Genomic DNA, 57,671 nt, shown 5'->3' with positions numbered 1-57,671 from the left:
TCGGGGCGGCGACCGCCGACGTGCACGTGCGCGTGCGGTTCAGCAAGCCGCTGCTGCGTCGGGTATCGGACTGGCTGACGAGCCCGTGGTGAGGGTCAGTCCCGACGTGAGCCCTCGCCGGCTCCGACGTCGGTGACGTCGGTAACGTCGGTGGTGCGGATCGGGTCGGGGTCGTACTCGGGCACGATCCGACGCAGGACCTCACGCACCGGCTCGGGGTCGACCGTGTCCTCGAGCGCGAGGATGGCGACCAGGTCCTCCTCGACCGTCGACCACTCGGCCTCCGGGGAGTGGCCGATCCAGACCTTGGGATGGCGTGTCCGGGTGGCGTGCTCCTCGTCGAGGGCGATCTCCTCGAACATCTTCTCGCCGGGGCGCAGGCCGGTGAACTCGATCTCGATCTCGTCACGGGTGAAGCCCGACAGGCGGATGAGATCCTCCGCGAGGTCGACGATCCGGACGGGGTCACCCATGTCCAGCACGAGGATCTCGCCCGGCTCTCCGATCGCCGCCGCCTGGAGCACGAGCTTGGCCGCCTCGGGGATGGTCATGAAGTAGCGCTGCATCGCGGCATCGGTCACCGTGACCGGCCCCCCCGCGGCGATCTGCTCGTTGAAGATCGGGATGACGCTGCCAGCGGAACCCAGCACGTTGCCGAAGCGGACGCTGACGTAGGGCCGCCCGGACGTGCTCGCGAGGTGCTGCACGTAGCGCTCTGCCACGCGCTTGGTCGCTCCCATCACCGAGGTGGGGTTGACCGCCTTGTCGCTGGAGATGAGCACGAACCGGTGCACCCCCCGCTCGAGCGCGAGGTCGGCCAAGGTGCGCGTGCCGGCGATGTTGTTCTTGACGGCCTCACCCGCGTTCGCCTCCATCATCGGCACGTGCTTGTGCGCCGCGGCGTGGAACACGGTGGTGGGTCGGTGGTGCAGCAGCACCTGATCGATGCGCTCGGTGTCGCACACGTCCGCGATGCACGGCACCACATCGAGCTCGGGGAACGCTGCTCCGAGGTCGCGGTGGATGTCGAACAGCGCGTTCTCGGCACGTTCGACCAGCACGAGCTGGCGGGGCCGGAACCGCGCGAGCTGGCGGCACAGCTCGGCGCCGATGCTCCCCCCGGCGCCGGTGACCACCACGACATCGTCCGCGACGATCGACTCGATCGCGGAGATGTCGAGATCCACGGGGTCGCGACCCAGCAGGTCCTCGATCGCGACCGGTCGGATCCGCGACAGGCTGACCTGACCGTCGACGATCTCGTAGAGGCCGGGGACGATCTTGGTGGGCAGGTCGAGTTCGTCGCACAGCTCCACGATCCGGCGGATGTCCTCGCGCGACACGTTGGCCATGGTGATGATGGCCTCGTCGACGGCGTGCTCGCGCACCAGATCGGGCAGGTCGGCGGTCGTGCCCAGCACCGGGACACCGTGGATCAGGGCGCGCTGCTTGGCCGGGTCGTCGTCCACGAACCCGAGGGGGCGGTAGCCCAGGTCGGGGTGGGACGTCAGCTCGCGCGCGACGAGCACACCGGCCCGCCCCGCTCCGATCAGCAGGGCCCGACTCGACTCCTCGGACATGCGGTGGCTGACGCGCTCGCGACGCTCGACCTGCATGCGGCGGGCGGCGCGGGCGCCGATGAGCAGGATCGTGACCAGCATGACGTCGATGCCGAGGACGCCCCAGGGGATCAGCAGGTGACGCGCGGCGGGAGCGGCATCGCCGAGAGCGGGGGCGAACGAACGCAAGATCATCAGGATCCCGGTCGCCATCGCCATGGCCCAGGCGATGCCGAGCACCTCGCCGAGGCTGGTGTAGCGCCAGGAGTAGCGGTCCACCTGCCAGGCGTGCAGCAGCAGGTACTTGAGCAGCACGACGTAGGGCAGGGTGAGGACCAGCCGGGTCACCATGTCCTGCGGCACGTCGAACTCGAAGCGCAGCTCGAACGCGAGAACGTACGCCCCGACGAGCAGGCCGATGTCGATGGCGCTGCGGATCGTCCTCGTCAGCCGCGCGTTCATGCCGCCCGTTCCCTCGGGCCCCCCGTTGGTGCCGCGACCGAGCCTAGCGTTCTGAGTCGATGCTCACCGCGACGGGCGCGCGTCGGGAGCTGACTGATCGCGGGCGCCCGGCTGTCACTTCGACGCGAGGGCAGATGCCACCTCCCCGGCGACCTCCTCGACCTCGGCGTCGGTCAGCGCCGAGCCGCTGGGCAGGCACAGGCCGCGCTCGAACAGGCCCGCTGCCACCTCGCCGCCCCGCACCCGACAGTCGGCGAACACCGGCTGCAGGTGCATCGGCTTCCACACGGGGCGGGCCTCGATGCCGCGCGCGACGAGGTGGGTCCGGAGGTGTTCGCGGTCCGTGCCGGCAACCTCCGGATCGATCGTGATGCAGGTGAGCCACGCGTTGCTGTCCTCGAGTAGCGGCATGAAGTCCAAGCTAGCGGTGTCGCCGAGCAGCTCGCGGTAGCGGGCGTTGATGGCGCGCCGCCGCGCGACGCGGTCCTCGAGGTGGCGCAGCTGTCCCCGGCCGACCGCGGCGAGCAGGTTGGACAGCCGGTAGTTGAACCCGACCTCGGCGTGCTCGTAGTGGGGCGCGGGTTCCCGCGCCTGGGTCGCGAGCTGGCGGGCCCGCTGCGCCACGTCCTCGTCGTCGGTCACCAACGCCCCGCCCCCGCTGGTGGTGATGATCTTGTTGCCGTTGAACGACAGCACGCCGAGGTCGCCGAAGGTGCCGGCGTGGCGGCCGTCGCGGGTGGCGCCCACGGCCTCGGCGGCGTCCTCGATGACGGGGATGCCGCGTTCCTGGGCGAGGGGCACGATCGCGTCGTAGTCGGCGCACTGCCCGTACAGGTCGACGGGGAGGATCGCGGCGAGCGGGGCGCCGGCCGACTCGGCGCGGGCCAGCTCGTCGGCGAGCAACTCGGGGTCGAGGTTCCACGTCGCCGCGTCGGCGTCGATGAACACCGGCTCCGCCCCGACGTAGCGCAGCGCGAAGGCGCTCGCCGCGAACGTGAGCGTCGAGGTGGCGACACGATCGCCGCGACCGATGCCCGACAACAGCAGCGCGAGGTGGAGCGCCGCGGTGCCACTCGACAGCGCGACCGCGTGCGCGCTGCCGATCGTCGCGGCGAGCTCCTTCTCGAACGCGTCGACGTGCGGGCCGAGCGGGGCGATCCAGTTGGAGTCGAACGCGTCGAGCAGCAGCTCGCGTTCGTCGTCTCCGACGTGGGGTGGCGACAGCCAGATCCGGAAGCCCATCGGGGCGCACGCTAACCGCCCCACACCCCGCTGCCTGCGACACCCCGCCGCGGGCGACGCCCCGCCGCGGGCGACGCCCCGCCGCGGGCGACGCCCCGCTGCGTGGAGGGTCGTGCTCACCAGTGAGGCCAAGTCTCCACGGAGCGGGGCGCGGGATGCACGGTCGCCAAGTAGAGGTCGTTCCCTCCCGGGTCCCCGTGCGCTCCGAGCGCGCGAGACCGCGCTCTCGCGCGCGGGTGGAGCTCGATGCGCTGGATCGACGGCGCGGATGCGCCGTGCCAATATCAGTACAGGAACATCGGCTTGCCGGCGACCTGGAACACCTTGGGGCGGTAGGCCTCGGCGTCGTAGAGCGCGTCGACGTCGACGCGCTTGACGCCTTCGCCCGTGACCGAGATCGGCACGTTGGTGTAGGTACCGTTGCGCAGCGCGACCATGCGTCCGCGCTGGCCCTCGACCGCGAGATCGGCGGCCATGACGGCGTAGTTGGTCGCCACCATGAGGTCGAGGCTGTCCGGAGCGCCGGAGCGCATCAGGTAGCCGAGGGTCTGCTCGACGATGCCGACACCGGTGATCTCCTTCAGCAGCGCCCCGGTGGTCTGCCCGATGCCGCCGAGCTTGCGGTGCCCGAACGCGTCGGCCTCGCCGGACAGGTGGACCTCGCCGCCCTCGAGCGCGGCGCCCTCGGAGATCGTCACCATCGCGTAGTTGCTGGGGTTGCGTGCGCGGTCCTCCATCAGGAACTTCGCGAGACGCTCGATGTCGAAGGCGACCTCCGAGATGATCGCGCGGTCCACACCGGACAGGTACGCCGAGACGAGCGAGGTCTCGCCCGAGTAGCGCCCGAACAGCTCGACGACCGCGATGCGCTCGTGCGAACCGGTGCTCGTGCGCAACTGGTGGATGAACTGCACCGACCGGCTGACCGCGGTCGAGAACCCGATGCAGTAGTCGGTGCCGTGGACGTCGTTGTCCATCGTCTTGGGGATGGCGATGACCGGGACGCCCTCCTCGTGCAGGCGCAGCGCGTAGCTCAGCGTGTCGTCGCCACCGATCGGGATGATCGCGTCGAGTCGGAGGTGCTCGATCACCCGAAGCGCGTGGGGGGTGACGTCGTGGGGACCCTCGCCGTCGAAGCTGCCCCGCAGGTGCGCCGGCAGGTCGCTGCCACCGACCTTGCTGGGGTTCGTCCGTGACGTGTGCAGGATGGTGCCGCCGGTGCGGTCGATGGTCCGCACGACCCGCCCGTCCAGCGGCACCGTCCACGCCTCGGCCGAGTCGGTGTTCGAGGGGTCGATCTCGACCGCAGCGGCCCAGCCTCGACGCAGGCCGACGACCTCGTGGCCCTCGCTCTCGACCCGCTCCACCACCGCCTTGATGCAGGGGTTCAGGCCGGGGACGTCACCGCCGCCGGTCAGGATCCCGATGCGCACGCCGCTCACCTCCACCCGAGCGCGCCCCGACCATAGGCCGCAACCCGGCGGGGCGCGACCCCCGCCGCCCCGCTCCGTGGAGGGTTGTACTCACATGTGAGGCCAGGTCTCCACGCAGCGGGGCCGGCGGGGCAGGGGTGTCCACTCGCGCCCCGACCCGGCGTCCCTGCCTCGGGGAGCGCGATAGGCGCGCGCTCGCCGGCTCGGCTGGCGATCCGGCCCCGTGATGGAGCAGAATCCGGCGGTTCAACCTGCATCCCCTCACGCTGGAGTCATCCCGTGTTCGCACGTCTCGCGACGGTCTGCCACGACCGCCGCCGCACCGTCCTGGCCGTCTGGATCGGCGTGCTCGTCCTCGCCGGGATCCTGTCCAGCGCGGTCGGCAACGGCTTCCGCGACGAGTTCAACCTCCCCGACGTCGAGTCGCGCGCCGGCTTCGACGTCCTCGAGGAGCACTTCGGCGGCGCGGGGACGGGTGAGACCGGCACGATCGTGTTCCGCGCCGAGCAGGGCGTCGACGATCCGACCGTCCAGGCCGAGATGTCGGAGCTGTTCGCCGAGGTCCGCCGGCTCGAGGACGTGCTGCGCGTGCAGAGCCCCTACGAGCCGGGCGTCGAGGGCCAGATCTCGGCCTTCGGACCGCTGGCTGGCCAGGTCGCGTACGCCAACGTCGAGGTACCCGACGACATCGACCTGCCCCGCGCGGGCGTGATCCGTGACGCGATCCGCGAGGCGCAGCCTGAGGTAGAGGGTCTTCAGGTCGAGCTCGGAGGCTTCATCTTCGCCGAGTTCGAGGAGCCCAAGTCCGAGGTCATCGGACTGGCGTTCGCGATCGTCATCCTCATCCTGGCGTTCGGCTCCGTGCTGGCGATGGGGCTGCCGGTCGGCGTCGCGCTGTTCGGCATCGGCATCGGCACGGCGATCATCACCTTGATGAGCAACGTCGTGGCCATCCCCGACTTCTCGACCTTCCTGGGGATCATGATCGGGCTCGGCGTCGGCATCGACTACGCGCTGCTGATCGTGACCCGCTACCGCGAGCAGCACCACAACGGTCACGACGTGCGCGAGTCGATCCAGATCGCGCTCGACACGGCGGGGCGTGCCGTGTTGTTCGCGGGGATGACGGTGGTCATCTCGCTGCTCGGGATGCTGCTGATGGGCGTCAGCTTCGTGAACGGTCTGGCCATCGGGGCGGCCTCGGTCGTGCTCGTCACGGTCGCCGCGTCCCTCACGCTGCTGCCGGCGCTCCTCGCGGTCGCGGGCGAGCGGGTGGAGCGCACTCGCTGGCGCGGCCTCCTGGCCGCGGGCTTCGTCGCCATCGCCCTCGTGGGTGTCGGCTTCGAGTTCACGCCCTTGATGGTCGGTCTGCCGATCGCCGCGGTCGTGCTCGTCACCGGATTCTTCGTCGGCCCGCTGAAGCGCGAGGTCCCCCACCGCACCCCCAAGCCGCTGCGCGAGACCCCCGCCTACCGCTGGAGCCGGTTCGTCCAGCACCGTCCGTGGCCGGTGGCCATCGGGGCGGCGGTCGCCCTGCTCGTCATGTCGGTCCCGCTGCTGGGGCTGCACCTCGGGTTCTCCGACGAGAGCAACTATCCCGAGGAGACCACGACCCGTCAGGCCTTCGAGCTGTTGGCTGCCGGGTTCGGCCCCGGGTTCAACGGTCCGATGATCCTGGCTGCCGAGGTCGGCGACGCGACGGAGGCTGACCTCGAGGCGGTCACCGAAGCGGCTCGCTCGACCGCTGGCGTCGCGTTCGTCTCGCCCGCGGTGCCGAGCCCGGACGGACAGGCGGCGCTGTGGCACCTCGTCCCGGCGACCGGTCCCCAGGACGCCGAGACCCGGGCGACGGTCAACCGCCTGCGCGACGACACGCTGCCACGCGTCGAGCAGGCCATCGGCGCCGACGTGAACGTCACCGGCATGCCGGCGGTGTCGCTCGACTTCTCGGACTACCTCTCGTCGCGCTACCCCTACTTCTTCGGGGCGGTGCTCCTGCTGTCGTTCCTGCTGCTGATGATGGTGTTCCGTTCGCTCCTCGTGCCGCTCAAGGCGGTCGTGATGAACCTGCTGTCGATCGGGGCGGCCTACGGCGTCGTCGTGGCGCTGTTCCAGTGGGGCTGGCTGTCCGGCATCACCGGGGTGCAGCCCGCCCCGATCGAGACGTGGGCACCGATGATGCTGTTCGCGATCGTCTTCGGGCTGTCGATGGACTACGAGGTGTTCCTGCTGTCACGTATCCGCGAGGAGTGGCGCCGGACCGGCGACACGCAGACCTCGGTCGCCGACGGGCTCGCCGCGACGGCGAAGGTCATCACCGCCGCGGCGGCGATCATGGTCGTCGTCTTCGGCAGCTTCATCCTCGAGAGCGACCGCATCTTGAAGCTGATGGGCACGGGGCTCGCCGTCGCGATCCTGCTCGACGCCACCGTCGTGCGGATGCTGCTGGTGCCCGCCACGATGGAGCTGCTCGGCGAGCGCAACTGGTGGCTGCCGCGCTGGCTCGACCGGCTGCTGCCCTCGATCGAGGTCGAGGGCCCGGCGACCACCACCGAGGAACCCGAGCTCGAGCCCGCCGCCCAGCAGTAGCCCCCTCCTCGGGGCGATCTCTGCCCGTTGAGGCAGGACACCTCCCGTCCTCCCGGCGTACAGTGAGGCCGTCTCGGGGAGGGTCGGGGTGGCACAACCGAAGACGTCGTCACGGGTCTCGCTACCCGCGCCCCGAGCCGCCCCGGCCCGATCACCCCGGGCCTCGGCCGGGGCCGCCACGTCCGCGACGTGCCCCGTGACCACCTCGCCGGCCACTGGCCTGCTCGACCTCCAGCGCGGCTACGGCAACTCCGCCGTCGGTGTGCTGATCAGCCGTGAGGCGGACCTGCTGGGGGCGCTCGGGGGCCGGTTCGCTCGGGGCGTGGGTAGCGCGCTGGGTGGGATCCTGGCGGGTGTCGCCGGCGGCGTCGGATCCTCCGCCGGGACGGCCTCACGCGGCCCGGCGTCAGCCGCTCGCGCGGGCGCTTCCCCGAAAAGCGCCCCGGCCGAGGCGGCCTACACCGGCATGGTCGCGATCGCGGGGCCGACGGCCGGCGTCACGATGATGCTGGCGATCGGGCTTCGCGACGAGGCCAAGCTGACGAACGTGCTGTTCTGGGCCGCCCATCCCGAGATGACGGGCAAGCGCATCGCCGCGGGCCAGCGCGCGCTGGCCGCCGACTGGGTGCGGCTGCGTGACACGGTCGTGCGCCCCGCCCTCCGGTCCGCGCCCAAACCGGCCGCCCCGAAGCCCGGCGGAGCCGGGACTGGCCCCTCGGGGCCGGTCGCCCCCGGACCCGTGCCGGTGCCCTACCCCAACACGACCCGGCCCCCCGCCCCAACCGGCCCCGCCCCGACCGGCCCCACGCCGACCACGCCGCATCCGACCACCCCAACCTCGCCCTCCAGCGGCCCCTCGACCCTGCCCGGCGGCACGACCGTGGCCGGCGGGACGCTGCGCGACAGCCGCCTCGCCGAGCTCGTCGCGAGCGTCAAGCACCCGACGGTGAGCGCCGCAGCCGACGAGCTCGCGGCGATCGAGGAGCGGTCGCGGGCGCTGTTCGCCGACAAGAAGGGCCACAGCCAGACCGAGGAGAAGGGAGCGGGCCGCGACCAGCTCGTCGAGGGCATCGCCAAGCTGCGCGGACTCATCGCGGACATCGCCGCTGCCGGACTGCCCCCCGCGGTCGCCGGCGAGATCACCCGCCGCATGTACCTCGCCATCAACGAGGTCTCGCCCTTCTACGCCCAGAGCACCAACACCGACCTGCTCGAGGGGAAGGAGCAGGCCAAGGAGCTCGGCACCAGCACCGACGTCACCACCCGGACCTGCAACATCACGTCGCTGGGGATGGCGCTCGAAGCCCTGGGCAAGTCACCCGACGACTACACCGGGAACCGCGCCATCGTCTCGGCGGTGGCAGCGGCGTTCAAGCCCGAGGTGGCCGCCGCGGACATGAAGGTGTCACGGGGGGGCGACTGGGGCGCGATGGCGGGGCTGCGGATGCCCGACTTCCTCCAGCTCGCCGCGATCGCCGAGCAGCTGAAGTCGGCGGCGGCGAGCCAGGAGCAGATCCTCGCGGCGACCCGGACGGCGTGGAGCGAGATCCTGGGCATCTTCTACCTCGAGAAGCTCGCCAAGCGTTTCGGCGTCTCGACCGCGACCAAGCCGTTCACCCTCGACCCGTCCAAGGCCCGCAAGGAGCAGGGCAAGGAAGCGATGGCGTTCAAGGGCTGGGCCAAGAAGTACCGCACCGCGGTCGAGAAGATGACCGATACCCGCAACCAGATGGGGGCGGCGACGGGACGGCGCCGCGACAAGCTCGAGGCCGAGTACGCCGCCATGCGCAAGAAGCTCGCGGCCGCGTTCACCGACGGAGCCAAGGGCGCCCCGGACCTCGCCGCGTACAAGCAGGCGGTGCTGACCCAGATCGCCCCCGAGCTCGAGGGCGGGGCGCAGGTCGAGGTCTCGATCGCGGGCCACTACGTGCGCCTGCAGGCGATCCACGACGACCACCTCGTGATCGACGACCCGGCGAGGGCGGCCCGTGCCAACCGCAAGGTGACGTGGGAGGAGGCCCGGGCGATGGGTTACTTCAACTACCGCCTGGTCCTGACGGCCTGAGCTCCGCGGGGCACGCCCCGGGCGGGGCGCTCACCCGGACACGAGCGCGTCCCACGTCCGACGCCGCGAGGGGAGCCGCCCGCAAGCAGCTCCCCTCGTGGCGTCGGTTCGGGCGCCGCCGCCCCCCCGGGCGGCGGCCGACCCGACCCCTTCGCGACCGGCGGCCCCACGTCGGCGGTCGCGCTCGTACAGCAACCAGTGTCGGCGAGCCGACACGGCGGCGACATGACCCATCTGTGGGGTTCTGACCGACCTCGTCCGACTAGTCCGTTCACGGTGCGTGAAGCGCCGGCACCCACGTGCGTGCGCGTCCGTTGCCGGCGCCCCTGGCCGGTCGGACGAGGCTGTCCGGTCCGAGGTGTGGCGCGAGACCGACCTCTGCGGGGCCTTACCCTTCGCGCCGATCGACCGACTCAAGAACTGAACGCTGCACACCGGGTGGCCCGGAGATCGGATCGCTGTGCGTCGCACCCTCGCCGTCGCGGCTGTCGTCGCGCTGGGGCTGGCGGCCTGCTCGTCGGGCGAGGAGCCGCAGGCCGCCCCGTCGAGCCCCAGCCCGAGCCCGCGCCCCACCCTCGTGACCCAGGTCGCCGAGCCCGTCCTGCGCGTCGCCGACCCCAGTGCCGTCATCGGGGTGCCACCGGCTGACCTCGACCCGACGCTGGCGGAGACGGCGGCTGCTGCGGTCGCCGAAGCCGTCGAGGCCGCGGCCATCGCGGCCATCGAGGGCCGCGGCACCGCCACGCTGCCGGGGGACCCGGCGCTGACCGGACCCGCGGTGGGGCTGCTCGACGTCCTCGACCGCCCCGCCGATCCCGTGATGGACGTCAGCGTGACCACCGTCGCCGACGCCTCGCCGGGCGGGATCCTGGTCACGGTGACGCTGGACGCGCTGACCGCGGACGACGAGACCATCGTGATCGAGTTTTCGTTCACGGTCTCCCCCGACGGCGAGCCGTTCCTCGCCGTCGCCGAGGTGACCGAGGCGCCGCCCGCACCTGCACCGGCCCCCAGCCCGACGGCCGGCCAGGGCGGGGCGGGAGCGACCGGGGAGCCCACCGGCGCCGAGACCGAGGAGGCGAGCTGATGCGGTCCACCTCAGCGACCAGCACGCTCCGCGCGGTGCTCGGGGACACGTTGCGTCGCTACCTCGGGGTCGGACTGCTCACGCTCGCGGTCCTCACGACCGGCGCCACCGCGCTGTGGGCGGCCGGCCCTCGCGTGTCAGCCATCCTCGACGACGACGTCTACCACCTGCTCGTGCTGGGCTCCGATGCGGATCCGTTGCACGGCGCGGGGAGCGGCTCGCGTGGGACCAACGCGTTGGCGGGGCGCGCCGACGCGATCCACCTCATCTCGGTGTCGGCCGACCGTCAGCACGCCTCGATCGTCAGCTTCCCTCGGGACGTGTGGACCGGCAGCGCACGCATCAACGAGGGCCTGATGGGCGGGCCGGAGCGGATGGTGGGCGTGGTCGAGGGCGTCACCGGCGTGGACATCGACGACTGGGCGGTGAGCAGCTTCAGCGGTGTCGTGGGCGCGATCGACGCCGTCGGCGGCGTGCGCATCGATGTCGAGCAGCGGTTGCTCAACAGCAGCGCGTCCACCGATCTGCAGCCCGGGGTTCAGACGCTCACCGGCTGGTCGGCACTGGGCTACGCGCGCGATCGCAAGTCTCGTTCCGACGGTGACTTCGGCCGGTCCACCGCGCAGGCGAACGTCCTCCGGGCGGTGCACGAGCAGTACGTCGCCGGCGAAGGCCCCATGGGACTGGCCGACGGGCTCGCGGTGCTGCAGAACCACGTCGCGACGTCGATCCCCGCCCACAAGCTCATCGTGCTCGCCTCGATCGCCTCGCAGCTCGATCCCGCCAACGTCACCCACGTGCAGATCCGCGGTTCGCTCGGCTTCGCCGGAGCGGCGTCGGTCGTGCGTCTCAACAACGCGGCGTCGGCGGTCTTCGCGCAGCTACAGGCCGAAGGCGTCATCACCCCCTGACCGCCCCTGTCAGCTGGGCTTGGGGACCCAGGTGGGCAGGGTGAAGCGGGACTGCCCGTCGAGGCGGTGGTAGCCGGTGAGCACGTGCCAGCCGCGGATGTCGACGTCGATGTTGAGCTGGGTGATGACCTTGCCGTCGTGCTCGCCGGGCACGTCCACCGTGAACGGGAAGTCGACCTCGCCGGCGGTCTGACCCGGGATCCAGTCGATGGTGCGGCTGTGGGTCCCGAGCACGGCCGAGCCGCCCCCCTGGAAGCTCGCGTACACGGTGACGTCGACGCGTACCTGGCCGACCGCGTTGCGGTTGGTGGTCGCCGTGGCCGCGATGCGGTTCCTCCCGGTGACGTCGCGGCTCGCGTCGAGGCGCGCGTTCGGGGCGGCGCGAGTGGAGAAGTGGTTGACCGTGTCGGCGACGACACCGGCGTGGTGCAGCTCGCCAGCGGGCGCGCCCCCGACGTAACCGCAGGCTGGCTCCCCCGATCCCGCGGTCGTCCCGAGCCAGCGGTCGGGAGGGCAGCCGTCGCCGTCGCCCCGCAGGTAGTAGGTCGTCTGCGAGGGCAGGTAGGCGGAGCTGTCGAAGGCGAGGCCGGCCACTGCGGCGAGCAGCAGGACCGCGATCGCGACGGGCTGGCGCACGGCTCGCTCCCTCCACGGCACCGCGGGGCGCGGCACTCCCTCAGGCGGGGCTTCGACACCGCCCCGCCACCTCCCTGCCCGGTTCGCCCGTTCCTCTCGGACGGACCTGGCGCCGGACATCCCGGCGCGTCAGCTCAGCGGGCCCGGGAGCTCGAAGGTCACGGCACGGTCGAGGTCGACCAGCACCGACGAGATCGTGCCGCTGGAGCGGTAGCTCTCGAGCGTCGGCGTCGTGCCCTCGCTGGGGATGGTCTCGGTGCGGGCCTGGGTCAGCAACGGCAGCGACACGCTCGCGCCGACGGCGGCCACCTGGGTGCTGGTGTCGTCGTGGTTCCACCAGTCCTCGTTGCCCCCCGACAGCAGCACCCCGATGCGGTGGCCCTCCTCGAACACCCAGTCCTGGCCGTACAGCTGGAGGTCGATGGTCTGCTCTCCGGCGGTGCGGACGAGGTAGGTGCCGCGGTTGACCAGCGTCGCGCGCCCCGACGCCTCGTCGACGTCGTAGATGTTGACGGCGTAGTCGAGGTCGTCCACGGTCGTGGTGAGGGTCACCTCGAACCGCGGATCGCCCGCCAGCCACACGTCGTGGGGCAGCACCTGGCTCACCGCCCACGTGCCGTTGCCCGCCCCGCCGCCGTCACCGTTGTTCCTGGTGTCGGCGAAGGTCATCTCACCGAGGCTGGTGGTGAAGACCTGCATGTCCGCGGGCGGGTAGGACGCCTCGCCGCGGTACTCGCCGAGGTTGTTCTGCACCTCGAAGGCCGGGTAGTCGACCGGCGAAGGGATGCCCTTCAGGTGCTCGTCGAAGAAGTGCATCATCTGGGTGGCGAAGTCGTTGCGCCCCGTCTGGTAGCGGCCCTGGCTGTTCTGCTCCCAGCCGCGGTAGTGGTTGAACTGGCCGAACCAGGCGCGGTTGTGGCCGTGGCTGTGGTCGAGCGCGTTCCAGAAGTCGAGCGCCGCGTCCACCTTCGTGTTGGTCTCGAGCCAGCCCTGGGTGAGGAACAGCGGCACGTCGGAGCCGCGCACCAGTGGCACGAGGTCACGCTCGACCCAGTACGGGGCGTCGGCCCGGTCGTTCTCGGCTCCCTGGAGGTTCTCGGCGTAGCAGGTGAAGGGGGTGCCGCCGAGCAGGCTGTTGAGGTGGTACTCGGGGTCGTCGTTGAGCGCGCCGGGCTTGGCGTCGTAGCGCTGGAAGTTGTTGAGCGTGCCGAACGCGCCCGCGTTGGGCAGGGCCACGCCGTTGTTGTACAGGTAGCGGTAGCCGGAGTAGACCGGCTCCAGCGATACGACCGCGGCGAGGCCCTCGACCCCTCCGGCGGTCTGGTCCTGCGCCATCGCCATCAGGCCGGTCCAGCCGTCGTAGCTCTTGCCGATCATCCCCACGGGCTGGCGCACGGTCGGCCCGACCGCCCCGCTGTCGAGGTCGACCTTGGCGCTCCACTCGACGGCGGCGTGGACCGCCCCCTGCTCGCGCAGCCCGCCCCAGTCGTTGCAGCCGCCCGAGCCGCCGAAGCCGGGCAGGTCGACGAGCACGTAGGTGTAGCCCTGCTCGAGCGCGTCGGTCAGCTCGAGGAAGTCGTTGAAGCGCGGGTTGGGCCCGTCGCCACCGAGCGGGGCGATGTCCGACGTCGAGCCGTTGTGGTTGAGGTAGGGACTGACGGTCAGGATGACCGGCTGCGCCTCGCTCCAGGCCACGTCGGCGTCGCGCAGCACGTCGGCGTGCAGCGTCGTGCCGTCGGCCATGTCGAAGTACAGCTCCTTGTAGGCCGACCCCGCCGGCGGCGGCGTCTGCTGTGTCGTCTGCTCCGCCGTCAGCTCGGCTGGGAGCTCGGCTGGGAGCTCGGCCGGGAGCGTCGCCCCGACCAGGGCCCCCGCCCCGAGCGCCAGCACCGTCAGCAGCAACGCCTTGCGCACGTCGATCCCCTCGGGTGGTCGTCGGTGTCCGCGAGGTCTTCGCCGCGGCGGGGCGCGTTCCCTCCCCAGTGGGAGCAGTTCACCGCGCTCAGCGCGGCCTTCTGCTCCCACTCGCCATCGCCTCGCGCTCGGGAGGTCGCGTACCTTCGACGCCGAGACGCGGCGACGGTGAGGAGTGGCGGGCGGTGGCGAGGATCGAGGAGCGGCACCCGGCGAACGTGGACGGGGCGTGGTTCGTGGACACGCGCTGCATCGACTGTGACGCCTGCCGCCAGCTCGCCCCCGATCTGATCGCGCGCGTCGACCGGACATCGGTCGTCACCCGCCAGCCGACCACTCCGGAGGAGGAGGACCGGATGTGGCTGGGGGCGTTGGCCTGCCCGACGCGCTCGATCGGCACCGCCCCACCCCGCCCCGAGCCCCGCGGGATCTACCCGCACCACCTCGAGGACGGCGTGCACTACTGCGGCTTCAACAGCCCCGACTCGTTCGGCGCCAACGCGTTCTTCGTCGTCCGCCCCGAGGGCAACGTGCTGATCGACGCCCCGCGCTGGACGCGCAAGTTGGCCGAGCCGTTCGAGGAGGCGGGCGGCATCGCGCACGTGCTGCTCACCCACCGCGACGACGTCGCCGACGCCGACCGCTACGCCGAGACGTTCGGGGCGCGGGTGTGGATCCACGAGCACGACGCGAGCGCCGCCCCGTTCGCGACCGATCTCCTGCGGGGCGCGGACCCGACCGAGATCCGCCCCGACCTCGTTGCCATCCCCGTGCCCGGCCACACGCGCGGGTCGGTGATGTTCCTGCTGGAGGACACCCACCTGTTCACCGGCGACTCGCTGTACTGGGGTCGCAGCAGCCAGACGCTGCAGTACCACCGCTCGGCGACCTGGTACAGCCACGAGGTACAGGCCGACTCGCTCGAGCGCCTCGCCGACGAGCACCGCTTCGAGTACGTCCTGGCCGGTCACGGCGACCGCGCCCGCCGCCCCGCCGACGAGATGCATGACCGACTCGCCGACCTCGTCCGCAGGATGCGGGGCGCCTGACGACGCGGGGCGCGGGCGCACGCGCCGAGACGCAGCGGGGCGCGGGGCGGCCGCGGAAAGTCAGCCGCCTGGGAGGAAGGCGCGCCCCGGCCGGTAGGGCTCGTCGTCGAGACGCGCCCCGACGAGTTCCGGCGCGACCGCGCGCATCGTCGCGGCGACCCGTGCGACCACGTCGTCGGTGACGAGCGCGCGCGCGGCCGACGGCACCTCGATGACGATCTCGTCCTCCCGCACGCGACAGCGCACGACCTCGACCCCGGTCAGACGCCGCAGCAGCTCCTCGCCGACCTCGACCGCGCGCAGCCGCGCCGCGGTCACCCGCGTGCCGGTGTACAGCCGGCTGGCGAGGCAGGGGGACGCGGGCAGCTCGGCCCACGGCAACCCGGCCGCGCGCGCGACCGCGCGGATGTCGCGCTTGGTCAGCCCCGCCTCGATGTAGGGGTGTCGCACACCGCGCTCCGAGGCGGCACGCAGCCCGGGGCGGTACTCGCCGAGGTCATCGACGTTCGCCCCGCTCAGCACGTGCCAACCTCGGGGCGCGTCGAGCTGGGAGACGAGCCGGTCGAGCTCGTCGTAGAGGTTGGTCTTGCAGAAGTAGCAGCGGTCGCGCGGGTTGCGCAGGTAGCGCTCGTCGTCGAACTCGCGCGACCGGACCAGCTCGAGGCTCCAGCCGTAGCGCCCCGCCGCCTCGACCACGCGAGCGGTCGCCGCCGCCGGGACCGCGGGGGTCACGGCGTGAGCGACGATCGTGACCGGCGGCGACGCCTCCGAGGCGACGGCGGCGAGCAGGAGGCTGTCGACCCCACCGCTGCACGCGATCACCCGACGCGGGTGGCGACCGAGCACCCGCCGGAGGCGGGCCGCGGCCACATGCTCGTCGTGGGACTCCAACGCGTGACCTCCCGACTGCAGGAGGCTCACCGTACGCCCTGCCGGTCATCCCGGCGTGTCGGGGACCCCCCGACCCTGGCGGCTGCCCCGCCCCCGTCGTAGTGTCGGTAACGGCGACGGAGGAGGCGGTCGTGCGCATCGTCGTGGGAGTGGACGGATCGGAGGGCTCCCGGGAGGCGCTGAGGTGGGCCGTCGAGGAGGCGCAGGTGCACGGTGCCCGCGTCGAGGCGGTCCACGTGTTCTCGTACGCGAGCCACCTCGGGTACAGCATCGATGCCGTGGTCGTCCCTGTCCCCCCTGTCGATGAGGTGGAGGCGTCCGCTGCGAAGGTCCTCGATGAGGCGATCGAGGCGGCCGTCCCCGACGACGCCGGGATCGAGATCGATCGGCACGTCGCCGAGGGTGCTGCGGCGAACGTGCTGCTGACCCGTGCCGCCAACGCCGACCTGCTGGTGGTGGGCACGCGCGGCCACGGAGGGTTCCGCGGCCTGCTGCTCGGTTCCGTCAGCCACCAGTGCGTGACCCACGCGCCGTGCCCCGTGGTGGCCGTGCCGACGCCCGCGTAGTCCGCCTGGCGGGGGGTGCAGATCGCCCCGGCTCCCGAGCAGATCGTGGTGCGGTCAGCCCCAGCCGAGCTCGTGGAGGTGGTCGTCGTCGATGCCCATGTGGTGGGCGAGCTCGTGCACGACCGTGACCGCGATCTCGTCGATCAGGTCCGCTTCGTCCTCGCACATGTCGCACAGCGCGAGGCGGTAGATCGCGATGCGGTCGGGCAGCGCCCCGAAGTAGCCGTCGTCGCGTTCGACCAGCGGGATGCCCTCGTAGATCCCGAGCAGCGTCGGCTCCTCGGGGTGGCGGTCCTCCACGACGATGGCGACGTTGTCGAGCTGGGCGTACAGCTGCTCGGGGATCTCGTCGAGCGCGGCCTCGACCAGCTCCACGAACCGGTCCTCTTCGATGGGCTCCATCAAGTTCCGCAGCCTACGCCGCCCTCCTCACGTGCGGACCCTCGCTGCGTGGAGGATGTGCCTCACCTATGAGGCCAGGTCTCCACGGAGTGGGGTGCGGCCCCTCGCTGCGTGGAGGATGTGCCTCACCTGTGAGGCCAGGTCTCCACGGAGTGGGGGCTCGGCGCGGGCTCAGCCGCGGAACTTGATCGAGCAGCCCATCGACGGCCACTGGTCGCGCCCCGGCCGCTCACCTGCCAGCAGCGCGTCAAGCGCGGCGCGCAGGTCGGCACCGGTCGGCGTGCCCTGGTCGGGGCGGGTCTCGTCCATGCGGCCGCGGTAGGCCAGCGTGCGGTCGGCGTCGTAGACGAAGAAGTCGGGCGTGCACGCGGCCTTGTACGCCTTGGCGACGTCCTGGGTCTCGTCGAACAGGTACGGGAAGTCGAAGCCGACCTCGCGCTTCTGCTCCGCGAGCGACTCCGGGGCGTCGTCGGGGTACTGGGCGGGATCGTTGGACGAGATCGCCACGAACGCGACGCCGCGCTGCTGGTACTCGCTCGCCAGCGACGCGAACTCGTGCTGGACGTGCTTGACGTAGGGGCAGTGGCGGCAGATGAACGCCACCACGAGCGCTGGCGCGTCGCCGAGGTCGCCCAGTGCCACCTTCTCGCCGGACTCCACCTCGGTCAGCGAGAAGTCCGGGGCGCTGCTGCCGAGATCGGTCATCACGGACTGCACAGCCATCGGTGTTCCTCCTCCTCCTTTGGCGACGGCGCATCCGCGCCGTCGATACAGCGTCGCCGCGTCCACGCGGCCGAGAGCGCGGTCTCGGCCGCTCGGGACGCAGGGCGACCCTAACGGTTCTGTCCGGAGGTCGCGGATCAGGCGTCGGCGCTGCGGTCGTCTGGCTGGTCGTCGTCGAACGCGTCGGGGCGCGCGTCGGGACGGACCTCGCGGCGACCGGGCAGGAGCGCGACGCCGATGGCGAGCAGCATCACCGGCCAGGCCCAGCCCCAGCGGGCCTCGAGCAGGTCCAGGCCGGCCAGGGCGGCGACGGCGATGCCGACGTACACGACGCCGAACACGAGCGAGAGTCGGTCCATGGAGTGGCGGCGCATGCTCAGACCTCCGGTGCAGCGCGGATCACGTGGACGCGGCCGAAGCCGACCTCGAGGTTCATCACCAGCACCCCCGAGGTCCCCGCATCGGAGACCCGGAGCTGGGTCCGCCACCCCGCACGCGAGCGGCCGAGCACGTTGAGCTCGCCGCCCCGCACCTCGCTGATCGCCTCGACGGCGACGTCCGGCGGGACGATGACGTGGAGCTGGCCGAACCCCACCGCCGCGTCGAGCTCGTGCTGGCCCTCGGTGAGCGCCACCTGCGACAGATCCAGGGTCAGCTCGCCCGCGAACAGCTTGTAACGGGAGACGAGGTCGTCCGCCGACGCCACGACGACGAAGCGCTGTCCCATCCCGTCGGCGACATCCACCGGGAGCCCCTGGACCGCGCTCGCGACGATGAGAGGGGGGACGAGCAGCGCCCCGAGGAGGATCAGCCCGCGGGCACGACCACGCCACGCCCCCACCACCAGCCCGCTGCCCACGACGAGCAGCGCCAGCGCGAGGTAGTGCGCCGCGTGGAACTCGATGACCTCGAGCTGGTCGAGCAGCGCCGTCGTCCCGACCACCAGGAAGGTGATCGCGACCGTGACGCGGCCGAGGATCGACCGCTGGCGACGCGGACGGGGCCGTCGGAGGACGGGGCGCGAGGTTACCGTCGAGCCGGGCGGTGTCGCAGCCGGCGCCGGCACGGCTACGGAGCTCGGGCCTGGCTCGGTGGGCACGGTTGGCTCGGTGGGCGAGGCTGGCTCGGTGGGCGCGGTTGACCCGGTGGGCGCGGTCGTCCCGGGCACGGGGTCGGCGGTGCCGGTCGGCTGCTCCGAGGCCGCGACGTGCGGGAGTTCGTCGGTCGCCGCGGCATCTGCCCGCGAGCGCGCCTGCTGGTCGGGGGCAGCCTCGCCGCGGTTGCGCTGACCGAACCACAGCACCGCCGCGCCGATGGCGATCAGGGCGATCGGGAAGCCGAAGCGGTCGAGGGCGGCATCTGCGAACCACACCGGCCCGAACAGCGCCCCGAGCACCCGATTGGCGAGCATCACGAGCGCGATGGCGATGACACCGACGCCGATCCAGGTGGTCACCCGGTCGCGGTCGGTGAACAGGTCGTCGAACACCGACCTGCCGGTCGTCTCGTCGGGAGCGAGCAGCCACAGCGCGGCGTAGGCGAACAACCCGAACCCACCGAAGAAGATGGACACGACGAAGGCCAGCCGGACCCACAGCACATCCACGGCCACGCGCTCGGCCACACCGGCGGCCACACCGGCGATAACGCCCTGCGAGGTCCGGCGGACCAGGCGCTGACCGCCCGGCCTCCGCGGGGGCGGCGGCACGGTCCGCTCTTCGGTCTCCACGTCCACCACGTCCGTCGCTCCTCTCGGGATCACGACCATCGTGCTGCCCGCCACCTGTCCCCGCATCCGGGATCGCCCCGGAGATGTCCCGGAGGGGCGGGCTCGGGGGCGGGTCGGGGTCCTCCCGGTGGTGGTCCGGACCCGGTCTGTGCCACCATCGGACCACGGAGCCGGTCCGTGTGTAGCTCCGCTCGGTCATGACCGAGGCGAGCTACACACCGACCCCGCGACCCGCGAGGCGATGACCTGACGAGCCCCGACCGAGCCACCTACCGGGCCACCGACCCCGCCCCGCACCGGGGCGGGTCGGGGCTGCCGCTGCTCGTGCGCAGTCCCGACGACCGCGTGCTCGCCGGGATCGCCGGCGGCGTGGGCGAGCGGCTCGGCATCGACCCGATGCTGGTGCGGATCGCGTTCGTGGTGCTCGCCGCCGCAGGCGCGGTCGGCTTGGGGCTCTACCTGCTGCTGTGGGCCTTCAGCCGCGAGGTCGACGAGCTGCCCCCCAGCCAGCCCCGCCGCATCATCGCCCCGTCGCTGCAACAGGCGCTGGCGCTGCTGACCCTCGTCGTCGGGGCGCTGCTGCTGTGCCGCGAGATCGGGTTGTGGTTCGGCGACGCGCTGGTGTGGCCGCTCGCTCTGGCCGCGCTGGGCTCGGCGGTCGTGTGGGCGCGGGGCGGGGAGGAGGAGCGCGACCGCTGGACCCGCTACGCCCGGCGCGTGCCGCAGGCTCCGGTCCGCACCGTCCTCGGCGAGCGCATCTCGGTGCCGCGGCTGGTGGTCGGGGCAGCGCTCGTCGTCGTCGGGGCGATCACGTTCCTGACCACCAACTACGGCCTGCGCGACATCGGCAACGCGTTCATCGCCGTGGCCGTGGCGGCCACCGGAGCGGTCCTGCTCCTCGGGCCCTACATCGCCCGCCTCGTGAACCAGGTCGGTGCCGAGCGCCGCGAGCGCATCCGCTCCGAGGAGCGCGCCGAGGTCGCGGCGCACCTGCACGACTCGGTGCTGCAGACCCTCGCGCTGCTCCAGCGCGCCGACGACCCGCAGCGGGTGCGCCAGCTCGCCCGGCGCCAGGAGCGGGAGCTGCGCCAGTGGCTCTACGGTCGCAGCCCCGACGGAGCGGAGGGCACCACGCTGCAGCTCGCGCTCGACGCGCTCGCCGACGAGATCGAGGCCGACCACAACGTCACCGTCGAGGCGGTCGTCGTCGGCGACGCCCCGCTCGGCGAGACCGAGCGCGTCGCGCTGCTCGCGTGCCGCGAGGCGGTCCTCAACGCCGCCGTGCACTCGGGCGCCCCGCTCGTGCAGGTCTACATCGAGCGTGACGGCGACGAGCTCGAGGTGTTCGTGCGCGACCGCGGACGCGGGTTCGATCCCGCCGCGGTCCCGACCGATCGGCGCGGGCTCGCCGACTCGGTGCGCGGCCGGGTCGAGCGTGCCGGCGGGGCGGTCACGATCACCTCCGCGCCGGCCGAGGGCACCGAGGTCGAGCTGCGACTGCCGGTCCGCGGGGCGGAGGTGCACCGGTGACCGCCGACCGGGGTGAGGCGCCCGCCAACGTCCGGGGCGACGACACCCGTCCGCGCGTGTACCTCGTCGACGATCACCGGCTGTTCCTCTCGGGCGTGCGCAGCGAGCTCGACGCGGCGGTCGAGATCGTGGGCGAGGCGACCACCGTCGCCGACGCGGTCGCCGGGATCCGCGCGGTCCGCCCCGACGTGGTCCTGCTCGACGTGCACCTGCCCGACGGCGGCGGCGTGGCGATCCTCCAGCAGGTCGTGCCCGAGCACCCGGACGTGCGCTTCCTGGCGCTGTCGGTGTCCGACGCGCCCGAGGACGTCATCGCGGTCGTGCGCGCCGGGGCGCGGGGCTACGTGACCAAGTCGATCGCGCCGGACGAGCTGGTCGCCGCCATCGCGCGCGTCCGCGCCGGCGACGCCGTGTTCTCGCCCCGCCTGGCCGGGTTCGTGCTCGACGCGTTCGCGGGCGACGCCGCCCCGGACCCCGAACTCGACCAGCTCACCCCCCGCGAACGTGAGGTACTGCAGCACATCGCGCGGGGCTACACCTACAAGGAGGTCGGGGCGCGGCTGCACATCTCGACGCGGACGGTCGAGACCCACGTGTCCTCGGTGCTGCGCAAGCTGCAGCTGTCCAACCGTCACGAGCTGTCGCGCTGGGCCAGCAAGCGCCGCCTGATATGAACGCCGCTGCGCTCCGCGGCCGAACCGAACCGGAGAGGAGACACACGTGAAGGTCCTCGTCGCTGGAGCCCACGGTCACACCGGCCGGCTGCTGCTCGGCCGATTGGCCGACGCCGGACACGCCCCGTTCGCCATGGTCCGCGACCCCGCCCAAGCGGACGCGGTCGTCGAGGCGGGTGCGGTGGTCGTGGTCCACGCCGACCTCGAGGACTGGGACCTCGCCGGGGCGGTCCGCGAGGTGGACGCGGTGATCTTCGCGGCCGGGTCGGGCTCGAAGACCGGCGTCGACCGGACCATCAGCGTCGACCTCATGGGGGCGGTCCGTCTCATCGACGCCTGCGAGGAGCACGGGCCCGACCGGTTCGTGATGCTGAGCTCGATGAGCACCCGCGACCCCCACGGCGGGAACGAGTCGATGCGTCACTACTACACCGCCAAGGCCGAGGCCGACGCGTACCTGGAGCGCACCGAACTCGTCTGGACCATCGCGCGCCCCGGCCGGCTCAGCTTCGACGAGGGCACCGGCCTGGTCACCGTCGGGACCGAGCTCGAGCGGGGCGACCCGCTGCCGCGCCCCGACCTCGCCGCGATCCTCGCGGCGTGCCTCGACCAGCCGGCCACCGAAGGCAAGGTGTTCGAGATCGTCGGTGGCGGGACCCCGATCGACCAGGCCCTCACATCCGTGTAGGCGGAAGCTGACCCCTGGAGTACAGGACCGCCTACCACGATCGCGCGAGGGGTAGCGTTGGCGGGTGCGCCCCGCGGATCGGAGCGCGGATCGGAGGTCGGACGTGAGCGAGGTCGTCGCCATCTACACCGCCCCGGCCGAGGGAGCGCTGACCGTGTCGCGTGAAGAGGTCGACGCGGTCGCGGGCGTGGGTCTCGAGGGCGACCGCTACGCGAGCGGCGACGGCACGTTCTCGACCAGGCCCAAGCCCGGCCGCGAGGTCACGCTCATCGAGATCGAGGCGGTCGAGGCTGCCCGGCGCGACCACGACGTGCCGATCGAGGCCGGCGAGACGCGCCGCAACATCGTCACGCGCGGGGTCGCGCTCAACCACCTCGTCGATCGCGAGTTCCAGGTCGGCGACGTCGTCCTGCGCGGCGTCAAGCTGTGCGAGCCGTGCCGCTACCTCGAGGGCCTCACCCACGAGGGCGTGCGCGAGGCGCTGATCCACCGCGGCGGGCTGAACGCCCAGATCGTGCGGGGCGGCACCATCCACGTCGGCGACCCCGTCCGCACCTGACCGTCCCCGTCCCCTGTCCCCGCTGCGTGGAGGATGTGCCTCACATGTGAGGCCAACCCTCCACGGAGCGGGGGTGGGGTGAGCGTAGGCTCGCTCCACCCGTGGGGATGAGGGGGTGGCCGTGTCACGACGGCAGCGTCACATCGCGTTCCTGGTGCTGGTCGCGCTCACGCTGGTGGCCTGGGCGATCGTTGCGACCGTAGGTCCGACCGACATCGTGGCGTTCCAGCTCGACCGCACCTCCGAGCGGGCCGCGGCACGCGTCCTCGCGTGGAGCGCCGCCGGCGAACTCGACGGAGCGATCGCGTCGCACCAGTGGGACTTCGCCCTCATGGCGCTCTACGGGCTGTCGATCGCCTGGGGGGTCGTCAAGGCGCGTCGCCACCTCTCCCCCGGTGCCGACAGCCTCGGGCGCGTCGCGGCCGTCGGGGCGATCGTCGCGGCCGGGCTCGACGCGGTGGAGAACGTCGCGCTCCTGCGCTTCATCGACCTCGTCGAGCTGCCCGCCGGCGCCCCGCCCCCCTCCGAGCTCCCCGCGCTGGCCACGACCGCAGCGACCCTGAAGTTCGCCCTGATCGTGTCCGCGCTGATCTACGCCGCCTTCGGGCTCGTCGCGTGGCGCCGCGCGCGTGCGTCGTCCGCGGAGGTGCCCGGCGACGCTTCCGCCGACGTGGCCGCCGACGCTTCGGTGGAGGTGCCCGCTGCGCCACGCCGCCGCGACGACGCCCCGGACATCGAGACGTGGGCCGCCGCGGCCCGGAACTGCGACCTCATCATGAAGGGTGGCATCACCTCCGGAGTGATCTACCCGCGGCTCGCCACACGGCTCGCGACCCGCTACCGGTTCCGCAACATCGGCGGCACGTCGGCGGGGGCGATCGCGGCAGCGGCGACCGCCGCCGCCGAGTACGCCCGCCAGCGCGGCCGCCCCGAGGCGCTCGACGCGCTCGACCGCCTCCCCGACGAGCTCGGATCGGGCCTGCTGCTCTCGCTGTTCCGGCCGTCCCGGTGGACGCGGCCGCTGCTGGAGCTGTTCCTCGCCGTGTCGCGCAGCGGGCAGGGGATGCTCGACCGGCTCGATGCGGCGATCCGCGTGCTCGTGCGCTTCCACCTCCTCGTGGCACTGGCCGGGCTGGCGGCCGGGCTGGTGCTCGGGGCGCTGCTGTCGCTGCCCGGCCCCGCGCTAGACGCGGGCCTCTTGCTGTCGGCCACGACGTTCCTCGTCCTGCTGGCGTCGCTGCCGACCGGGGTCGTCGGGGCGACGCAACGACTCCTGATCGCGCTCCCGCTCCACCTCGCCACCGGTCTCGTCGTGGACGATGGCCGTGCCGTCGATGTCGGGTTCGTGCTCGTCGCCGTGGCGCTGCTCGCCTGGGGCGTCGCCGCGGGGCGTTCGGGGCGGACCGGGACCGAGCCCGGCCTGATGCTGGCCTCCCTCGTGCGCGGTTCGACCCGCACCGCGCTCCTACTCGGCACCCTGACGCTCGGCTTCCTCCAGCTCGCTGCCTGGTCCGACGTGCTCGGGGCCGCGCCGCTGCTGATCGCGACGATCGGGCTCGTGGTGGCCGGCGGGGTGACCGCGGTCGTCGCCGTCCGACGGGCCGATCGGGCCCTCACCGCCAACGGGGCGGGCGTGGTGACCGGGATGGGCGGGCACGGCGAGGATCCAGCGGTGACCGAGTGGCTGACCGAGCTGCTCGACGACGTCGCGTTCGGGCCCCAGCACGACGGCCCGCCGCTGACGTTCTCCGACCTGGCGGGGCGGTCGGCGCGCAGCCGCGCCGACGGTGCCGATGCCGTCCCGGTCAACCTCGAGGTCATGGGCACCGACCTCACCACGACGACCGCGCACCGGCTGCCGTTCCGTGGCGACCGCGCGTTCGTGTGGTCGGAGGCCGACCTCGCCCCGCTGTTCCCGCCTCGCGTCGTCGCTGCTCTGCGCGCCGCTTCCTCGCCGGTGAGCACGCCCGGGGCGACGTCGGTGGAGGGGTCCGCTTCGACGCCAGCGGTTGCACAGGGCTCTGCGTCGACGTTGCTCCGGCTCGACGACGACCTCGAGCTGCCGGTGGTCGTCGCGGTCCGGATCAGCATGGGCTTCCCGGTGCTGTTCGCTCCCGTGCCGCTGCGGGTCGAGGCGCCCGCCGGCATCTGGTCGCGCGCGTACTGGGGGGACGGCGGGGCGGCCTCGAACCTGCCGGTGCACTTCTTCGACGCGCTCATCCCGCGCTGGCCCACCTTCGCGGTCGACCTCCGCGACGCCGCCGAGTACACCGGCATCGGCTGCGACCCGGTGGCCGCGACCGCTGACGAGCTGGTGGTGCTCAGGACGGAGCGACCACGCGAGCCGCTGTGGCTGCGCCGTGTCGGCGTGTCCAAGCCGCTGACGGTCGGCGGCGTGCTCGGTGGCTTCCTCGCCGCCGCCACCGACTGGCACGACAACGTCCAGCTCCAGGCCGACGGGTACTGGGACCGCGTCGTGCACGTGCTGCTGCGCGACGGGGAGGGCGGACTCAACCTGGCGATGGACGGGGCGACGATCGACGCGCTGGCCGAGCGCGGCGAGGCCGCCGCGCAGGCGCTGCTCGACCGCTTCGACGGCGACGACTCCGAGGGGTGGCGGCTGCACCGCTGGCTGCGCTACCGGCTGGCGATGGCGGAGCTCGAGGAGGAGCTCGGCGATCTCACCGACCGCCTCGACGACGGCTACCGCGAGCTGCTGGAGCAGCCGCCCCGCGAGCCCTACGGTTGGGTCGCGCGGCAAGGGCCGCGGGCTCGACACGCGACCCTCGCGCTCGAGACGGTGGCCGCGCGGTGGCTCAGCAAGCGACTGTTCACGCGCTTCCCCGAGCCGCCCGAGGGCGAGCGCCCGGACGAACCGCACCGTCGCGTCGAGCTGCGCGTGACCCCCCGCACGTAGCGCCCCGCCCCGCGGAGGTGGAGGGTGAGCGACCCGATCGTGATCGTCGGCGCCGGTCAGGCCGCCGCGTCCGCCGCGCACACGTTGCGGGCCGAGGGCTACGACGGCGGCATCGTCGTGCTCGGCGAGGAGACGCACCTGCCCTACCAGCGCCCGCCGCTGTCCAAGGAGTTGCTGCTGGGAACCAAGGACGCCGAAGCGACGGCGATCCTGCCCGCCGACTGGTACGAGCGCTCCGAGGTCGAGGTGCGGCGGGGCGTGCGCGTGGCGCGGGTGGTGCCCTCGAGACGCACCGTCGAACTCGAGGACGGCACGTCGCTGACCACCTCCGGGGTGCTCCTCGCCACCGGAGGCCGTCCGCGCCGCATCCCCGGCTGGGAGGGCGAACGGCTCCTCTACCTCCGCGACCTCACCGACGCCGCGGCGATCGCGTCGCAGCTCGGTGAGGGCCGCCGGCTGGCGGTCGTCGGCGCGGGCTTCATCGGCAGCGAGGTCGCCGCGTCCGCCCGTCGCCGTGGGACCGCGGTGACCCTGATCGAGGCGCTGCCGCAACCGCTGGCGCGGGTGCTCGACGAGCAGATCGGAGCGCTGATCTCCCAGGCGCACCGCCGCGAGGGCGTGGACCTACGCCTCGGCGTCGGGGTCGCGTCGGTGACGGAGACGCAGCGGGGCGTGCTGGTCGAGCTGGCCGACGGGGCGCGCATCGAGGCCGACGCGGTCGTCGTCGGGGTGGGACTGGTGCCCAACGTCGAGGTGGCGGAGGCGTCAGGGCTCGAGGTCCACGACGGCGTCGTCGTCGACGATCACGCGCGCACGTCGGTGGAGCGGATCTACGCAGCCGGAGACGTCGCCCGCCACTACCACCCGCTGTTCGAGCGCCACCTCCGAGTCGAGCACTTCGACAACGCCATCAAGCAGGGCGCCGTTGCCGCCCGCAACCTGCTCGGGGAGGACGTGGTGTTCGACGACCCCCACTGGTTCTGGTCGGACCAGTACGACCACTCCCTGCAGTACGTCGGCGACCACGCCCCGCACGATCAACGCATCGTTCGGGGCGACCTGCAGGCGGCGCTGAGGGGGGAGACGGACTCGCTCGCCCTGACCGTGTTCTGGCTCCGTGACGGCGTGCTCCGGGCGGCGTTCGCGTTCGACCGCGGCCGCGACGTCCGCGTCGCGCAGCGGCTCATCGCGAGCGGGGCGCGCCCCGACCCCCGCGTGCTCGCCGACCCCGACGCCGATCTCCGCGACCTCCTCTGACGCCGCCCCGCTGCGATCGCCGGGTCAGGTGTCGAGGATGGTGAGCTCGGCGATGGCGGCGGTGGCGAGGTAGGCGGTGTCGCCGCTGCCGTCGAGCACCAGCGTGGCGACGTCCTCACCCACCGCCCGCAGATCCGCCGCGATCGGCGCCCCGCCCCCGCGTGCGACCACAGCGATGCGGGGGCGATCGCCGACGACCCACGTGAGGACCTCGTGCAGCGTCCGGCCCGTCGGGGCGGTGCGGTCACCGGTGGCGGCCGGGAACCGCAGCGAGGGTTCGGGGCGCACGAGCACGATCTCGTCGAGGGCGATGTGCACGTCGAGTCCATCGCGGTTGCGCACGACGACGTGGTCCGACGCCACGTCCAGCAGTCGGCCCTGGTGCTGGTTGCCACTGGCGCAGCGCACCGTCACGACCGGGTGCTGCTCCACGAGATCGGTGAGCACGCCCTGGAGGCGCGCGGATCCCTCGGCCACCTGACGCAGCAGGCGCTCGCGAATGCGGGCGTCGACCGCCTCCTCGGCCCTGGCCTCGTCGAGTAGGTGCTGGAACGGATCGCGCTCGGTCACGGCCCCACGCTAGCCAGGCCGTGACGCCGAGCGCGCCGCTCGACGGCCACGGGTAGCCATAGGCGGCCTGGGCGGTCCGAGTGGTCGCGAGATAGCTCGGAATGACCCCTGCGCTCCGCGCCTGGCTGTGGTTCACTCGCGCGCCCCGGCCCACGAGGCCGGGACCGGCGGGGTCAGACCCAGCAGGCTGCGTCGGGGCGGGGACCACAGGGGGATCCGCCGAAGGCGTGCGGACGGCGCGCTTCAGCGCGTCACGCCGCACGCCGACGACACGCACGCAACGACAGCAGGCGGGTGCCGCATGCGCAGCGGACGACCTGCCGCCGCCGGGGGGCGGGTACGACGGGCGGTGGCCGTAACCACCATGACCATCCTCACGCTGGGCCTCCCAGCGCTGCCGGGGAGCGGCGCCCCGCCGAGCTCCGACATCGCCGTGCGCGTCGTCGACTCCTGGAGCGCTGAGCCCGACGGCGGGTTCATCTCACCCGAGCTCGACGCCGCCGACACTGTGCTGTTCACGGTCGAGGGCCTCGAGGGGGACCGCGAGGTGGCGTGGCGGACGCGGACCGGCGACACGTGGAGCTCGTGGCGCGACGCGCACGCCCACGAGGAGCACGCCCCGGACCCCGGCTCGCCCGAGGCGTCCACCACCGTCGACGGGGTTTCGGAGCCGATCTGGACCGGGCACGTCGACGCGATCCAGCTCCGCAGCGACGCGCGCGGGACCCTGCACCTCACCGCCATCGAGACCGGCGACGGGCTCGGGTGGCGCCCCTCGACCGACCATCCCGCCGCGGCGCACGCCAGCACCCTGTGGCCACGCATGATCCCGCGCTCGGCCTGGGACCCCACCGGCGAGTGCGTGCCGACCAAGGCGCCCGAGTACGCCCCGGACGCACGCCGTCTGTACGTGCACCACACCGCGGTGTTCCCCCACTACCTGCCCGAGGAAGCCGACGACGCCGTGCGCGCGATGTGCATCAGCCACGTCGAGAGCCGCGGCTTCAGCGACATCGGTTACAACTTCCTCATCGACCAGTACGGGGTCATCTACCAGGGCCGCATCGGGGGGATCCTGCGGCCCGTGGTCGGGGCGCACGCGTCCGGGTTCAACCAGGGCTCCGTGGGCGTCGCCGTGATCGGCAACTTCGAGGAGAACGAGGTCCCGGCCGCCGCCCTCGAGGCGCTGGAGGACCTGCTCACGTGGTTGGCAGATTGGCACGGCATCGACCCACGCGCGGTCACGCCGCACGTCTCGACCGGCGGGGCGACCACGCGCTTCCCGGCTGGCGAGGAGGTGGCGCTGCCCACCATCTCCGGACACCGCGACACCGCCACCGACAGCCCGTGCCCGGGCGACTTCCTCTACGCCCAGCTGCCCGGGGTGAGGGAGCGGGTCGCCACGCGACTCACCCTCCCCGCCGCCCCGGCCGCCGCCACGGTCGCGACCGTCGTCGCGGACGAGGCACCGCAGGAACCCGCCCCGCCTCCTGCGGCCACCGACGAGGCCGCCCTGCTGGAGTCGCTGGTCAAGGGAGCGCGCGTCGCCGGTGAGGTGATGCGCGCCGGGGCGCCCGACACCCGTCGGCTCGTCCCCCGCCTCGGCTCCCACTGACCACGTCCCGCTCCGGGGACCGCAGCGGTCAGCTGATGATGGTGGGGGTCGGGGCGGGCTCGGTTGCGGTCGGCTCGGGGCTCGGCTCGTCGGTGGGCTGGGGAGGAGACGGCTGTTCGGTTGGAGACGGCGGCGCCTGCGAACCGCGGCTGACCACGATCGTGACCTCGGAGCCCTTCGGCAGCTCCTCGCCGGGCTGTGGCTCCTGGCTGATGACCCGACCCTCCTCGACCTCGTCGCTGAACTCGCGCACGACGAGGACACGGAACTCGCGCTCCTCGAGCTGGAACTGCGCGTCTGCCTCGGTGTCCCCGATCACCGGCGGGACCCGGACGAGCTCCTGCCCGCCGCTCACCACGTAGCCGACACGCGAACCCTGCGGCACCGACTCGCCCTCGCCGGGGGTGGACGACAGCACGATGCCCTCGGGGACCTCGTCGCTGAACTCCGTGCCGTCCTTGACCGGCACCAGACCCGCCTCACGGAGCGCGTGTTGCGCGTCGTCCTCGCGTATCCCGACCACCCGCGGGACCGTCACGGTCGCCACACCGGTCGACATGGTCAGCCGGACGATCGCGCCGGCCTCGACGCTCTCACCGGGCCCGGGGTCCTGGCTGACGACACGCCCCGGCTCGACCGTGTCGCTGTTCACGTCGCCGGCCCAGCGCGCGGTCAGACCGCGCGCGGCGAGTAGTTCCTCGGCCTCCGGGAAGGTCCGGCTCTGCACGTCGGGGACGCTGACCATCTCGACCGGCTCCTCGGCAAGCAGCGTCGCGAGGAAGTACACCGCGCCGGCGGCAGCGAGGACGGAGATGATCGCCAGCAACACGTAGCCGAGTCGGCGACGGCGTTGGTCCGCCTCGGGCGGGCGCGCCGCGGGGCGGGTCACGGCCGCGTCGAGGATCGCGGTCTCCTCGGCTCGCAGTACAGCCGGGGCCGCGACCTGCTGGCCACCGAGCGCGAGCTCGATGTCCGCCGCCATGTCCTCGGGGGTCTGGTAGCGGTTGGCCGCGTTCTTGCTCATGGCGCGGAACACGATCGCCTCGGCCGCGGTCGAGATCGACGGGTCGAGGTCACGCAGCGCCGTCGGCATCTCCTGCACGTGCATGTACGCGACACTGACCGCGGTGTCCCCGGCGAACGGGGCGCGGCCGCCGAGCATCTCGTAGAGCACGACACCGAGCGAGTACACGTCGCTGCGGCCGTCGACGGGGTGGCCCTGCGCCTGCTCCGGCGACAGGTAGGCGGCGGTCCCGAGCACCGCGGCGGTCTGGGTGACGGTCTCGGCGTTGACGGCGCGGGCGATGCCGAAGTCGGTGACCTTCACCTGGCCGTCCTCGCCGAGGAGGATGTTGCCGGGCTTGATGTCGCGGTGGACCAACCCCCTGCTGTGGGCGTAGCTCAGCGCCCGGCAGACCTCGGCGGTGACCTCGAGAGCGCGGCGCTCGGTGAGGCCACCCGCGGTGATCACCTCGGCGAGCGAACGGCCACGGACCAGCTCCATCACGATGAACGGCAGGCCGTCCTGCTCGCCGGTGTCGTAGACGGCGACGATGTTGGGGTGGCTGAGGCTGGCCGAGGCCTGCGCTTCGCGGCGGAAGCGCTCGATGAAGCCCTCGTCCTGAGCGAACCGCGGGAGCAGCATCTTCACGGCGACCGCACGGTCGAGGACCTCGTCCTGAGCTTCGCGGACCTCGGCCATGCCGCCGCGGCCGATGAGGTCCTCGAGGCGGTAGCGACCGGCCAGGACCTGACCGATACGGGTCACGTGCAGCCTCCGTGCGCGGGAGAGGACGATGCGGTCGAGCGGGGGGCACGCGGGGTCGGAACGGCAGCCCCCCGGCGCGCCCCGAAGCGTACCAACGACCCGCGCCCCGCCGTCAGCGGCACCAGCAGGCCCACCGCCGACACCAACCCCGCCATCAGCGGCACCATCAGCGCAGCTCCAAGGCGGCTTCCATGACCGCGCGGGCGATCGGCGCGGCGTTGGCGCCGCCGGTGGCGTCATCGCCCGCGTCAGGCAGCACCACCGCCACGGCGACCTGGTCCTCGGCGAAGCCGATGAACCACACCGTGGGGGCCTGGCCGGGGACCTGCGCGGTCCCGGTCTTGCCGCCGACGCGGACGCCGGGGATCTGCGCGCGCGTCCCCGTCCCCTGGTTGACCACGGCGACCATCATGTCCGCGAGGGTCAGGGCCACGTCGCGGTCGACGACCTGCGACGGGTGGGTGGGCGTGCTCCACGGTCCGGTGTCGCCCTTGCGCAGCACCCGCCCGGTGGGGTCGAGGACCTCGGCGACGACGTGGGGCTGCATGATGGTGCCCTCGTTGGCGATGCTCGCCACGATCATCGCCGCGTGCAACGGCGTCCAGCGCACGTCGCGCTGTCCGATGCCCGACTGCGCCGTCGACGGCGGGTCGAGCTCCTTGGGGATGACCGAGTCGATGACCCCCAGCTCGTAGGGGATGCGGCGGTTGAAGCCGAAGCGCTCGGCGACATCGACCAGGACGTCGGAGCCGAGCTCGACGCCGAGGCGCGCGAAGGTCGTGTTGCAGGACACGCGCAGCGCGTCGGCCAGCGAGATCGTCCCACCGCCGGCGCAGAGGCCACCGCCGAAGTTGCCGATGTCGGACTCGGTCTGGGGCACGTCGAAGCGCTGCTCATCGGGGAACGCGGTGGTGGGTTGGATGCCGCGCTCCAGCGCCGCCGCCGCGACGACCACCTTGAACGCCGAGCCCGGCGGGAAGAACTCGCGCGTCACGCGGTCGAGCAGCGGCCGCCCCGGCACCTCCTGCAGCGCCTGCCAGTTCTCGTTGATCGCCGGACGGTCGTGGCTCGACAGCAGGTTGGGGTCGTAGCTGGGGTTGCTGTAGCTCGCGAGCACCGCCCCGGTCCGCGGGTCGAGCGCCACCACCGCCCCGATGCGGTCGCCCAGGGCGCGAGCCGCCTCCGCCTGCACCTCGGGGTCGATGGTGAGCCGCACCGTGTTGCCGACCTCGGCGCGGTCCGACAGCAGGTCGGCGAGGTTCTGGGCCAGGACCTCGCTGGGCGTGCCGGTGAGCTCCTCGTTCAGCGCTTGCTCGAGTCCCGACCGCAGCAGCACGACCGAGTAGTAGCCGGTGAGGTGGCTGTAGAGGAACGGCTCCTCGTACACGCGCAGGTACGCGAGGTCGTCGTCCGTGAGGACGCTGTGGACGATCTCCTTCTCGCCCACGACGATCGGCCCGCGCTCGATCTCGTACTCCTTGATGATCAGGCGCGGGTTGCGCGGATCGTTGGCGAGGTCGTCGGCCCGCAGGAGCTGGATCACGTTGAGGTTGACGAACAGGGCCGCGAACAGCACGAGCATCAGGCCGGCGACACGACGGATCTGTCGGCTCACGAGCTCATCTCCGCGGCGTCCACGTCCGGTGATGGCGGGGCGGTGCCGTGGTGTGCTGCGCGTCGCTCCTCGTGGCTCACCCTCAGCAGCAGGGCGAGCAGGACGTAGTTCGACACGAGCGACGACCCGCCGTACGAGACGAACGGCAGGGTGATGCCGGTCAGCGGGATCAGTCGGGTGACGCCGCCGACGATGATGAACACCTGCAGACCGAGGATGGTCGTCAGCCCGGCGGCGAGCAGCGTCCCGACCTCGTCGCGGGCGGTGAGGGCGATGCGGTATCCGCGCGCCACGAGCAGCAGGTAGGCGACCAGCACCGCCGTGGCCCCGAGCAGACCCAGCTCCTCCCCGAGCACGGCGAAGATGACGTCGGTCGCGGCGAACGGGATGTCGTCGGGGCGGCCGAGTCCCAGTCCCGCCCCGGTCAGCCCCCCGGTTCCCAGCGCGAACAGCGACTGCAAGATCTGGAACCCCGCGTCGGTCGGGTCGGCCCACGGGTCGAGCCAGATCGAGAACCGTCGCTGCACATGGTCGAACAGCTGGTACATCACGACGACGCCCACGCCGAACGTCGCCATCCCGATCGCCGGATAGGCGAGCCGACCGGTGGCGATGTACAGGACTGTCACGAACACCCCCAGCAGCAGCAGCGCCGAGCCGAGGTCACGCTGCATGACCAGGATCCCCAGCGCGATGCCGACGCCGGCGAGCACCGGGGCGAGGTGGCGCATCGGAGGCAGCAGCAGCGGCCCGACCCGCTGGGTCGCGACCGACAGCAGCGCGCGCTTGCGGTCGAGGTAGCCGGCGAGGAAGACGACCAGCGTGAGCTTGGCCACCTCGCCGGGCTGGAACGTCAGCGGCCCGACCCGCACCCACAGCTGCGCTCCGTTGACCTCCATGCCGAGGCGGGGCACGAGCGGCAGGAGCAGCAGCAGGATGGTGAGCAGACCCGCCGTGTAGGAGTAGCGCGCGAGCCTCCGGTACTGACGCACGAGCACGAGCACCGCCGTGAACAGCCCGATCCCGACCACCGTCCAGGTCGTCTGGCTCACCGCGAGGTCGCTGCCCTCGGCGAAGTCGACCCGGCGGACCAGGACCAGCCCGAGCCCGTTGAGGAGCAGGCCGAGCGGCAGCAGCACCGGGTCCGCGAGCGGCGCGAACCGGCGCACGACGAGATGGGCGAAGACGGCGAGGGCCACGAGCGCCCCGCCGAACACGAAGGTCCCCGACGGGATGCGCGGGTCACGCGACAGCCCGAGCACGGTGTAGGCACCCAGCACGACGATCAGCGCCAGCAGCAGCAGGCGCCGCTCGGTCTGGCGCGCCCGGACGACGGGGTGATCCTCCTGGCTCACGACCTGGCCTGGCTCACGAGTCGCCGATCGGGCCGGCGTCGGGTGAGGTCGTCCCGGTCGGTGTCGTGTCGGGCGAGCTCCCCTCGCGCGCGTCGGGATCATCGGAGGTGACGGCCCTGGCACCGGCGGTCAGCGGTACGTTGTCGACGATGAGGCGGGCGTCGGCGAGGCTCGTCGCCGCGATCCCAGCCTCGAGGTCGTCCCGCTTGAACTGGGCGACATCCGCGAGCTCGAGTTCCGTCCGCTCCTCGATCCACGACAGCTCGAACGGACCGACCGAGCTCGGCACGCCGCGGTAGATGACGACCTGACCCTCGTCGACGCCGACGTAGAACGAGCGTGCCAGCAGCCACCGGCCGCCGAACCCTGCCGCGGCGAGGACGATCGCGCTGACCACGACGATCGCGGCGATGCGCTGACGGCGCGACGGCCCCCTCGTCTCGGTCTCGGGCGTCGCCACTTGCTCCACCTTCCCGATGGTCCCGATGCGCCGCAACTTGCCCGCCCAGTCGTCCTCGTCGAGCGTGTCGGCGTCGGTGTCGATGGTGCGGATGACCTGCCGCTGCGACGAACCGGCAGCGTTCGCCGCGCCCTCCTCGTCGATGCGCAGGAGCACCGCGGTGATGTTGTCGGGTCCGCCGCGCTCGTTGGCGAGGCGGACGAGCTCGTCGAGCGCCGCCTCCTCGGCCTCGGCGGTGAGGATGGTCTCGCGGATCTCGCCGTCCTCGACCTGTCCGGTGAGCCCGTCGGAGCACAGCAGCACGTGGTCGCCCACCTCAAGGTCGACGACGTGGTGATCGACCTCGACCAGCGGAGACACCCCGATGGCGCGGGTGATTATGGACCGCTGAGGGTGCCGGGCCGCCTCCTCCTCGGTGATCTCACCCTGGTCGATGAAGTGCTGCACCAGGGTGTGGTCCTTGGTGATCCGCACGATCGTGCCACCGCGGATGAGATAGGCGCGGGAGTCACCGACGTGGGCGATGTGAAGGCGCCGACCCTCGACGAGCGCCGCGGTCAGGGTCGTGCCCATGCCCTTGAGCTCCGGCTCCTCGATGGCGCGTGCGACGACGGCGCCGTTGGCGTCCTTCAGCGCGTCCGTCAGCGAATCGGCGGCCTCGTCGTAATCCGCGAAGACGCGCCCGTCGATCACGGCGACCGGCTCGAGTGCCGTCCGTGACGCGATCTCGCCCGCGACGTGGCCGCCCATGCCGTCGGCCACAGCGAAGACGGAGTCGCCCAGGAAGTACGCGTCCTCGTTGGCCTGGCGCACCTGGCCGGTGTCGGTGACCGCGACGGCGTCGTAGGTGATCACCGTCGGACCTCGATGCGGGTCTTGCCGATGCGCAGCTGGTCACCCGCGGCGAGCGGGGTGGGGCGGGTCACCTTCGCGCCGTTGAGGAAGGTCCCGTTGGTGGAGCCGAGGTCGCGGACGAGCCAGCCGTCGCCGTCGGGAACGATGGCGGCGTGCTCGTCCGACACGAACCGGTCGTCCACCACGAGGTTCACCGTCTTGCTGCGCCCGAGGGTGACCGCTCCCCCCTCGAGTGGCACCACCTGGGGACGGCCGTTCGGCGGGTGGACCACCATCTCCCTGGGGGCACGTCGCGGCTTGGGCCGGTCGGAGCCCTCGGCGACGGCGGGGCGGGGGGACGCCGCACTCGAACGGCGCTTCGGCCGCGGTCCGTAGAGGTCGGTCACGACGGCACGGACGGTGCGGGCGAGGAACAGGTAGAGAGCGAGCAGCAGCACGAGCTTGAGCACCGCGAGGACACCGTCGGACACCTCAGGCCTCCCCGAACTCGAGCTCGACCTCTCCGAGCTGGATCCGGTCGCCCGGGTTCAGGGGTTGTTCGGCAGCGCGCGTCCCGTTGACCGCCGTGCCGTTGGTGGAGCCGAGGTCGACGACCCACCACTCGCCCCCGCGTCGGACGAGGGCCGCGTGCTCGCGGGAGACGGTGCGGTCGTCGATGGTCACGTCGCAGGTGGCGAGCCGGCCGAGCGTCATGCGGCCACGCTCGAGCCGGACGTGGCTGCCGTCGGGCAGGGTGACGCGGTGAGCCGCCGCGTCCCCTGGCGCAGCCGGAGGAGCCTCCGGTGCGGGAGACGGCGTGTGATCGGCGGGGCGCGCCGGGGCCACGGAGGAGGCCGGGGCCTGCGAGCCCTCGACCCGGCCGGTCAGCTCGTACATGCCGTACTTGACGTGCTCAGCGGTCTCGACGAGCACGTGGACGGGGCCGCGCAACGTCCAGCCGCGCTCGTCGGCCGTGCGCGCCACGACCTGGGCGAGCTCGCGGCGCAGGGACGCGCCGAAGCTCTCGAGCCGCTCGACGTCCTTAGGCGAGAGCGTGAAGCGGAAGACGTTGGGGACGATCACGCCGGCGTCGGTCACGTGCTGGTTGTCCTCGGCGTAGCGCTGCAGCGCCTTGGCCAGCTCGACCGGTTGGAGTCCCGAACGGAAGGCGCGGGCGAAGAACCCCTCAACAGCACCCTCCAGGCGCCGCTCGAAGTCCTGCAGCACTCCCATCGCCGGGTCCTTGTCGGTGCGTGCGTGTCGGGGTGTCCACGCCGGACCGTTCCACGCAGGGCACCCGGCCACGCGCCGTGCGAGCTTCCCCCCGCCTCGATCCCGTCTGACGACGGCGGAGACGGTGGGGCCGGGGACGTCGCACGGCGCCACCCTGTCCGCACAGCGCGCGAACCGTGCGCGAGGGTATCGGAGCGGTGTCAGGGGCCCTCCTTGCCCGAACGGACAGGTCCGACCGCCGCGGACGGGGGGATACGGGGCGTTCCGCCCGGTTCTGTGCACCTCACGGCGAGGGGCCCAGGCCCGGCGGGGCGGTGGGCAGGGGCGGTTGGTAGCCTCGCTGCTCCACTCGGGGCGAGTGGCGGAATTGGCAGACGCGCACGGTTCAGGTCCGTGTCCTCGTAAGAGGGTGGAGGTTCAAGTCCTCTCTCGCCCACCACCCGCGCGCCCGCGCTCCACGCGGCCGCGCCAAACCCGTCTCGCCCACCACCCGCGCGCCCGCGCCCCGTCAGTCCGACGGGAACACGCCTCCACGCGCGTTTCCGTCACCGCGAACGCGACCGGAGCACGTCAGCCCTACGGGAAACACGCATCCACGCGCGTTTCCGTCTCCGGCCGGTGGACGTGACAGGGCGGCTCGGACGCTCCCCGATCAGGCGCCCTCGCCCCGCCGGGCCAACGACACCGGCAGGGACGGCACGTCTCCGGGCACGGCGTGGGTGAGGCCGAGGGTCCGTCGCAGCGCCCCGCCGAGCTGGCCGATGCGTTCGGGGCGCAGGCTGTAGAGCACGAAGTAGCCATCCCGCTCACCGCTGACCACGCCGGCGTTGGCGAGGATCTTGAGGTGGCGGGACACCGCCGAGTCCGACAGCGCCAGCAGCTGCGCGAGCTCCTTCGTCGAGCGCGGCTGCTCGGCGACCATGCGCGTGATCTGCAACCGGGTCTCGTCTCCGAGCGCGCGGAGCCCGTCGGCGACCTCGTGGTCGCTGGCGAGCGGCACCTCGGGTTGGCGCAGGTCTCGCAGCGGGAAGATGACCGCCGGCTGCCACGGGTCGTCGAGCTCGATCAGCACCTTGGGCCAGCCGTAAACCGTGGGCACGAACAGCATCCCGCCCCGATCCGCGACGTCGCACGTGCGCTCGAAGGTCTTGTCGACGACGATGGCGGCGGCGTCCTCGTCCCAGCGTCCCTCGGGTAGCAACTCGGCGACCAAGCCTGGGATGCCGCCGGTCACGAGCGCTCGCGCCCCGTCGGTCACCTCGGCCTCGATGCGCGGTCGGAGCCGTTCCCATTCCTCGGAGAACGCCTCGTCCCAGTACCGCTGCAGCAGCGTCGCGAACCGTTCCCGGATCGTCGCCGGGTCGTCGAGCGCGGTGCGGACCAGCGTCTCCTGCTCGGCGCTGATCGCTGCCGCCGCCGTGGTGACCTCGTGGCGGAACTCGGGGTCGTGGACGAGTCCGGGTCCGCTGCCGTGGAACGGTCCGCACCCGCGGCCGCCGAACGCCAGGGACAGCTCGTAGGCGACGAGCTCGTGATCGACGGCACGGAACCGCTCGAGCTCGTCGGCGAAAGCGGGACGCTCGCCCGCGAGACCGACCTCGAAGACCCCCGGGATGAAGCAGTCCAGCGATGCCGCCAGGACGTTGATCTCGTCGAGCAGGTCGGCAGGCAGGTCGCGGCAACGGCGCGCCCACGGCAGGTGCATCGGGGTGCGCTTGGGCTGCACGACCGCCGGCAGCGACAGCACCGCCTCGAACAGCGGCGACCACGCGAACCCGATCAGGTCGATCGCACGCGGCGAGGGGAACCGGAACGTCACGTCCACCGGGAAGCCTCCTGTTCCACGGCACCAAGCCGAACTTATCCCGTATTCCTCGGATAAGTTGATTGCGTGAGTGTAGCTACAAATACTGGGGTCGTCAGCGCGACGAGGAGGCATGTCATGCACCCGATCACGAGCCAGATGCAGGCCCAGCTGGTCGGTCAGGACCGTCTGCGCACGGCCAGCGCCGCACGACGTGCCCGTTCCCTGACGCCCCAGACCGACCCGCGGTCGCGGGTGTCGACAGCAGGGCTTTTCCGTCGCGTGCTCGCGAGCCGCGCTGCGTCGGCCCGGACGTGTACTCCCGGCGATCGGGCGTGCCGCGCCGAGGCCTCGACGTAGCGAGCGATCCACCACGCGGACCGTCCGCCGGTCCGCCCCGGTCCCCGCGGCCATCCGTACGGGTCGACGCCCACCGACGTCAGCCCCATCTGCACCACCTTGCCAACGTCGGCGTGGTGTCGCGGCGACGGAGGACTCCGACGATGACGTGGGTGACGTCGTGAGGCTGCTGGCCGGGAGCGCGAACCGTCCGCTGGCCGCGGCCGTCGCAGAGCAGCTCGACATCGACCTCACGGCGACCGAGGTGTCGCGCTTCCCCGACGGGGAGGCCGCGGTGTCGGTCGATCCCGATCTGCGCGACGAGCACGTGCACATCCTCCAGCCGACCAGTCCGCCGGTCGACGCCAACCTCGTGGAGCTGCTGCTCCTGGTGGATGCGGCCGCGCGCTGTGGGGCGGCGCGCATCATCGCGCTGGTGCCCTACCTGGGCTACGCCCGCCAGGACCGCCGGACCGAGCCGGGGCAACCGGTCAGCATCCGGGTGATCAGCGACCTGCTCGCCACGACCGCGCTCGAGCGCGTCATCGTCATCGATCCGCACACCCGCTACCTCGAGGCGGTGGCGGGCGTCGCGGTGGAGTCCGCGACCGCCGTACCGGACCTGGCCCAGGCCGTGGCCGACGACGTGCCCGACGACGCGGTGGTCGTGGCCCCCGACCTCGGCGCCATCGACCTGGCTCAGGGCTACGCCACGCGTCTGCAGCTGCCGGTGGCCTACGTGAACAAGGAGCGGCTCGCCGGCGACGAGGTCCGCGCCGGCGAGGTCGTCGGCGCCGTCGCCGACCGTCACCCCGTCGTCGTCGACGACATGATCTCGACCGGGGGCACGATCGCCGCGGCCATCGACGCGCTGCACGACGCCGGCAGCCGCGAGGAGGTGACCGTCGTGGCAACGCACGCGTTGCTCGCGGGCGATGCGGACGAGACCCTCGGGGCGCTGCCGCTGCGGAGGCTGGTCGTCACCGACACCGTCGCACGCGCCACCCCGTCGGCGCTCGACCTCGACGTCGTCAGCGTCGCCCCGCTCCTCGCCGAGACGGTGCGCCGGCTCGAGACAGGCGGCCGTCTCGACGAGCTCGAGACCTTCCACTGACCGTGCATCTGACTTTCCTCGGCACCGGCGCGAGCGGCGGGACGCCGGGGGAGGGCCGCAGCCGCCGGACCGAGAGCTCGCTGCTCGTGACCACCGCCGACACGCGCCTGCTGGTGGACGCGACCCGCGACATCGACGAGCAGCTCGGATCCGCACCGGAGCGGACGGCGACCCGACACGCTGAGGGACCGGTGGCCGAGCCAACGGCGGCTGACCTCGACGCGGTCGTGCTGACGCACGGCCATCGCGACGCGAGCGGAGGGGTCCCTCGGCTACGCGACCTCCGCCGCCACGACGCCCCGCCGCTGCCCGTGTACGCCGCCCCGCGCACGCACGCCGCGCTGCGTGGCCGCTACCGGGCGCTGGATCACGTCGACCTCGTCGACGTCGCACCGGGCGAGCGCGTCACGGTCGGCTCGGTGGAGCTGGATCCCGTGCAGGTGCCCCACGCGGACTCGCCGCGGTTCCCGACCTACGCGTGGCGCATCGCGGCGGGGTCGGGGCGGACCATCGTGTACTCGTCGGACGTCGCCGAGCTGACCGACGAACTGCGCCGACACACCGAAGGGGCCGACGTGCTCATCCTCGACGGGGCGATGTACCGGCGCTCGCTGCACACCCACATCCGCATCGACGAGGCGCTGCCCGTCGTGTGCAAGTGGGACGTCGGACGGATCGTGCTCACCCAGATCGGCCGCACCGCCCCGCCACACGAGGAACTCGTCGAGGTCGCGGCCGAGCTGTGCGACCGAGCGATCCCCGCGTCCGACGGTATGCACCTCGAGATCGGCGACGCGCCCTGACCGGCGCCCCACCCCAACTCCGGGTCGGGTTGTGGCCACATGTAGCCGAAGGTCGACCCACAGCGGGACGTCGGGGTCAGCGGGGCGGGGTGTCGGCGAGGAGCTCGTCGAGCCGGCACTGGGCGTCGGTGAGCGACCGCGCCCGATCGGCGAAGCCGGTCCAGGGGTCGTCCTTCTGCCCCAGGCGCCGGAAGAGGTTGCGGATCGTGTAGCGCTGGGGGTCGGTCTCGCCCAGCTCGTGCCAATCGATCGGTGTCGCGACCGGCGCCCCGCGGTGAGCCCGCACCGTGTAGGGCGCGACGGCGGTCTGCCCGTAGGCGTTGCGACCCACGTCGAGGTAGGTCCGCCCCGCTCGCTTGGCCTTGCGCTGTTCGGTGGTCAGCTCGTCCGGGTAGCGGCGAGCCAGCAGCTCCATCGCCCGCCGCGCGAAGCTCCGCACGGTGTCGAAGTCGGCGCTGCGGTCGAGGGGCACGTGCACGTGGTAGCCCTTCGAGCCGCTGGTCTTCAGCCACCGTTCGCCGAGGCCGAGCTCGTCGAGCAGGTCCCGGACCCGTCGGGTCGCCGACCGAGCCGCGGCGATGTCGTCGTCCGATGGATCGAGATCCACGACGAGCTGGTCGGGATGGTGCAGGTCGTCGCTGCGGGCGAGCCACCCATGCAGCTCGATGGCCGCGCGGTCGGCGAGCCACACCAGCGTCGCGGCATCCCCGGCGATCACGTGGTCCAGCTCCTCACCGTCGGCCCGCTCGATCGGGACCGTGCGGACCCACTCGGGCGGCCGCCCGTCCCAGTCCTTCTGGAAGAAGCCGCCCGCCCCGATGCCGTCGGGGAAGCGGCGCAGCGCCAGGGGGCGATCGCGCAGGTGCGGCGCGGCGACCTCGGCGATCCGGGCGTGGTACTCGGCGAGGTCCGCCTTGGTGATGCCGTCGTCGGGGAACAGCACCTTGTCGGGGCGGCTCACCTCGACGCGGCGCTCGGCGGTGTCGATGGTGCGTTGCTCCGGCACGGTCGGTCTCCTCGCGGGGTGGCGGATGGTCGGGTCAGGCGGCGGGGCGCGGTCGCTCGCGCACGACCTCGTCGGATCCTCGTCTAGGCATCCGCGCCCTCCTCCTCGCGCACGTCGCCGATGGTCCTGCCGCTGAGCACCGACTCCGGCTCGGTCGACGTGGGGTTGCGGCGTGCGTCGGCGCCGTCGTCGTCGAGCTTGACGAGCAGCCAGTTGTCGTCGTCGCCGCCGACGCGCGCGTGCTGGAAGACGTAGCCACCTCGGATCTTGCGGCCCTCCAGCCACACCTTGACGTGGCCGTCCGCGACCGCGTCACGGACCGACCTGATCTCGCCGTCATCATCGGTGGTGAGGTTGCGGTAGGGGCCGATGTCCCACACGATCACCGGACCGGTGCCGTACTGCTCCTCCGGGATCGCGCCCTCGAAGTCGGCGTAGTCGAGCGGGTGGTCCTCGACGTGGACGGCCAGCCGCTTGTCCGACGGGTCCGTCGAGGGGCCCTTGGGCACCGCCCACGAGATCAGCACCCCGTCGGCCTCGAGTCGCACGTCGAAGTGGTGGCTGGAGGCGTCGTGCTCCTGCACGACGAAGATCGGCGCCTCGCCCGGCTCGCGCGCCCCGTACCCCCCGGGTTCGGGCGAGGCGTCGAGGTCACGCATCTCGCGGTACCGGCGCAGCGGGTCGGTCACGGCCACCACCTCCGCCTCCGACGTTACGGAGCGGTCTCGGAATCGGGGACCGGGAGCGCGTCCGTTCGGACCGGCCCGGCGGTCGGCGCGGGCTGCGGGGCTAGGGTTCGCCGCCGAGCAGGCAGGGGGGAGGGGTTTCTCCGTGACGACCGTCGAGGACGTGCTGGCGCTCGAGCACGACTGGTACCACTCGATCGAGCTGGCCGACGGCGTGACCACGCCGGGACTGGTCGACCTGCGGCCGTGGGTGCACCTCGCCGGCTTCCCCGACGACCTGTCGGGGATGCGCTGCCTCGACGTGGGCAGCTACGACGGGTTCTGGTCGTTCGAGATGGAACGGCGGGGCGCCGCAGAGGTGGTCGCCATCGATGCCGACCGCTCGCCGTGGCCCGACGTCGCGCGCATCCACTGGGACTCCATCCCCGTCCGCGAGACCCTCGGCGACGGCTTCCGCGCGGTCGCGTCGCTGCGGGGATCATCCGTCGACCGTCGCGCCGTCCCCGTGTCGTCGCTGGCCCCGGACGCCATCGGCGGCCCGGTGGACCTGGTGTTCGTCGGGGCGATCCTGCTCCACCTCCGTGATCCGGTCGGAGGCCTCGAGCGCATCCACGACGCGCTGAACCCGGGCGGGCGCCTCATCGTGATGGAACCGGTCGACGCCCCGCTGTCCCAGGGTCCCCACGCCGCCACGCCCGCGGCACGGTTCCGGGTCGGCGACTCGGTGCACTCGTGGTGGTACCCCAACGACGCGTGCCTGAAGGGCTGGGTCGAGGGCGCCGGCTTCCACGACGTGACCCTGCAGGGCCAGGCGTGGATCACCGACACGCGGGGCGACGCCCAGCTCACCCGGACCGTCCACGCCACCCGCTGACCCGAGCGGGAGCAGAAGTCCGCGGCCCAGGCAACTGCTCCCACTCAGTCCACGCCGCGCGAGCGGGAGCAGAAGCCCGCGTCGCCCAGCGCAGCCAACTGCTCCCACTCAGGCGAAGCAGGGACGCCGCGTCCCGGCGTCGAAACCCTCCGTGACCGCCCGCTGACCCCCTCCGGAGCACCGCCGTGCGTCGTCACCTCTCCGCGCTGCTCGCCGCCGTCCTGGCGGCGACCCTGCTGCCCGCGTACACCTTCGACGATGCCGAGTTGAGGTGGCTGCTCGACGGCACCGCGACCCGCGAGGGCGAGTCCGAGCAGACCGCCACCGGCGCCCCGCTCACCTTCGCCCCGAGGGGCCTCTCCGAGGACCGCTTCCCCGAGGCGAGCACGCCGACGCACGACTACCTCACCGCCCACGACGGCACCCAGCTCCACGCGCGCGTGTACCGCCCCGACACCTCCTCCGACCCGGACTGGCTCACCCCGGTGATCCTCGTCCACTCGCCCTACTACCCCGGGGTGCTGCTGGGCGCGCGCGACCGCTCGCTGGACATCGTCGAGTACTTCACCCCCAAGGGCTACACCGTCGTGCTGAGTGACGTACGCGGCACCGGCAACAGCGGCGGCTGCCTCGAGCAGGACTCGCCCAACCAGGCGCGCGACTTCGAGACCTTCGTCGAGCACTACGCCGCCCAGCCGTGGAGCAGCGGGGCGGTCGGCAGCTACGGCAAGAGCTACGACGCCGAGACCCAGAACGCCGGGGCGATCCTGCGCCCCGAGGGGCTCACCACCATGGTGACCGTGGCCGGGATCAGCAGCCTCTACGACGTCTACGCCTTCGACGGCGTGCCGGTGGGCACCGACGGGGCGCTCGCCGCGGCGGTCTACGCCCCCGTTGGCCTCGATCTTCCGACCGAGGTCGAGGGCGCGACCGTCTACCACGAGCGACCGGGTTGCCACCCCGAGAACCTCGCCGAGGGAGCCGCGCCCGACGGCGACCGCGACCTGTACTGGGCCGAGCGCGACTTCCGCCCCGGCGTGCGCGACATCGAGGCGAGCGTGCTGCACGTGCACGGCCTCAACGACGGCATCGTCACGCCCATCGCGATCGACGGCTGGTTCGACCAGATCCCGACGTTCAAGCGCGCCATCTGGGGCCAGTGGGCCCACTTCTACCCCTACGACGCCCCGAACCAGGTGGCCCGGGACGACTGGTACGACACGATCCACGCGTGGTTCGACCACGAGCTGCTCGGCCTCGACACCGGCATCGAGCACTGGCCGCCGGTGCAGGTGCAGGACGAGTCCAACGTCTGGCGCGCCGTCCCGAGCTTCAGCCAGATGGGGACCGAGCACGTCTTCGGTGCGACCGTGGACGGGGCGCTGACCTCCGGTGAGGGCACGGGTCCGGCGGGATCGGTCGTCGCCGGACCCGTCGGCGCGAGCCAGGCGGCCTACCTCACTGAGCCGTTCGCGGACGGGCTGCACCTGTCGGGGCGCGCGCTGGTCGAGCTCACCGCCGCGGTCGACCGCCCCGCCGCCGACCTCGAGGTGCGCCTCGAGGAGGTACGCGCCGACGGCAGCTCGCGCCAGCTGAACATCGGGTGGCTATCGCTGGACCACGCCGAGTCGACGCTGCGCCAGGTGCCGCCGCAGGTCGGCCACCCCGTCCCCTACCGCATCCGCACCTACCCCAAGGACCGCGCGCTGGCTCCCGGGTCGCGGCTGCGTCTGGTGATCCGCGACGTCAGCCACGTCAACACCCCCAAGGACGGCTTCACCGCGACGCTGTCCGACGTGACCCTGCGGCTGCCGGTCGTCGAGGAGGCGTGCGGCCTGTTGGTCACGCAGCGAACGCCGCCGAAGCGCCCCGTCCCCGACTGCGACGGAGGCATCCCGTCCGCAACGCCCCTGACGGACGTCGGGGCGGCGCGCGGGCACGAGGCCACGAGCCGTGCCGTCGGCACGAGCACGGGGAAGGTCGGCGGCGTCGACGCCGTCCGCGAGTGGGGCTACCTCACCGTCCGCGACGGGGTCGAGCTCGCCTACGAGCTCGTGCGCCCCGCCGGCGAGGGCCCCTACCCGGTGCTGCTCACCTACGACGGCTACTTCGCCGGGGGCGACCCTGACTCCGGCTACGCGTCCCGGTACCTGCCGAAGGGCTACGCGCTGGCGGGCCTGCAGGTCCGCGGCACGGGTTGCTCGGGTGGCGTGTTCGACTTCTTCCAGCCTGCCGAGGGCGTCGACGGCTACGAGATGGTCGAGTGGCTCGCCTCGCGCGAGTGGTCCGCGGGGCGCGTCGCGATGGTCGGCAAGTCCTACCCCGGCATCACCCAGCTGTTCACCGCCAACACCGCCCCGCCGTCGCTGGTCGCGATCGCGCCGGGGCACTACTTCGCCGACGTCTACCGCGACGTGGCCTTCCCCGGCGGCATCTTCAACTACGCCTTCGCAGCACTCTGGTCGTTCGCGGCCCGCCCCGCCCAGGACCTCGCGGGCGCGGCCAACGACGTGTTCGCCGGCGACCAGACCTGCGCCGAGCACCAGGCCCACAACGCGACCAGCGCCCGGTACAACCCGTTCGTGCAGGCGCAGGAGCACACCACCGACGACCCGCTGATCCGCGACCGCTCGCCGCTGTACGGGGCGCACCGCATGGAGGTGCCGGTGTTCCAGGCGCTGAGCTGGCAGGACGAGCAGCTGTCGTCGCGCAACGTGCGCTTCCTCGAGGACCTCGAGCGCCTCGGCGTGGACTACCGCGCCGTGCTCTCCAACGGCGACCACGGCACCTACCGCGAGCCGGAGCAGCTCCGCGAGCTCGACCGCTTCTTCGAGGCGCACCTCGAGCAACGTGACGTGCTGCGCGACGGCACCGCGCTGGAGGACTACCTCGCCGAGCCGCCCATCAGGGTGCTGTGGGAGCAGGACGAGACGTCCTCGCGCTGGGCGACCACGCTTCAGGCGTGGTCCGGGGCGGCGACGCCGTGGCGCATCCCGCTGGTCGACATGCCGCTGCAGTTCAGTGGCGGGGCGACCGCGGACGGCCCGCTGTACGCCCACAACCCCGCCGGACAGCAGGGCATCGGCAACGCGAAGTGGGGTGGCGGCCCCGACGCCGGCATGTGGGACAAGTACTCGCCGCCACCGGGCAGCGCTCTCGCGTTCCAGACCGCGGCGTTCGAGGACGACGTCACGCTCCTGGGCTCGGGCTCGGCGGACCTGTGGATCAGCGCGACCGCCCCGAACGTCGACCTGCAGGTCACGCTGACCGAGGTGCGCCCCGACGGCACCGAGGTGTACGTCCAGCAGGGCTGGCTGCGCACGTCGCAGCGCGAGCTCGACGACAGCCGCTCCACCGAGCTGGCGCCGTACCAGACCCACTCACGCTACGACCAGCAGCCCTTGTCGGCGACCGAGCCGAGCCTCGCCCGGGTCGAGATCTTCCCGTTCGGTCACGTGTTCCGTGCGGGCAGCAGCCTGCGGCTGTGGATCGAGGCCCCGACCGCCGCCCCGCAGCTGTGGGGCTTCGCGGCCGACCCGACCCCGGCGGTCGTGACCGTGCACTGGTCGACCGAGCACAGTTCCAGCCTCGTGCTGCCGCTCGTCGACGCCCCGATCCCCGCCGAGTTCCGGGGCCAGGAGGGGCAGTTCGCGTGCGGCACCGCGGTCCGTCTCGAGTGCCGCCCCGACCCCCTCGACTGACCCCACCCCGATGGACGTGAAACGCCCCGCTGCGGGCGGGGCGCCGGAACGCCCCGACCCCCGCTCCGTGTCGGATCTGACTCACATGTGAGGCCAGGTCTCCACGCAGCCACCGCCGCGACCCGCCACGCCCCGCTGCGGGCGGGGCGCCGCACGGGGTGGTACTCGATACGCCGTGAGGGCAGGAGACGGCGGGGCGGGTGGCGAAGGCTCCTCATGGAGGATCTCGCCCCGACCCGGAGATGCACCGTGCGCCGCACGCCCCTGCGCTACCTCGCACTCGTCGCCGTGAGCGGCCTCGCGCTGACCAACGCCGTCGGCGTGTTCAGCCCCGACGAGCTGCACGAGCACGACCACAAGCAGCAAATCCGTACACCATCGCTGCAGATCCCCACCGAGACGGTGCGCGACGTGCCGTGCGTGGACGGGTTCGCCGACGAGTTCCCGTGCCAGAACATCGACCTCCTCAGCTTCACCCCCATCACCGAGTCACGCCTCGTCGACGGAGTCGACCGCTACACGGCCGTCGAGTACAGCGACGTGTGGGGCTGGACCTCCGACTCTGGCGAGAACTACGTCATCGCCGGAGCCACCGACGGCGTGAAGTTCTTCCGCGTGACCGACCCCAGCAACCCCGTGTACCTGGGCGACCTACCCAACACCGGCGCCCCGCGGATCTGGCACGACATCAAGATCGTGAACGACCACGCCTTCATCGTCAGCGAGTCCTACGCCCACGGCATGCAGGTGTTCGACCTGACCCAGCTCGAAGCGGCGACGGGCCCCCAGCTGTGGCTGCCGGACACCAACTACCTGCCGCAGACCACCTCCGCGCACAACGTCGCGGCCAACGACGACACCGACCGCGTCTACATCGTCGGAGGCGGCACGTCCCAGGGCTCGGGCTCGTGCGGCAACGGGCTGCACATCGTCGACGCGAGCGATCCCACCGCTCCTGCTTACGCGGGCTGCTACCGCGGCGACGGCTACATCCACGACACCCAGTGCATCGTCTACGACGGCCCCGACACCGACCACCACGGCAAGGAGATCTGCGTCAACTCGTCCGAGACCAAGATCTCGGTCGTCGACGTCACCGACCCCGCCAACGTCGAGGTCATAAACAAGGTCGCCTACACCCGGCCGCAGTACACCCACCAGGGCTGGTTCACCGAGGACCGACGCTTCTTCCTGCTCGGGGACGAGGGCGACGAGAACGGCAACGGCGACAACGACCGCACCCGCACCATCATCTTCGACATGAGCGACCTGGACGCGATCGCGCCCGGTGTCGACTACTGGCACGACAACACGTCGATCGACCACAACATGTACACGCTCAGCGGGCTCGTGTACCAGAGCAACTACACCAGCGGGCTGCGTGTGCTCTCCACAGCGGGCCTGTACGACGCCGAGACACCCACGAGCGAGGGCCTCGAGCCCATCGGGTACTTCGACGTCTACCCCGACAACGACAAGCCCACCTTCGACGGCACGTGGAGCAACTACCCCTACTTCGGTGACGGTGTGGTCGCCGTGACCAGCTACGACGGCCTGTTCCTCGTCGATGTCCACGACGATGTGCTCGCCGAGCACGAGTTCGACGCCCGGACGCGCTGACATCGCGATCGACTGGGACGACCGCCGCCTCGTCCGTGATCAGGTGCGCGCCCCTAATGGGAGCCTGAACCTCTGGGGCGACCTCGATCCGGACTCAGTCGGCCAAGGGGCTGCGCGCACCCGGCCACGCAGCCAAGCTGAGCGGAAACAGGAAGAAGACGACCGCGGCGACGACGAGCACCGAGACCGGATGCCGTCCGGTGATCTCGTCGGCGGCCTTCTTCGAGAAGAGAGCGGCGAAGATGAACCACCAGATGAAGGCCGCCTGGGACCAGACGACAACGGCAGTCCGCACCGGCACAGGGCCGACGAAGCCAACGGCGAGGCCCACTAGCAACAGGATCAGGAGTACCAGGATCGATCGGATGAAGATCGTGCGTTGAGTGCCCTTCCGCACAAGGGATGCGTCGGTTCGACGCAGTCGCCGCGGACGCAGTCGCCGTGAGAGTGGCGTCAGCATGAATCCCGTGCCTTGCCGCGGTTCTCCACGAAGAGCTCACCCCAAACTCGCCAGAGGCCGTCCTTCTGAGCTGTGATGCGGAATTTCTCGGTCTTGTGGGCCGCGTGGTCCTCGTCGGTGATACCGGGGAACGCTCCGCCGAACTGCGGTGTCGCCTCCACGACTTTGTCGTAGAAGTAGTCCTTGTACACGGCGCTGTCACCGTCACGCTCCAAGCCGTGTCGGTACCGGATGATGTTCCTCGACACGGGTGAAGTCACTGTGAAGAACGGAGCATAATCGTGAGTGGCCGCATCCGTGTGCCCGAACATCGCGGTCGTGATCGAGACAGCCATCGGTTCGTTCGACCAACCGCCCGTGAATCGGGATGCCGCACCAAGGCGCCGGTTCATCCTCCACCCCCGAAGTGCTTGCCAACGAACCGACAGCGGTCGCCCTTTCTGCCGACCAGCGCTCGTGTCGACGTACGATCGCGGCCGGAGTCGGGCTGGGGGTAGCGATGGGGACCACCAAGAAGGCGAGGATCGAGGCGCTGCGGGGCGTGCCGCTGTTCAAAACGCTGAGCCAGCGCGACCTCGGGGCGCTGGCCGAGCGTCTCACCGAGCAGCACTTCGAGGCAGGTCAGGTCGTGGTCCGGGAGGGCGCCGGTAACGACCTCGTCCTCGTCATCGACGGCGAGGTGGCGCTGTCCCGACGCAGCTGGCACCTGGGACGCCGTGGCCCCGGCACCGTCGTCGGCGAGACCAACCTCATCGACGGCGCCCCGCACGATACGACGGTCGCGGCCCGCACCGACACGGTGGCGCTGTTCCTCAACGACCGCGAGTTCGCCCGGGCACTCGAAGAGGCGCCGGCGTTCGCCCGCAAGATCCTCAAGGCGCTCGCTGTCCAGCTCCGCCAAGACGCCGGCTGACCGCGATCGCCCCCTATCCGGCTGGGGGTCAGGCCGCTACCTTCGGCGCGTCCCAGATCCCCGGAGCGGTACGTGGCTGACGTCGAGGCCCTGATCGCGGCAGCCGAGCAGCAGTGGCTCGAAGGTTGGTCCACCGGACCCCAGGTGCTGAACGTCCCCGGCCCCGGGATCGGCGACCCCGCCCCGGACTTCGAGCTCGCCGACCAGCTCGGCGGCATCCGCAGGTTGTCGACCTTCTGGTCCGACAACCCTGCGCTCGTGCTGTTCTGGCGCCACTACGGCTGCGGCTGCGGGTTCCACCGCGCCGCGCGTCTACGCGACGAGCTGTCCGAGTACCGCGCGCTGGGAGCCGACGTCGTCATCGTCGGGCAGGGCGAGCCGGAGCGGGCGTTGCTGTACGGCGACACCCATGACCTCGACGTGCCCGTGCTGTGCGACCCCGACGAGGTCGCCTACCGCGCCTACGGGCTGCCGGACTTCACCGTCGCCCAGGTCTTCTTCGACGCACCGGAGGAGTACTGGCGCTGCCCGCCCGGCATCGGGCACCAGCTCATGCAGGAGCGCCGCGAGGGCGGTCGGCCGATGGTCGACAACCCCTGGCTCTCACCTGGCGAGTTCGTCATCGACAGCGACGGGACCATCCAGCTCGCGTACCGCTACCAGTACTGTGAGGACTTCCCCGATCCCCGGGTCCTGGCCACCGCGCTCCACCTCGCGATCGACTAAGCCCTCGCCCCGGCCGTCCGTCCATGCGAGGTCGGGTGTTCGTAGGGTCCGCCGCCGTAGGTTCGTGTGGACCGCGCGACCGCCCCGCCGAGCTCCCCACGAGCCTTCACGGCGGTGCCGGCCCTCAGCGCAACCGATCCCGCTCGCATCCGACCAACTCGGAGTTCCCCGTGACATCGCCCCCCAGCACGACCGCACAGGAGGACACGGAAGGTGCAACGCTGCGGCGGCGCCTACCCTCGCTCGCGCTCGTCCTCACCCTGGTGACGAGCGTGCTGCTCGTGGGTTCCGGCCCGGCGGAAGCAGCGCACGAGATCACCGCTGCACGAGCCGGTGGAGACGACCGCTACGAGACCGCAGCCACGTTGGCGCGTCTGGAGTTCCCGGAGGGGAGCGGGGCGGCGGTCCTGGCGACGGGTGAGACCTACCCGGACGCTCTCGCGGGCGCGGCCCTGACCGGTGCCAGCGATGCGCCGCTCCTCCTGGTCAGGCAGGACGCGATCCCCGAGGTGACCTCGAGCGCGCTCGAGGAACTGGGCGTGAGCAACGTGTACCTCCTCGGCGGCGAGCAGGCCATCAGCCGCGAGGTCGAGGCCGAACTCGAGGAGGACTACGAGCTCGCACGTCTCGCCGGGACGACCCGGTACGGGACCGCCGCCGCCGTCGCTGCCGAGGTGGATCGTCGTGAGGACGAGCTGGGACGCATCGCGGGACTCACCACGGCGTTCGTGGCCAGCGGTGAGGCGTTCCCGGACGCGCTCGCGGCCGGGTCGCTCGCGACGACCCAGTCCGACGCGTTCCCCATCCTGTTGGTGCGTCCGGACGCGTACCCCGCTGAGACCGAGCAGGCGCTCGCGGATCTGGGCATCGAGCAGGCCATCATCGTGGGCGGCACCGAGGCGGTCGACGAGCACGTCGAGCGTCACCTCGAGGAGGACCTGACCGCGGTGCTCCGGCTCGGTGGTGACGACCGCACCGCGACGGCGGTCGAGCTGGCCGACTTCGCCATGCGCGAGTTCGACTACAACGGCGAGCTGACCGTGCTGACCCGCTCGGACGACTTCCCCGACGCCCTCGCCACAGGGCTGCACGCGGGGCGCAACGACGCCGCGATCCTGCTGACGCCACCGGACGACCTGGCCGACCCCACCCACGACTGGCTCCACGACGTGTGCCCGACCATCGGGGTGGTGCGCGCGATCGGTGGGACCGACGCGCTCCACGTGGCCACGCTCGATGACGCCGTGGAGCACGCCGAGCACTGCCACTCGAGCGAGGGCCAGACCGGCGAGACCTACATCGTCGAGCCGACCCGCCCCGTGACCGTCGGTGCCGGCGCGACGGTCGATCTGCACGTGCGCGAACGCCACGACCGTCGACCCCTGCAGGAGCCGCTCGACGTGACGCTGTTCCCGTGCGGGAACGTGGACCGGGCGACGGACCGCTTCACCGACGCGGATGGCGATGGCTTCGCCGATGGGATCGCGACCTCGACGAACGGCGACGTGCGCATCGAGTCCGCCACCGAGGCGAGCCGGATCGATCCGGGCTACGCCCACAACGCGCGGTTCCTCCACGGGGACCTGTCCTGGACGCTGGCCAGCGACGCCGAGGACTGCACCGTGACCATCGTGTTCGGCGACATCGACGGCGACAACCAACTGCCGGTCGACGGCGAGGGCCGCCCCTTGGAGCACTACGGGGCGCGCCAGGTCACGTGGACCGCGAGCTGACCTCAGGGGGTGCAGATGGACCCGCCTACCGGGTCCCGATGCACACGCTACGAGACGACGGGGAGGCCCTTCGCGTCGCCGTCCCCCTGGGCGTCGGCGACGTCGTAGCCGGCCTCGTCGATGGCGGCGATGACCTCGTCCTCTGGGGCGTCACCCTCGATGGTGACGGTCTTGGTGTCGAGGTCGACGCGGACCGACGAGATGCCGGCGAGCTTGCCGACCTCGCCCTCGACGGCGGCCTGGCAGTGGCCGCACGACACGCCGGGCACGGAGTAGGTACGGGTCATGTGCTTCAGCTCCTCACGAGTCGGCTGATGGCGTCCATGGCTTCATCGATCTTGGCCTGACCGGACTCAGGCCCCTCGGTGATGGCGTCGGCGACGCAGTGCTCGACGTGGTCGCCGAGCATCCCGAGCGCGACCGACTGCAGCGCACGGGTCACGGACGAGATCTGGGTGAGCACATCGATGCAGTAGCGGTCCTCCTCGACCATGCGCTCCAGGCCGCGGACCTGACCCTCGATGCGGCGCAGCCGCTTGGTCAGTTCGTCCTTGCGCCCCGCGTAGCCGTGCTCCACCGTGTCCTCCTGGAGGGGTCGTCGACACGACAAGGTACCAAGTCCTGCTATAGGGTAGGGGGGTATACCGACGGAGGAGGCAGCATGGCCACCGAGACCAGCCGCGGCCGCGGCCGCATCGAGGACGGGGGCAAGCGCGTCCGCATCCTGTTCGGCGGCGAGTGGCTCGCCGACTCGAGACGCGTCAAGCTCGTCTGGGAGCGCCCGTACTACCCCACCTACTACCTCCCCGCCGACGACGTCCGCACCGACCTGCTCGTCGCGACCGACGAGACCCACCACTCCGCCAGCCGCGGAGACGCCGCGGTGCACACCGTCAAGGCAGGTGGCCGCGAAGCCGTCGGGGCGGTGAGCTGGTACGAGGTGTCGGAGATCGAGGAGTTGAACGAGCACCTCCGGTTCGAGTGGGACGCGATGGATGCGTGGTTCGAGGAGGACGAGCAGGTTTACGTCCACCCGCGCGATCCCTACACCCGTATCGACGTCCTGCAGAGCTCACGGCACGTCCGCGTTGAGCTGGACGGAGTGACCCTCGCCGACAGCCACCAGCCGCGGCTGCTGTTCGAGACCGGCCTGCCCACGCGCTACTACCTGCCCAAGACCGACGTCCGCATGGACCTGCTGCGTCCCTCGGACAGCCACTCCCAGTGCCCCTACAAGGGTGAGGCGAGCTACTACGACCTGGTGCTCGACGGTGAGACCTACGACGACTTCGTCTGGTGGTACCCGACACCGCACCTCGAGAGCGTCGGCATCGCGGGCTACGTGAGCTTCTACAACGAGAAGGTCGACCTCTACGTCGACGGCGAGCTGGAAGCGCGCCCCCGCAGCCCCTTCTCCTGATCCCGCCCGCCCCGACCGCCGGGGATGCCAGTCAGCGCCGGACCGCGTCGACCTCGGCGGACGCTTCGACGGTCGCGGCACGCGGGGCGCCGGGTAACGCTCGGGAGAACACGAACGGAACCTCGGCTCGGATCGTGACCCGCAGGCGCGTCGCCCCGACCCGCGACAGCGTCGGCTGACCCACCACCTCAAAGCGGTCGCCCTCGCGCTCGCGCGCATCCACACGAGCGGCGATCAGCGCGGCAGCGCGTCCCTCGTCGATGCGGAACTCGCCGCCACGCGCGTCCGCCCCGCCGTAGAACGCGCCCTCGTCGAGCGCCGAAGCTGCGTCGTTGGCCAGCGCAGCAGCCAGATCGGCCGCCTCGCGCTCACCGAGGTAGACGATAGAGAAGTCCACCGCGAGCGCCCCGAGGATCACCAGCACCAGCACCGCCGCGGGGAACAGCAGCAGCACGTTGCCGTCCTCGCACCGCCACCGCTCAGAGATCACAGCGGGCCTCCCCCGGCAGACCGGAACGGAACGGATCGACGAGTTCGGAGTGCGAACCGACGACCCGGAAGCCGGTGCCGAGTCCGCCGACCCACGGCAGCACGATGGTCGGCACGCGGTAGGTGACGGTCACGGTCACGCGTTGGCAACGTGACAGCGGGGCGTCCGGGGCGGTCTGCTCCGCCCCGAGGTCGACATCCACGAGACGCCCCGCGTCCTTGCCGTACCCGACCAGGACCTGCTGGACCGTCGCCGCTGCGGCCGCCCCGATCCCTTCGGCGCTCATCGTTCCGGGCGCCTCAACGGCGATGCGAGCCGCCTCCCGCGCGGCCGCCGACGCCGCGAGCTTGGCGTCGATGACGCCCCACGCGTTGACGACCAGCAGCGTCCCGATGACGAAGACCAGCACCCCGAACGCCAGCGCCTCGCCGCCCGCGGCGAACCCACCCTCGTCACGATGCCGAGCGGCGAGCATCACGGCTCCGTCTCCACGAACCGCTCGACACGCACGCGCACCTGCCGGTCGATCGTGTCGAGTCCTGCGAGCTGGCCGACAGCGCGGATGAGGGCGGCTGGGCTCGGCCCGGTGATGCGGACCACGATCTCGTCGCCGCCGCTGCCAGACCAGTCGAAGCTCACCTGCTCGCCGTACTCGCCCAGGAGCGCCGTCGCGTGGGCCTCGGCCGTCGCGCGTCCCGCCGGCTCCGAGCCCGCCTCGAGCCGAGCTGCCTCGAAGGCGGCCGCGTTCACGACCGACGTGGTGTAGAGGTGGACCAGCACCTGGACGGCCACGAGGAGGAAGCCGAGGAAGATCGCGACGCTGAACAGCGCCGTGATCGGGCTCGTGCCGACCTCGCCCGACCAGCCGAGCGACGCACGGTCGGCGGCGCGTGTCGACCGATCACACGTCGGCACCCCTCCAACCGCTCAGCCGCCGCCGCCGATCTGCTCGACGTTCTCGGCGATGTCGCTGCTCGCCCCGCTGAAGATGGCCTGGAACGCGAACCACATCGCGGCCCCGAGGAACGCCATCACCAGCACGGCGATGGCGGCGGAGATGACCCCCTCGCCGTGCTCCGCCACCGCCAGCCGGTCCCACTGCTGCCGCAGACCCGACCGCGCCCCTATCCACGCCCGCGTCGCTGCGTCGCTCATCCTCGTTCCTTCCCTCGCGGCGGGAGCCTCCGCAGCTCGCCGCCTCACCGTCCGAACACCCGCAGCGCCTCCACGAACGGGATCGCCACGAAGATGACCCCCGGCACGAGCGTCGCGACCGTGACCGGGATCCACACCTGCTGCGCCCGCCGCTCCATCAGCTCGATGAGGTCGCGCTGCACGTCGCGTCGGATCGCTCGCGCCTCCTCGCCGATGAGCCGACCGAGGTCCGACGCCTCGCGGTTCAGCGCCAGGACCGACACGAACCGCTCGACCGCGTCGACGCGGGAGGTAGCTGCCCACTCCCGCAGCGCGTCGGCCTCGGCGAGACCGTGCCGGACCCGAGCGGTGACTCGCCGGAGGTCGAAGGCGCACGCACCGTCGCCCCGCGCCGCGACCCGGTTCAGCGCGGCCGACAGCGAGTAGCCCGCCCCGAGCAGCATCCCGATCTGCTCGGCGACGACGGGGAGCTCGAGGCGGAGGTTGCGCTGCCACCGCGCCGACGCGAGCGCGAGCCGCTGCTCGACGGCGAGGAACGCCAGGAGCGGAGCTCCGAGCGTCAGCAGCAGCGCCAGCGGGACGGGTGGGCGGGCGGTGACCGCGACGAGCAAGCCGGCCCCGAGACCTGCCGTCGCCCAACCGACCTGGCGGACCCGGAACTCGGTGACGTCGAGCGGGCTGTGGACGCGGCGGAGCCGGGTCGCGAGATCCTCGGCGATACCGAAGGCGCGGGAGAAGCGCTCGCCGAGGGCGCGCGCGGCGGGGCCGATGGCATCACGGAAGGACTCGATCGAGAGCAGGCCGGCGCGGCTCGGAGCCCCGAGGCCGCCGGGGACGTAGGTGCGGAGCCGCTCGGTCAGAGGCCGCCGGGCGAACCATCGCACCTCGCTCAGCAACAGCGTCGCCCCGGCCCACAGGGCGAGGCCCGACGCGACCAGGATCCGGCTCACGTCGACGCCCCCATCACGACTCGTCCTCGAAGAAGACGCGCTGCTCGTCGGGGATGCGCATGAGGCGGCTCGCCCACCACCAGCACAACGCGATCAGCACGAGCGCCGTGAGGACGCCGGCCTGCCCGATCGCGCTCTGGTAGGCGGCGCGTCCCTCGCCGATCGACAACCCGACCCCGGCCATGCCGAGGGGCACGATCAGCACGAACGACCGGGCGAAGCGCGCGCCGGCCTGCTTGGAGCGCGCGTCCTTGCGGCCCTGAAGATCCTGGATGCGGTCGTCGATCAGTGCGCGCAGGCGCCGGTCGACCTCGCCGCCGCCGACCTCGTGTGCGATGAGCAGGGTCTCGCACACGGCGTCGGCGGTCGCGTCGGCGAGGCGTGCCTTGAGCACGCGCAGGGTCCGGTCGAAGTCGGTCGACATCAGCCACTCGCGCTGAGCCGCCTCGAAGGCGGGGCGCAGCTCGTCCGGGGCGCGCCGGCCGACGGTGAACAGCGCCTGGGGGATCGAGCGTCCCAGCGAGGTGGCCTGCAGGCGAACCTCTTCGATCATCCGCGGCCACGCCTCGCGTGCCCGGTCGACGCGGCGCTCGCGGCGTCCCCTCGCGACGGCGAACGGCACGCTCGCCGCGCCACACCCCGCCGCGACCGGGGCGAGGGCTCCGCCGAACAGCGCCCAGCCGGCGCCCACGCCGACGACGAAGAGCGTCGCGGCGACGGCGAGGAACTCGCTGACCCCGACCTTCTCGACGCCGGACTGGGCGAGCCACTCCCCGAAGCGTCGCCGGGACCGTCGAGCGACCAACCGCTCCGGCCCCACGCCGAAACCAGCCCATCCCAGCGCCACCGCGGTGAAGACCAGGAACGTCCCGTAGGCCGCCACCACGGCGAGCACCACGCCGGTCACGTCGCCGCCCTCCCGAGCGTGTGCATCTGGACCCCGTCAGCGGGTCGATCCGCACCCGCTGGGACCGGAGCGAGGGCGACGTCGACGAGTTGGCGCAGGTCGTGACCGGCCTCGGCGAGCGGACGGCGGATGCGGGTGGGCAGGCTGCCGGTCCAGGTCAACGGGGCGTCCCACGTCGGGCGGTTGAACACCTCGGTCACCGTGAACGCGGCCGAGTCGGGCCCGGTCTGGCTGTCCTCGACCGCGATGACCTCGTTGACCCGCGGGTGGTCGTCCACCCGCGAGCAGTGCACGACGATGTCGACCGCCTCGATCACGAGTGCGTTCAGCGCGGACATCGGCAGCTCGCTGTGGGTGTCGGCCAGCTGGCACACGAACCGCAGCCGCGTCAGCGCCTGGCGGGCCGAGCCGGCGTGGATCGTCGTGTAGCCCTTCACACCGGACGACAGCGTGAGCAGAAGAGGCAGCGCTTCCCGGTCTCGCACCTCACCGACGATGGCGACGTCGGGTGCCATGCGCAGGAACCCCGCGACGAGCCGTCGCAAGTCGACGGCGGGGCGGTCGGCACGGGCGGGGCGGGTCTGCATCGAGGCGACGTTGGGCAGCGCCACGTCGAGCTCGAACACCTCCTCCGCCG

At 72.1% G+C, this 57,671-nt stretch carries 54 protein-coding genes and 1 tRNA gene (1 of these 55 running past the window's edge); 24 read left to right on the top strand and 31 right to left on the bottom strand.

Going from position 1 to position 57,671, the window contains the following annotated elements:
- Positions 1-92: the final stretch of a DUF4012 domain-containing protein gene (locus KY469_16935; GenBank protein MBW3664786.1), read on the top strand. Its footprint begins 2,113 nt before the window's first position; 92 of the gene's 2,205 nt are visible here — the last part of the coding sequence; the start codon falls outside the window, past its left edge; the stop codon is at positions 90-92.
- A gap of 3 nt (positions 93-95) precedes the next feature.
- On the opposite strand, the gene KY469_16930 is transcribed toward KY469_16935, so the two are convergent.
- The 3 genes from KY469_16930 to KY469_16920 form a co-directional block, all read right to left on the bottom strand.
- Positions 96-2,021 carry a polysaccharide biosynthesis protein gene (locus tag KY469_16930; protein ID MBW3664785.1) on the bottom strand — a complete coding sequence of 642 codons (1,926 nt, stop codon included), beginning with the start codon at positions 2,019-2,021 and terminating at the stop codon, positions 96-98.
- A gap of 114 nt (positions 2,022-2,135) precedes the next feature.
- Positions 2,136-3,263: an aminotransferase class I/II-fold pyridoxal phosphate-dependent enzyme gene (locus tag KY469_16925; GenBank protein MBW3664784.1), complete on the bottom strand. Its 1,128-nt coding sequence runs from the start codon at positions 3,261-3,263 to the stop codon at positions 2,136-2,138.
- A gap of 284 nt (positions 3,264-3,547) precedes the next feature.
- Complete coding sequence (locus KY469_16920; GenBank protein MBW3664783.1) at positions 3,548-4,696, bottom strand: 6-phosphofructokinase; 1,149 nt, start codon at positions 4,694-4,696, stop codon at positions 3,548-3,550.
- A gap of 279 nt (positions 4,697-4,975) precedes the next feature.
- On the opposite strand from KY469_16920, the gene KY469_16915 reads away from it, so the two are divergent.
- From KY469_16915 to KY469_16900, 4 genes are all read left to right on the top strand, one after another.
- Positions 4,976-7,285 carry an MMPL family transporter gene (locus KY469_16915; GenBank protein MBW3664782.1) on the top strand — a complete coding sequence of 770 codons (2,310 nt, stop codon included), beginning with the start codon at positions 4,976-4,978 and terminating at the stop codon, positions 7,283-7,285.
- A 196-nt stretch (positions 7,286-7,481) separates the two neighbouring features.
- Positions 7,482-9,350, top strand: a complete 1,869-nt coding sequence (locus KY469_16910; protein ID MBW3664781.1) for a hypothetical protein — start codon at positions 7,482-7,484, stop codon at positions 9,348-9,350.
- Between the two features lie 460 nt (positions 9,351-9,810).
- Positions 9,811-10,437 carry a hypothetical protein gene (locus KY469_16905; GenBank protein ID MBW3664780.1) on the top strand — a complete coding sequence of 209 codons (627 nt, stop codon included), beginning with the start codon at positions 9,811-9,813 and terminating at the stop codon, positions 10,435-10,437.
- Complete coding sequence (locus tag KY469_16900) at positions 10,437-11,348, top strand: LCP family protein (protein MBW3664779.1); 912 nt, start codon at positions 10,437-10,439, stop codon at positions 11,346-11,348. Before KY469_16905 ends, KY469_16900 begins: the two co-directional genes overlap by 1 nt.
- A gap of 9 nt (positions 11,349-11,357) precedes the next feature.
- Here KY469_16900 and KY469_16895 read toward each other — a convergent pair whose 3' ends face one another.
- Both KY469_16895 and KY469_16890 read right to left on the bottom strand, forming a co-directional pair.
- Complete coding sequence (locus KY469_16895; GenBank protein MBW3664778.1) at positions 11,358-11,984, bottom strand: hypothetical protein; 627 nt, start codon at positions 11,982-11,984, stop codon at positions 11,358-11,360.
- A gap of 129 nt (positions 11,985-12,113) precedes the next feature.
- Positions 12,114-13,898, bottom strand: a complete 1,785-nt coding sequence (locus KY469_16890; GenBank protein MBW3664777.1) for a CocE/NonD family hydrolase — start codon at positions 13,896-13,898, stop codon at positions 12,114-12,116.
- Positions 13,899-14,116: 218 nt separating this feature from the next.
- Between KY469_16890 and KY469_16885 the strand changes: the two genes are divergently transcribed.
- Positions 14,117-14,947: an MBL fold metallo-hydrolase gene (locus KY469_16885; protein MBW3664776.1), complete on the top strand. Its 831-nt coding sequence runs from the start codon at positions 14,117-14,119 to the stop codon at positions 14,945-14,947.
- Positions 14,948-15,007: 60 nt separating this feature from the next.
- Here the strand turns inward: KY469_16885 and KY469_16880 are convergent, their stop codons facing one another.
- Positions 15,008-15,817: an ATPase gene (locus KY469_16880; GenBank protein ID MBW3664775.1), complete on the bottom strand. Its 810-nt coding sequence runs from the start codon at positions 15,815-15,817 to the stop codon at positions 15,008-15,010.
- Between the two features lie 122 nt (positions 15,818-15,939).
- Here KY469_16880 and KY469_16875 point away from each other — a divergent pair, with 122 nt between their 5' ends.
- Complete coding sequence (locus KY469_16875; protein MBW3664774.1) at positions 15,940-16,404, top strand: universal stress protein; 465 nt, start codon at positions 15,940-15,942, stop codon at positions 16,402-16,404.
- 54 nt (positions 16,405-16,458) lie between these two features.
- Here the strand turns inward: KY469_16875 and KY469_16870 are convergent, their stop codons facing one another.
- The 4 genes from KY469_16870 to KY469_16855 all read right to left on the bottom strand — a co-directional run bounded on the left by KY469_16870 (position 16,459) and on the right by KY469_16855 (position 19,267).
- Positions 16,459-16,806, bottom strand: coding sequence for a metallopeptidase family protein (locus tag KY469_16870; GenBank protein MBW3664773.1), 348 nt, complete (start codon positions 16,804-16,806; stop codon positions 16,459-16,461).
- Between the two features lie 171 nt (positions 16,807-16,977).
- A complete protein-coding gene (locus tag KY469_16865; GenBank protein ID MBW3664772.1) occupies positions 16,978-17,529 on the bottom strand; it encodes a thioredoxin family protein in 552 nt (183 codons plus the stop codon).
- A 137-nt stretch (positions 17,530-17,666) separates the two neighbouring features.
- Complete coding sequence (locus KY469_16860; protein ID MBW3664771.1) at positions 17,667-17,903, bottom strand: hypothetical protein; 237 nt, start codon at positions 17,901-17,903, stop codon at positions 17,667-17,669.
- Between the two features lie 2 nt (positions 17,904-17,905).
- Positions 17,906-19,267: a PspC domain-containing protein gene (locus tag KY469_16855; GenBank protein ID MBW3664770.1), complete on the bottom strand. Its 1,362-nt coding sequence runs from the start codon at positions 19,265-19,267 to the stop codon at positions 17,906-17,908.
- A gap of 315 nt (positions 19,268-19,582) precedes the next feature.
- Between KY469_16855 and KY469_16850 the strand changes: the two genes are divergently transcribed.
- The 6 genes from KY469_16850 to KY469_16825 all read left to right on the top strand — a co-directional run bounded on the left by KY469_16850 (position 19,583) and on the right by KY469_16825 (position 26,883).
- A complete protein-coding gene (locus tag KY469_16850) occupies positions 19,583-20,788 on the top strand; it encodes a PspC domain-containing protein (protein ID MBW3664769.1) in 1,206 nt (401 codons plus the stop codon).
- Complete coding sequence (locus KY469_16845) at positions 20,785-21,462, top strand: response regulator transcription factor (protein ID MBW3664768.1); 678 nt, start codon at positions 20,785-20,787, stop codon at positions 21,460-21,462. The genes KY469_16850 and KY469_16845 overlap by 4 nt, the downstream gene beginning before the upstream one ends.
- A gap of 46 nt (positions 21,463-21,508) precedes the next feature.
- Positions 21,509-22,150: an SDR family oxidoreductase gene (locus KY469_16840; protein ID MBW3664767.1), complete on the top strand. Its 642-nt coding sequence runs from the start codon at positions 21,509-21,511 to the stop codon at positions 22,148-22,150.
- Between the two features lie 103 nt (positions 22,151-22,253).
- Positions 22,254-22,709 (top strand): MOSC domain-containing protein, encoded by a 456-nt coding sequence (locus KY469_16835; protein ID MBW3664766.1) that lies wholly within the window; start codon positions 22,254-22,256, stop codon positions 22,707-22,709.
- A 121-nt stretch (positions 22,710-22,830) separates the two neighbouring features.
- Positions 22,831-25,626, top strand: coding sequence for a patatin-like phospholipase family protein (locus tag KY469_16830; protein ID MBW3664765.1), 2,796 nt, complete (start codon positions 22,831-22,833; stop codon positions 25,624-25,626).
- A gap of 24 nt (positions 25,627-25,650) precedes the next feature.
- Positions 25,651-26,883 carry an FAD-dependent oxidoreductase gene (locus KY469_16825; protein MBW3664764.1) on the top strand — a complete coding sequence of 411 codons (1,233 nt, stop codon included), beginning with the start codon at positions 25,651-25,653 and terminating at the stop codon, positions 26,881-26,883.
- Positions 26,884-26,907: 24 nt separating this feature from the next.
- Here KY469_16825 and KY469_16820 read toward each other — a convergent pair whose 3' ends face one another.
- Complete coding sequence (locus tag KY469_16820) at positions 26,908-27,453, bottom strand: DUF2642 domain-containing protein (GenBank protein ID MBW3664763.1); 546 nt, start codon at positions 27,451-27,453, stop codon at positions 26,908-26,910.
- 349 nt (positions 27,454-27,802) lie between these two features.
- Here KY469_16820 and KY469_16815 point away from each other — a divergent pair, with 349 nt between their 5' ends.
- Positions 27,803-29,068 carry an N-acetylmuramoyl-L-alanine amidase gene (locus KY469_16815; protein MBW3664762.1) on the top strand — a complete coding sequence of 422 codons (1,266 nt, stop codon included), beginning with the start codon at positions 27,803-27,805 and terminating at the stop codon, positions 29,066-29,068.
- Between the two features lie 28 nt (positions 29,069-29,096).
- Here the strand turns inward: KY469_16815 and pknB are convergent, their stop codons facing one another.
- From pknB to KY469_16785, 6 genes are all read right to left on the bottom strand, one after another.
- Positions 29,097-30,836 carry a Stk1 family PASTA domain-containing Ser/Thr kinase gene (gene pknB, locus KY469_16810; protein MBW3664761.1) on the bottom strand — a complete coding sequence of 580 codons (1,740 nt, stop codon included), beginning with the start codon at positions 30,834-30,836 and terminating at the stop codon, positions 29,097-29,099.
- A gap of 166 nt (positions 30,837-31,002) precedes the next feature.
- Positions 31,003-32,451, bottom strand: coding sequence for a penicillin-binding protein 2 (locus KY469_16805; GenBank protein ID MBW3664760.1), 1,449 nt, complete (start codon positions 32,449-32,451; stop codon positions 31,003-31,005).
- Entirely contained in the window at positions 32,448-33,908 is a 1,461-nt protein-coding gene (locus tag KY469_16800; GenBank protein MBW3664759.1) for an FtsW/RodA/SpoVE family cell cycle protein, read from the bottom strand. The genes KY469_16805 and KY469_16800 overlap by 4 nt, the downstream gene beginning before the upstream one ends.
- Positions 33,820-35,121 (bottom strand): Stp1/IreP family PP2C-type Ser/Thr phosphatase, encoded by a 1,302-nt coding sequence (locus tag KY469_16795; GenBank protein ID MBW3664758.1) that lies wholly within the window; start codon positions 35,119-35,121, stop codon positions 33,820-33,822. The genes KY469_16800 and KY469_16795 overlap by 89 nt, the downstream gene beginning before the upstream one ends.
- Positions 35,118-35,591, bottom strand: a complete 474-nt coding sequence (locus KY469_16790) for an FHA domain-containing protein (GenBank protein MBW3664757.1) — start codon at positions 35,589-35,591, stop codon at positions 35,118-35,120. The genes KY469_16795 and KY469_16790 overlap by 4 nt, the downstream gene beginning before the upstream one ends.
- A 1-nt stretch (position 35,592) precedes the next feature.
- Entirely contained in the window at positions 35,593-36,333 is a 741-nt protein-coding gene (locus KY469_16785) for a DUF3662 domain-containing protein (GenBank protein ID MBW3664756.1), read from the bottom strand.
- Positions 36,334-36,685: 352 nt separating this feature from the next.
- On the opposite strand from KY469_16785, the gene KY469_16780 reads away from it, so the two are divergent.
- Positions 36,686-36,772, top strand: a tRNA-Leu gene (locus KY469_16780).
- A gap of 213 nt (positions 36,773-36,985) precedes the next feature.
- On the opposite strand, the gene KY469_16775 is transcribed toward KY469_16780, so the two are convergent.
- The gene (locus tag KY469_16775) at positions 36,986-38,158 is read right to left on the bottom strand and encodes a metalloregulator ArsR/SmtB family transcription factor (GenBank protein ID MBW3664755.1); all 1,173 of its coding nucleotides are present in this window, start codon (positions 38,156-38,158) and stop codon (positions 36,986-36,988) included.
- A gap of 499 nt (positions 38,159-38,657) precedes the next feature.
- Here KY469_16775 and KY469_16770 point away from each other — a divergent pair, with 499 nt between their 5' ends.
- Both KY469_16770 and KY469_16765 read left to right on the top strand, forming a co-directional pair.
- A complete protein-coding gene (locus KY469_16770; protein ID MBW3664754.1) occupies positions 38,658-39,590 on the top strand; it encodes a ribose-phosphate pyrophosphokinase in 933 nt (310 codons plus the stop codon).
- 2 nt (positions 39,591-39,592) lie between these two features.
- Entirely contained in the window at positions 39,593-40,393 is an 801-nt protein-coding gene (locus tag KY469_16765; GenBank protein ID MBW3664753.1) for an MBL fold metallo-hydrolase, read from the top strand.
- A gap of 76 nt (positions 40,394-40,469) precedes the next feature.
- Here KY469_16765 and ligD read toward each other — a convergent pair whose 3' ends face one another.
- Both ligD and KY469_16755 read right to left on the bottom strand, forming a co-directional pair.
- Positions 40,470-41,381 (bottom strand): non-homologous end-joining DNA ligase, encoded by a 912-nt coding sequence (ligD, locus tag KY469_16760; GenBank protein MBW3664752.1) that lies wholly within the window; start codon positions 41,379-41,381, stop codon positions 40,470-40,472.
- Positions 41,382-41,482: 101 nt separating this feature from the next.
- Positions 41,483-42,094, bottom strand: coding sequence for a DNA ligase (locus KY469_16755; GenBank protein MBW3664751.1), 612 nt, complete (start codon positions 42,092-42,094; stop codon positions 41,483-41,485).
- A gap of 136 nt (positions 42,095-42,230) precedes the next feature.
- On the opposite strand from KY469_16755, the gene KY469_16750 reads away from it, so the two are divergent.
- The 3 genes from KY469_16750 to KY469_16740 all read left to right on the top strand — a co-directional run bounded on the left by KY469_16750 (position 42,231) and on the right by KY469_16740 (position 48,280).
- Positions 42,231-42,959: a DUF1698 domain-containing protein gene (locus KY469_16750; protein MBW3664750.1), complete on the top strand. Its 729-nt coding sequence runs from the start codon at positions 42,231-42,233 to the stop codon at positions 42,957-42,959.
- Positions 42,960-43,144: 185 nt separating this feature from the next.
- Positions 43,145-46,660, top strand: coding sequence for a CocE/NonD family hydrolase (locus KY469_16745; GenBank protein ID MBW3664749.1), 3,516 nt, complete (start codon positions 43,145-43,147; stop codon positions 46,658-46,660).
- Between the two features lie 249 nt (positions 46,661-46,909).
- On the top strand, positions 46,910-48,280 hold the full coding sequence (locus KY469_16740) for a choice-of-anchor B family protein (protein ID MBW3664748.1): 1,371 nt from the start codon (positions 46,910-46,912) through the stop codon (positions 48,278-48,280).
- Positions 48,281-48,374: 94 nt separating this feature from the next.
- Here the strand turns inward: KY469_16740 and KY469_16735 are convergent, their stop codons facing one another.
- Together KY469_16735 and KY469_16730 are read right to left on the bottom strand one after the other, a co-directional pair.
- Positions 48,375-48,677: a hypothetical protein gene (locus KY469_16735; protein MBW3664747.1), complete on the bottom strand. Its 303-nt coding sequence runs from the start codon at positions 48,675-48,677 to the stop codon at positions 48,375-48,377.
- A 56-nt stretch (positions 48,678-48,733) separates the two neighbouring features.
- Positions 48,734-48,988 carry a hypothetical protein gene (locus tag KY469_16730; GenBank protein MBW3664746.1) on the bottom strand — a complete coding sequence of 85 codons (255 nt, stop codon included), beginning with the start codon at positions 48,986-48,988 and terminating at the stop codon, positions 48,734-48,736.
- A 251-nt stretch (positions 48,989-49,239) separates the two neighbouring features.
- Here KY469_16730 and KY469_16725 point away from each other — a divergent pair, with 251 nt between their 5' ends.
- The 3 genes from KY469_16725 to KY469_16715 all read left to right on the top strand — a co-directional run bounded on the left by KY469_16725 (position 49,240) and on the right by KY469_16715 (position 52,112).
- Positions 49,240-49,653 carry a cyclic nucleotide-binding domain-containing protein gene (locus KY469_16725; GenBank protein ID MBW3664745.1) on the top strand — a complete coding sequence of 138 codons (414 nt, stop codon included), beginning with the start codon at positions 49,240-49,242 and terminating at the stop codon, positions 49,651-49,653.
- Between the two features lie 72 nt (positions 49,654-49,725).
- Complete coding sequence (locus KY469_16720) at positions 49,726-50,379, top strand: AhpC/TSA family protein (protein ID MBW3664744.1); 654 nt, start codon at positions 49,726-49,728, stop codon at positions 50,377-50,379.
- Positions 50,380-50,549: 170 nt separating this feature from the next.
- The gene (locus KY469_16715) at positions 50,550-52,112 is read left to right on the top strand and encodes a cell wall-binding repeat-containing protein (protein MBW3664743.1); all 1,563 of its coding nucleotides are present in this window, start codon (positions 50,550-50,552) and stop codon (positions 52,110-52,112) included.
- Positions 52,113-52,159: 47 nt separating this feature from the next.
- Here KY469_16715 and KY469_16710 read toward each other — a convergent pair whose 3' ends face one another.
- Entirely contained in the window at positions 52,160-52,399 is a 240-nt protein-coding gene (locus tag KY469_16710) for a cation transporter (GenBank protein MBW3664742.1), read from the bottom strand.
- Between the two features lie 5 nt (positions 52,400-52,404).
- The gene (locus KY469_16705) at positions 52,405-52,689 is read right to left on the bottom strand and encodes a metal-sensitive transcriptional regulator (GenBank protein ID MBW3664741.1); all 285 of its coding nucleotides are present in this window, start codon (positions 52,687-52,689) and stop codon (positions 52,405-52,407) included.
- An 84-nt stretch (positions 52,690-52,773) separates the two neighbouring features.
- Between KY469_16705 and KY469_16700 the strand changes: the two genes are divergently transcribed.
- Positions 52,774-53,532 carry a DUF427 domain-containing protein gene (locus KY469_16700; protein ID MBW3664740.1) on the top strand — a complete coding sequence of 253 codons (759 nt, stop codon included), beginning with the start codon at positions 52,774-52,776 and terminating at the stop codon, positions 53,530-53,532.
- A gap of 31 nt (positions 53,533-53,563) precedes the next feature.
- Here KY469_16700 and KY469_16695 read toward each other — a convergent pair whose 3' ends face one another.
- The 7 genes from KY469_16695 to KY469_16665 all read right to left on the bottom strand — a co-directional run.
- Entirely contained in the window at positions 53,564-54,022 is a 459-nt protein-coding gene (locus tag KY469_16695) for a hypothetical protein (GenBank protein ID MBW3664739.1), read from the bottom strand.
- Complete coding sequence (locus KY469_16690; GenBank protein MBW3664738.1) at positions 54,012-54,497, bottom strand: hypothetical protein; 486 nt, start codon at positions 54,495-54,497, stop codon at positions 54,012-54,014. The genes KY469_16695 and KY469_16690 overlap by 11 nt, the downstream gene beginning before the upstream one ends.
- Entirely contained in the window at positions 54,497-54,937 is a 441-nt protein-coding gene (locus KY469_16685) for a hypothetical protein (protein ID MBW3664737.1), read from the bottom strand. Before KY469_16685 ends, KY469_16690 begins: the two co-directional genes overlap by 1 nt.
- Before the next feature lie 12 nt (positions 54,938-54,949).
- On the bottom strand, positions 54,950-55,177 hold the full coding sequence (locus tag KY469_16680) for a hypothetical protein (protein MBW3664736.1): 228 nt from the start codon (positions 55,175-55,177) through the stop codon (positions 54,950-54,952).
- A gap of 44 nt (positions 55,178-55,221) precedes the next feature.
- Positions 55,222-56,127 (bottom strand): type II secretion system F family protein, encoded by a 906-nt coding sequence (locus KY469_16675; GenBank protein MBW3664735.1) that lies wholly within the window; start codon positions 56,125-56,127, stop codon positions 55,222-55,224.
- Positions 56,128-56,140: 13 nt separating this feature from the next.
- Complete coding sequence (locus tag KY469_16670) at positions 56,141-57,034, bottom strand: hypothetical protein (protein MBW3664734.1); 894 nt, start codon at positions 57,032-57,034, stop codon at positions 56,141-56,143.
- A partial coding sequence (locus KY469_16665) for a CpaF/VirB11 family protein (GenBank protein ID MBW3664733.1) occupies positions 57,031-57,671 on the bottom strand: 641 nt, incomplete at its 5' end. The genes KY469_16665 and KY469_16670, both read right to left, overlap by 4 nt.

The sequence above is a fragment of the Actinomycetota bacterium genome (assembly GCA_019347575.1).
Taxonomy (GTDB): domain Bacteria; phylum Actinomycetota; class Nitriliruptoria; order Nitriliruptorales; family Nitriliruptoraceae; genus JAHWKY01.
The sequence above is the reverse complement of the archived record's forward strand: the minus strand, read 5'-3'. Positions and strand labels throughout refer to the sequence as shown.

Bases quoted from the DNA above. Each gene is read 5' to 3' on its own strand.
- KY469_16725 (MBW3664745.1), top strand. From the start codon at position 49,240: ATGGGGACCACCAAGAAGGCGAGGATCGAGGCGCTGCGGGGCGTGCCG.
- KY469_16900 (MBW3664779.1), top strand. From the start codon at position 10,437: ATGCGGTCCACCTCAGCGACCAGCACGCTCCGCGCGGTGCTCGGGGAC.
- KY469_16800 (MBW3664759.1), bottom strand. From the start codon at position 33,908: ATGATCCCGACGCGCGCGAGGGGAGCTCGCCCGACACGACACCGACCG.
- KY469_16930 (MBW3664785.1), bottom strand. From the start codon at position 2,021: ATGAACGCGCGGCTGACGAGGACGATCCGCAGCGCCATCGACATCGGC.
- KY469_16870 (MBW3664773.1), bottom strand. From the start codon at position 16,806: ATGGAGCCCATCGAAGAGGACCGGTTCGTGGAGCTGGTCGAGGCCGCG.
- KY469_16710 (MBW3664742.1), bottom strand. From the start codon at position 52,399: ATGACCCGTACCTACTCCGTGCCCGGCGTGTCGTGCGGCCACTGCCAG.
- KY469_16860 (MBW3664771.1), bottom strand. From the start codon at position 17,903: ATGCGCCGCCACTCCATGGACCGACTCTCGCTCGTGTTCGGCGTCGTG.
- KY469_16700 (MBW3664740.1), top strand. From the start codon at position 52,774: ATGGCCACCGAGACCAGCCGCGGCCGCGGCCGCATCGAGGACGGGGGC.
- KY469_16925 (MBW3664784.1), bottom strand. From the start codon at position 3,263: ATGGGCTTCCGGATCTGGCTGTCGCCACCCCACGTCGGAGACGACGAA.
- KY469_16865 (MBW3664772.1), bottom strand. From the start codon at position 17,529: ATGGCTGTGCAGTCCGTGATGACCGATCTCGGCAGCAGCGCCCCGGAC.
- KY469_16680 (MBW3664736.1), bottom strand. From the start codon at position 55,177: ATGAGCGACGCAGCGACGCGGGCGTGGATAGGGGCGCGGTCGGGTCTG.
- KY469_16690 (MBW3664738.1), bottom strand. From the start codon at position 54,497: ATGCTCGCCGCTCGGCATCGTGACGAGGGTGGGTTCGCCGCGGGCGGC.
- KY469_16785 (MBW3664756.1), bottom strand. From the start codon at position 36,333: ATGGGAGTGCTGCAGGACTTCGAGCGGCGCCTGGAGGGTGCTGTTGAG.